Origin of the sequence: Pseudomonas sp. V98_8, assembly GCF_029967975.1 — a bacterium.
In the GTDB taxonomy this organism is placed as follows: Bacteria; Pseudomonadota; Gammaproteobacteria; order Pseudomonadales; family Pseudomonadaceae; genus Aquipseudomonas; species Aquipseudomonas umsongensis.
The window spans coordinates 228,673-286,343 of the sequence record NZ_JASCAE010000002.1; the positions used below are offsets into that span (position 1 = coordinate 228,673).

The following is a 57,671-nucleotide window of genomic DNA, read 5'->3' on the forward strand; positions in this document are numbered from 1 at the left end:
CAGAAGTGGGCGTTCTTTGGTGGGTTGCTGGCGATTTTTGTCCTGGTTTGACTTGTTCGTTTGTCAAAACTGACGTCATCGTCGGCGAGCCCGCTCCCACAGGTTTTCTGGCCACCGCCTATCTTTGCAGGAGCTGGCTTGCCAGCGATGAGGTCGGAACGTTCAACCCCTTACTTGCTGACTTTTTTCCGCGCCGCCGGCTTTGTCGGCGACTTGGCCTTGGCTGTCTCCTTGCTTGCGCCCTTGCCCCCCAGGCTACGCTTGAGCAACTCAGTCAAGTCAATGACATCCGCGGTCTTGCGCTCCTCTTCGCCAGTAGCTGTTTCAACATCCTCGATTTTCCCTTCATGGGCTTTCTTGTCCACTAGGGCCATGATCTTGTCTTCGAATTCGTCCCGGTAATCCTCTGGCGACCATTCGACGCTCATGTCCTCTACCAGGCGCTTGGCCATGTCGAGTTCGCCCTTGGCCAACTCGGCCTTGGTCACATCCGGGCCTAATGCCAACTCGTCCAGGCTGCGCACTTCCGCTGGCCAGCGCAGCTTCACGAGGACCATGGCCGATTCCAGCGGCATCAAGGCCGCCAAATATTGGCGGGTATGCAGCACTACGCGAGCCAGCGCGACTTTATTGGTTTTGGTCAGGGTTTCGCGCAACAGGGCATAGACCTTGCCGCCGCGTTTATCCGGTGCCAGGTAGTAGGGCGTGTCGATGTTCTGCAGCGGGATTTGCTTGCTGTCGACAAAGGCAAAGATATCGATAGTCTGGGTCGAAAGTGGATGCGCCGAGCGAATCTCCTCCTCGCTGAGCACCACATATCGCCCCTTTTCGTATTGCACGCCTTTGACGATGTGCTCTTTGGTAACTTCCTTGCCGGTGACTTTATTGACGCGTTTGTAGCCCACCGGGTCCATGCTGCGACTGTCGAGCCAGTCGAAATCCACCCCATGGGAGGACGTCGCCGAGACCAGCGCCACAGGGATATGCACCAGCCCGAAACTGATCGCGCCTTTCCAGATTGCCCGTGCCATGGTCGTCTTTCCGAAAGTGATGTTCAGGTGACCTTGGGCCTCGTGAAAAAGTTTCAGCGGCCTGCAGGGCCGGGGGGGGGGGCTGTGGCTCCACGTCGTGTTACATCTTGCCGGGAAGTTTGGGTTAACAAATCCCGATCCCAGGCGTAGCGTGCTATGGAAGACTCTACTCACGCATCCATCGCGAGGCTCGCCAATGAACCGATACGTACCTGGCCTTATCGTGCTGGCATTGAACGGCGTACTCGGTCACATGGCTCAGGCCGACATCGCTTCGCCCGGCGCACCGATACAGTTGGCGCAAAACCTGCCGGGCAGCACCCACAACAATCCCTACAACAGTCCGATCCGCCGGGCCAATCCAAACAGCATGCAAGGCACCCAGCCCAGTGCCCCGGCCATCCGTGGGCCGAACACCGTACCTGTGCCACGACCGCCCACCCTTGACAACGGCGGCATCGGCAATCGCTACCCCCAGGATCGCTCGGCCCCCAGCAGTGCTCCGAAGTTCATCCCCAATCCACCGCCCCGTAGCCCTTGAAGGACCGGGCTGGCGTCCTGTTGGCCCATCCCATGACAAAAGGAATCGTGCATGTTGCGTAGTAGCCTCCTGAGCACTTTTTTTGCCAGCTCCTTGTTAGCCGCCAGCGCGCCTGTTCTGGCAGCAACCACCCAGGACATGCAAAGCGAGCAGGGCACCCTTGAGGTGACGCTGATCGCCTCGGGACTTGCGCACCCCTGGGCGTTGGCTTTTCTGCCGGACCGCCAGGGCATGCTGGTCACCGAGCGACCGGGCAACCTGCGTGTGGTGACGGCCGACGGCAAGTTGTCAGCACCGCTCAACGGCGTGCCCAAGGTCTGGGCCAAGGGGCAGGGCGGCTTGCTGGATGTGGCGCTGTCGCCCGACTTCAGGCAAGACCGGATGATTTACTTGTCCTACGCCGAAGGCGGCGGCCAGGGTGGCAAGGCGGGTACCGCGGTTGGCCGCGCCCGGTTGTCCGAAGACCTGACGACACTGAAGGATTTGCGGGTAATTTTCCGTCAGGAGCCCAAGCTCTCGGTGGGCAACCACTTTGGTTCGCGGCTGGTTTTCGACCGGGACGGCTTCCTGTTCATTACCTTGGGGGAAAACAACGACCGGCCCACCGCCCAGGACCTCGACAAGTTGCAGGGCAAGGTCGTAAGGATCTATCCCGACGGCCAGGTGCCTGAAGACAACCCCTTTGTCGGACAGGCCAACGTGCGCCCGGAAATATGGGCCTACGGCGTTCGTAATCCACAAGGCGCGGCGCTCAACCCTTGGACCGGCACGCTCTGGGAAAACGAACACGGTCCACTGGGCGGTGATGAGGTCAATATCATCGAGCGCGGCAAGAATTACGGTTGGCCACTGGCCACCCACGGCATCAATTACTCGGGCCAGCCGATTCCGGAAGCCAAAGGTAGAACCGCCGAAGGTACTCTTGGGCCACATCATGTCTGGGAAAAATCCCCCGGCCTTAGCGGCTTGGCATTCTACGACGGCGACCGCTTCAAGGCCTGGCAGCACAACGCGTTCATTGGCGCGCTGGTGAGCCGGGAACTGATTCGCCTGCAGTTCGACGGCGACAAGGTGATCCACGAAGAACGCTTGCTGGGCGAACTCGACAAGCGCATCCGCGATGTGCGGCAGGGGCCGGATGGGTATTTGTATGTGCTGACCGATGAAGAGGACGGAGCGTTGTACAAGATAGGGTTGAAATAACGCTTCACCCGTTCGTTCTCACGTTAGGGAGCGATCGGGTAGACCGGGCTCAAAATCGCAGTTATTCCTCGACAGCCTTCTCAACCTTGCTCGAGGCCGACCAGACCCGGTAGCGAACTTCGATGTCCTTGGGCACGTAGAGCACGATCGGCAGTTTGCTGTTGTAGCGCAGCATGAAACCGTCACCGACCACCGGCACGAAATCCTGCTGGCGCTTGCCATCCGGGCAGGCCATCAGCGTGCTCATCGGGCCGATGACTTTTTCCAGGCGGTAGAACGGATACCCCCAACCTTCGAGGTTCTTCTCGTCGAGAATGCCGCCCAGGCGTTGGCGATTGCAGTCGACTTCCAGTGTCTTGCCAGCAAGGATCTGGACCTGGAAGTCGTCTTCACGGGTTTGCGGGGCGAGGTGGATGACCTGACGGCTGAAACCCTTTTCAGGTTTCGGAAAGGGCGCAACATCTTCGAGCTTTGCCCCATGGGCGATGCTCGACAGCGTGACGGCGATCAGCCCGATGGTGGTGCTGATGGTCGATGAACCCATGATGCCTCCTTGCGTAGGTGTAGGTGAGCCGATTCTTGATCGGCCGGGCGCCATTCTCGACGCCGGCAGCGGCCAATGCAAATCCTTTGCCTGAACATGCAATTTGCAGGGCCTTCATCAACCTTTTTTGCAATTTGCATGACCGAAATCACGAGTCCTTACAATAACCCCTTGATTTGCCGATGAGCTGCACAGCGAGATTCAAGGCATGTTTTATGCTGTAGCTGTTCTCAAGCTGACCGGGATTCCATATGAGTCAGTGTCGATGATTAATTGGCAGTCTCACAACGGAGAAGGTCGCCATGTTTCTTTCTGCCTTGGAACTACGCAACATCATTGAAAGCAGTTTTCTACCGAGACGCTGTCAATGCACGCTGTCGCCGGACATGTCCATGACTGTAAAAGTGTATGCCGATGGGGAGACCGATCAGCTCGATCTGGTAAAAACCGGAATCGATGCCCATCAACTCAATGGCTGTCGGGAAATCAACGAGCTGATAGCTGTCCTGCGTACCGATCTTCAAAACCATTACACAGAACCCGGGCATAACCAAGGGCTGCGTAAAGCGTTTTAAGCCGGCATTTCATGCTCTACCGATTCGCGCCGGGGCGGGAAAACCCCAGACCCGGCGCGTCTGTTTTTAACTGCGAGCAACTATTTTGGTCCTTTCCCTTCAGTTTTGATAACTGCAGGCGTCAGACAGTTTTCGGTAGGCGATTTCTGCAGGTTGACCCGACTGTGAGTCGATGTATTTCATCGTCGCTGTGATCACTTCGCAATCCAGGGTAGTGGGTTCGTTCAGTGCAATCACTTTGCCCACGTGCAACGGCATGCCGTAGTGATAGGAAGGCACGTTTTGAGTGGACGTGGTGTCGTTGGCCTGTGCAATGCCGGTCGATGAGGCACAGAAAAGGGCGATTGAAACGAGCAGGGCGCGCGAGTTCATGAGGCAATCTCCAGTGCAGTCGCAAGTTAGTTCGACGTGTCGTCGAACCTGCCGCACTGGGCGTCAGAGGGCTCTGAGGGCGTGCGGTCCAGTAGAGTGTTGGACTGCGCGATTAAGCATTGGTTAACTTGGCTGAACGCCACCTGTCGTACTGCCACTACCGTTCGGCGGCATTTTCCCATCAAACCGGATCACTATTGAGACTAAAGTCGTCTGCAGCGAGAAAAAGCCTTCTGCCATCATTGCTGCTCACCCCCGCGTGTTTACTTCAGCCCGATCCTCTACTGGTTCGGGCGAAGGCTATTTCTGGCTGATTGCGCCCTGGCGCAAACGCTGCATTGTTGGAGCTTTTTTTAATGCGTCCCCCTTTTACGTTCATCCGCGCTCGCCAGTCATTCGGCTTCGGCGCCCTGGTCCTGTGCGCCGGTTTTACCGGGCCGGTTCAAGCGAGCGGTTTTATCGATGACAGCACAGCGAAAATCGAATCACGTACGGTGTATTTCAACCGCGATTTTCGTGACGGGCACACCTCTAACGAGCAGGGCGCGTCCAAGCGCGAAGAGTCAGCCCAGGGTTTCATTCTGAATCTGCAATCGGGGTACACCGAGGGCACGCTCGGGTTTGGTGTCGATGCATTGGGCATGGCGGGATTCAAGCTCGATTCCAGCCCGGACAGCAGCAACAGTGGCTTGCTGCCGTCCAGCGGCAGTAACCCGCGTGGTTCGGCGGATGAATACACCAAGCTGGGCCTGACCGCCAAGGTGCGCGTTTCGCAAAGCGTGCTGAAGTACGGCGCGCTGCTGCCGGATGTGCCGCTGCTCAAGTACAACGACGGTCGCTTGCTGCCAACCATGTTCAACGGTGCGATGCTCACGTCCAGGGAAGTGCAGGATCTGAACTTCATGGCCGCGCGCCTGGACAAGTACACCGCCCGGGATTCCACCGATTCCCAGGACATCCGCCTGCACTGCAAGAACAAGCGTTATGCCTGCAACATCACGGCCAACCATTTCGACATGTACGGCTTCGATTACCGGATCAACGAGCGGCTGACAGCCCAGTATCACTACGCTGAACTGGAAGACATCTACCGTCAGCATTTTCTCGGCCTGCTGGCCAGTCAACCCCTGGGTGGCGGTGTGCTCAAGGCCGATCTGCGCTTGCTCAAGAGTGCCGACAGCGGCGCCGCCCGCGCCGGTTCCATTGACAACCGCGCGCTGAGCACGATGCTCGCTTATGCCAACGGCGGCCATACGTTCAGCGCTGGCTGGCAGCGCATGAATGGCGACAACTCGATGCCGTACCTCGATGGTAGCAATCCGTATCTGGTCAACTACCTGCAGGTCAACGACTTCGCCGCGGCGCAGGAACGTTCGTGGCAGCTGCGATACGATTACGATTTCAAGGCCATCGGCATCAACGGCCTGACTTTCCTGACCCGCTATGTGAACGGTGACCACATCAAGGTGCCAGGCAGCGGTCAGGAAGGCAAAGAGTGGGAGCGTGACAGCGAGCTCAAGTATGTGGTGCAGGGCGGGACGTTCAAGGATGTCAGCCTGCGGTTGCGCAATGCGACCTACCGCACCAACTACGAGCAATATGCCCGGGATGTGGATGAGACGCGCCTGATCGTCAGCTACAACTTTTCGATCCTGTAGCGTTTGATCGTTCCCACGCGCCGCAAAGGAATGCAGCCCGGGACGCTCTGCGTCCCGAAAGGCCGAACGCGGAGCGTCCGTTGAGGCATTCCTTTGCTGCGCGTTGGAACGATCAATCCAACTGATGCCGATACGGCAAATCCGGCCCGGTCTTGCTGCACGTCAGCGCCGCCGCCTGCACCGCAAACCTCGCCATCTCATCGATCTGCTGGCGACCCAGTTGGCGAACGCCTTCGACCGAATCCAGCCCCTGCTCGGTCAGCCAGGTAATCAACGCCGCCTGGAAGGTATCGCCAGCGCCCACGGTGTCGGTGATGGTCACCGCGCAGGCCGGCACCGACCAAGAACCGTGGCCCCGACTGAATACGCTCGCACCTTCGCCGCCACGGGTCAGGAACACCAGTTGACAACGGTGTTGCAGCCAGCCCTCGACCACCCGCGCGGGGTCCTGCCCGGGGTACAGCAAGCTCAGGTCCTCATCGCTGACCTTGATCAGGTCGGCATACTCGACCAGTGTCGCAATCCGCGAACGCCACAGCTCGATGTTCGGCTGCGGATTGAGCCGCACGTTCGGATCAAGGCTGATCAGGCGCTTGCCGCTCTCCCGGCGCACCAGTTCCAGCAGCGTGTCGGCAATCGGCTGTACCACCAAAGAAAACGAACCGATGTGCAGCCCGCGCACTTGTGGCCCCAACGCCGGCAGATGCTCGGGTTTGAGTTGTCGATCCGCGCAGCCTTCGCCGCGAAAGCTGTAGTGGGGCGAGCCATTGGCCCCGAGCGCCACCATCGCCAGGGTGGTCGGTGCAGCAAAATCCACCAGGTAGTCCGTGCGTACGCCTTCCTCCTTCAGCACCTGGAGCAAGCGTCGGCCAAGGTAGTCGGTGGACAACCCGGCCAACAACGCAGCCTCCACGCCCAGGCGGCGCAAACCCACTGCGACATTGAACGGCGAGCCACCGGCAATGGCCTTGAAATTTACTTTTGAAGCCAGGCCGCTGGCGTCGTTTTCACTGAAGAAATCGAACAGCGCTTCGCCACACACCAGATACATAGTTGTACGCTCTTTATAGGGTTGCGACATGTTGTCGATAGCGTTCATAGGCCAGCTGCGAGGCCGCCACGTTTTGCGCGATCGGCAAGGTTTCACTGGCCGGATCGAATTTCACGCAGCGCTCGCACAGATCCGCCAGGCTGAGCTCATGCCCGTTTGCCCGGGACGTGCACCATGCCGCCTGGATCGCCGCGCCAAGGGCGGCGGCTTCGCTTTGCTCGGGGCAGACGACGTTCATGTTCAGGGTGTCGGCGACGATCTGCCGCCACACCGCGCTCCTGGCGCCACCACCGATCAGGCAAATGCGCTGGCTTTGTAAGCCATTGTGGCGCAGCAGGTCCAGTCCGTAACGCAATCCGAAGGTCGTGCCTTCTACAACGGCGCGGCACAGATTGGCCCGGGTCAGGTTGCTCAGGGTCAGTCCCAGCACGCTGCCGGTGGCATGGGGCAGGGCGGGGACACGTTCACCGTTGAGGAACGGCAGCATGCACACGCCTTCGGCGCCGATGGGGGCCTGGGCAACGAGCGCATTGAAACGCTCGATATCCAGATCGAACAGTGCCCGAATCGACTCCGTGGCGTTGGTCAGGTTCATGGTGCAAATCAATGGCAACCAACCGCCGGTGGATGAACAGAATGTGGCGACTGCCGCGTCCGCGCTGACTTTCGGTTGCTCGGCGTAGGCGTACACCGTGCCGGATGAGCCGAGGCTCATGGTGATCGCGCCCGGCTTGATGTTGCCGGTGCCGATGGCGCCCATCATGTTGTCGCCACCGCCGCTGGACACCAGCGCCTGCGGGTTGATGCCCAACTGTTCGGCAATGTCCGGCAGTACCGTGCCGACAGCTTGATGGGCATCGATCAGTTCCGGCAACGCGGCTTGCAGACGCCCGCTGGGGTCGATGTCGCGCAGTAGCTGCAAATCCCATTGGCGGGTGCGCACGTTGAAGTAACCCGTGCCCGAGGCATCGCCATACTCACTGCAACGACGACCGGTGAGCCAGAAGTTCAGGTAATCGTGGGGCAGCAGGATATGCGCGATGTGCGCAAACACATCGGGGTATTGTTCCTGGGTCCAGAGCAATTTCGAAACCGTGTAGCCCGGTGCAATCACCACGCCGAGGCGTTCCAGCGAGCCTTTTTCACCACCCAGGTGCTTTAGCAGTCGATCGTTCTGCGCGGTGGTCTCGGTATCGCACCAGAGCTTGGCCGGGCGCAGGACCTGGCCTTGCTCGTCGAGCAGCACCAGGCCATGTTGTTGGCCGGACACGCCGATACCGAGAATGCGCTGGCCATCGATATTCGCCGCCAGCAATGCGCGGCGAGTGGCGAGGGCGAATGCCTCCAGCCATTGCGCGGTGTCTTGCTCACGACGACCGTTGGCGCCGCTGATCAGTGAATGCGCTGCGGCGCCCTGGCCCAGGACCTGGCCGCTGAGCACATCGAGGATGATGGCTTTGGTGCCTTGGGTGCCGCAGTCGATGCCGAGGAATAGTTGTTGGATTGCCATGCTGGATCCTTGGTATGCCAGGTCGATTTCGGTGAGTCCATTCGCGAGCAGGCTCGCTCCCACAGAAGTCCGGGGTGGAACATGGATTTTTGTACGACATTAATCCCTGTGGGAGCGAGCCTGCTCGCGAAGACGGCAGTGGGCACGCCACCGTCATCACGCCAGGACCCGCTCCAGAGTCCGTGTCACTCCCACCTCTCGCAAGCTGTTGCAACACCACTCGAACGCCGCGACAAACGCCGCCGAACGTGGAATCGCCCTACCAAAAATCTCCTCGACCTCCAGTAACCGCTGGGTGATCAAATCATCATCAACCACCAGCGCCTGACAAAACGCCGCTCGCGGATCAGGAATAGAGTAGGTAACGCCATTCTCATCCACCCCCTTTAAATACAAGGTCCACGCCGCAACGATCAGCGCCGCGCGTTTAGTTTCGCCGCCATCGGCGATCAGTCGGTTGATCGTGGGTACGGTGAACTTGGGAAACTTCGACGAACCGTCCGAGCACACGCGCTCCAGTTGATCGGCAATCGCCTGATTGGAGAAGCGTGCCACCAGGGTGTTTTTGTACTCGGTCAGATCGATCCCCGGCACTGGCGACAGCTGCGGTGTCACATCCAGGTCCATGTAGGCACGCATGAAACGCACGAACAACGGGTCGTTCATGGTCTCGTGGACGAAGCGGTAACCCTTGAGGAACCCCAGGTAAGTCAGGGCCAGGTGACTGCCGTTGAGCAGCTTGATTTTCATTTCTTCGTAAGGGCTGACGTCGTCGGTGAACTGCACCCCGACCTTTTCCCAGGCCGGGCGGCCGTTGACGAACTTGTCCTCCAGCACCCACTGCACGAACGGTTCGCAGACCACCGGCCAGGCATCGTCGACCCCATGCTGGTCGGCCAGTTGCTGGCGGTGTCGGGTGCTGGTCATCGGCGTGATGCGGTCGACCATGGCATTGGGGAAACTTACGTTGTGCTCGATCCAGTCGCGCAGTTCAGCATCAAGCAGGGCGGTAAAGGCCAGCAGGGCCTTGCGGGTAACCGCGCCATTGTGCGGCAGGTTATCGCAGGACATCAAGGTGAATGCCGGCGTGCCTGCTGCGCGGCGTTTGGCCAGTGCGGCGCAGAGGAAACCGAACACGGTTTTCGGTGCGTTTGGGTGCGCCAGGTCGTGCTGGATCTGCGGCAAGTGGGCCATGAACTCGCCGTTGCTGTCGTCGATGCAGTAGCCGCCTTCGGTGATGGTCAGCGAGACGATACGGATCTCGGGGCTGGCGAGCTTGTCGATCAGCGCCTGGGCATCGTCTTCGGCCAGCAGCATGTCGCGGATGGCACCGATGATTCGCACTTGGGTGTCGTCGCTGTCACCGAGTTCGAACAGGGTGAACAGATAGTCCTGTGCTCGCAGATCATCCCGGGCGCGGCGATCTTCGCCGCGCAAGCCGACGCCGCAGATGGCCCAATCCAGGCCTTCGCCCTGGTTCATCAGCGCATCGGTGTAATACGCCTGGTGGGCGCGGTGGAAACCGCCGACGCCAATGTGCGCAATGCCTTGGCGGGTGTCGCTCAGGGCGTAGGCGGGCAGGGCCACCTCGGGTGCGAGGCGCTGCAGGTTGTGTTTATTGAGTTTCATCGAAGGCTCTCTGAATCAGGCGGCAACGCGCAACGGGCGGGTCAGTGCCACGCCGTCGGCATCGAATAGATGGCAGTGGCTGGCGTCCAGGTGCAGGCCCAGGGTCTCGCCGTAGCGGCTGGCCAGGTCGCCGCGCACGCGCATGGTCAAGGCTTCGCCGTTTGCTGTGCGCACGTGGCAAAAGGTGTCGCTGCCCAGCCGTTCGCTGACGTCGGCAGTGACCTGCAGTGTGCAGTCGCCGGGTGCGGCCAGTTCCAGATGTTCCGGGCGAATGCCCAGGGTGACTGCGCCGCCGACCCTCAGGCTGGTACCGCTGAGCGGCAGGCTGATGCGGGTGCCGGCGTCCAGTTGAACTTCACAACCCTGGCCGTCGATCCGGCTGACCTGGCCCTTGAGGAAGCCCATTTTCGGTGTGCCGAGAAAGCCTGCGACAAACAGGTTGGCGGGTTGGTGATAAAGGTCCAGTGGCGAGCCGACCTGTTCGATGTTGCCGCCATTGAGCACCACGACCTTATCGGCCATGGTCATTGCTTCGACCTGGTCGTGGGTCACGTAGATCATGGTGGCTTGCAGGTCTTTGTGCAGACGCAGCAATTCAAGGCGCATCTGTACCCGCAGCGCGGCGTCGAGGTTGGACAGCGGTTCGTCGAACAGGAAGATTTTCGGATTGCGCACGATCGCCCGGCCAATCGCAACGCGTTGCCGTTGGCCACCGGACAGCTGCTTGGGCTTGCGTTCGAGCATCGGTCCGAGTTCAAGGATGCGCGCTGCTTCGCCGACTTTCTTCTCGACCTCGGCTTTGGGTACGCCGGCCAGGTCAAGGGCGAACGACATGTTCTTGCGCACGCTCATGTGCGGGTACAGGGCGTAGGTCTGGAACACCATCGCCAGGTCGCGCTTGGCTGGGCTGACCTCGGTGATGTCGCGGCCGTCGAGCTCGATGGTGCCGCCGCTGACTTCTTCCAGCCCGGCGATCAGGCGCAGCAAGGTCGATTTGCCGCAACCGGACGGGCCGACAAACACCACGAACTCCTTGTCGTTCACTTCCAGGTCGATGCCCTTGATGATGGAGAAGCCTTCGAAGCCTTTTTGCAGATTCTTGATTTTCAGGTTGGCCATGAGGATGGGCCTCCACGTGTTTTTATTCGGGTTAAACCGGATAGAGTGTTTGTGGGAGCGAGCCTGCTCGCGAAGAACTGTCAGGCGACGGTTTTTTCCAGACGGTCCGCATCAGCGTTCACGTCCTTCGCGAGCAGGCTCGCTCCCACAGGGGGTCGCATGGGGTCGTCGATCTTCATTTCACGGCGCCAAACGACAGCCCGCGCACCAGCTGTTTCTGACTGATCCAGCCGAATATCAGGATCGGCGCACAGGCCAGGGTCGAGACTGCCGACAACTTGGCCCAGAACAACCCTTCGGGACTTGAGTAGGAGGCGATCAACGCAGTCAGTGGCGCAGCGTTCGATGAGGTCAGGTTCAGCGACCAGAAGGCTTCGTTCCAGCACAGGATCAGTGACAGCAGCACCGTCGAGGCCAGGCCACCCTTGGCGATCGGCAGCAGGACCCGGAGCATTTCCTGCGTCAACGTTGCACCATCGAGGCGGGCGGCTTCGAGGATGTCTTTCGGAATGTCCTTGAAGTAGGTGTAAATCATCCACACCACGATCGGCAGGTTGATCAGGGTGTAGATCACGATCAGCGCGATTCGTGTGTCGAGCAGGCCGAAACTCTTGGCCAACAGGTAGATCGGCATCAGTACGCCCACCGGCGGCAGCATCTTGGTGGAGAGCATCCACAGCAGCGTGCCTTTGGTGCGCTGGGTTTCGTAGAACGCCATGGAATAGGCTGCCGGCACCGCGATCAGCAGGCACAGGGCCGTGGCGCTGAACGAAATCACCACCGAGTTCCAGGCGAAGCTGAAGTAATCGCTGCGCTCATTGATGTGCAGGTAATTCTCAAGCGTTGGCGTGAAAATGAACTGCGGCGGCGTGGCGAACGCGTCGATTTCGCTCTTGAAACTGGTCAGCACCATCCAGAAGATCGGGAAGAAGATCAGGATCGCGATGGCCCAGGCCAGGCTGCCCAGCAGCAGGCTTTGCAGACGACGGGATTGTTGAAGTGTCATGGCGCGCCTCAGGCTTTGTCAGTCAGGTTTTTGCCGATCATGCGCACCAGCACGATGGCCGCGATGTTGGCGATCACCACCGCAATCAAGCCGCCAGCGGATGCCATGCCGACGTCGAACTGCACCAGCGCCTGGTTGTAGATCAGGTAGGCGAGGTTGGTCGAGGCGTAGCCGGGGCCACCGTTGGTGGTGGTGAAGATTTCGGCGAACACCGAGAGCAGGAAGATGGTTTCGATCATCACCACCACGGCAATCGGCCGTGCCAGGTGCGGCAGGGTCAGGTGCCAGAAGATGGCGACCGGCCCGGCGCCATCGAGGCGTGCGGCTTCCTTTTGCTCCTGGTCCAGCGACTGCATCGCCGTCATCAGGATCAGGATCGCGAAGGGCAACCACTGCCACGAGACAATGATGATGATCGACAGCAGCGGGTAGTGCGCCAGCCAATCCACCGGTTGCGCACCGAACAGTTTCCAGACGTAGGCGAGAATCCCTGATACCGGGTGAAAGATCAGGTTCTTCCAGATCAGCGCGCCGACGGTGGGCATGATGAAAAACGGCGAAATCAGCAGCACCCGTACGATGCCGCGACCGAGAAACTCACTGGCCTCCAGCAGGGCACTGATCAATACGCCGAGCACCACGCTGATCAACAGCACACTGCCCACCAGCAACAGGGTATTGGTGGCGCCGGGCATGAACCCCGAGTCGGTCAGGAAGTAGGTGAAGTTTTCCAGCCCGACGAACTGGTTTTCTCCGGGATTGAGCAGGTTGTAGCGAATCAGTGAAAAATACAGGGTCATTGCCAGCGGCACGATCATCCACAGCAGCAACAGGGCCACTGAAGGACTGACAAGGAACCAGCCGGGGTTGGCCACCCGGCTTTTGCGCTGGGGTTGGACAATGTCCATGTGAGCTTTGGCAGTTGAAGTATTCATGGCGTAAGAACCGAGTCATGTAGGCCATTGAAGATCCAATGTGGGAGCGGGCTTGCTCGCGAAAGCGGTATTCCAGACGCTGAAACTGCATCGGATGTACCGGCCTCTTCGCGAGCAAGCCCCCAGCCCCCCCCCCTCCCACATGGATTGCGTTATACCTGTGGGAGCGTGGCTTGCTCGCGATGGAGTCAACTCGGTGTCCAGGTAGTCAGGACAGTTGCACCACCGCACTGTTGCTACTTGGGATACCCGGCACGCTTCATCTCGCGCCCGGTGGTTTGCTGGGCCGCAGCAAGGGCCTGGTCAACCGTGGTCTGGCCGATCAGCGCCGCCGAGAACGATTTGCCGACCTGGGTGCCAATGCCCTGGAACTCCGGGATGGTCACCAACTGGATGCCGATATAGGGCACGGGTTTGAGTGTCGGCTTGCTCGGGTCTGCCGCTTTCAGTGATTCGAGCGTCACCTTGGCAAAGGGCGCAGCGCTCATATAGGCATCGCTGTAGGTCGAGGCCCGGGTGCCTGGCGGCACGTTGGCGATGCCGTCTTCTTGCGCGACCAATGCCCCGTACTCCCTCGACGTGGCCCAGGCACTGAAGCTTTTTGCCGCGTCCTTGGCCTTGGAACTGGTGGGGATCGCCAGTGCCCAGGAATACAACCAGGCCGAGCCTTGATCGGTGACTTCGTGGGGGGCGTAGGTGAAACCGACGTGATCGCTGACCTTGCTTTGGGTCTTGTCGGTGACGAACGAGCCGGCGACGCTGGCATCGACCCAGATCGCGCATTTGCCGCTGTTGAACAGGGCCAGGTTTTCATTGAAACCGTTGCTCGATGCTCCCGGTGGGCCGGATTTCTTCATGGTCTCGACATAGAAGTTCAACGCGTTCCTCCATTCGGGGCCGTTGAACTCCGGTTGCCACTGCTCATCGAACCAGCGTGCGCCATAGGCGTTGGCCACGGTGGTGACCAGCGCCATGTTCTCGCCCCAGCCAGCCTTGCCGCGCAGGCAGATACCGTATTGTTCTTTGTCCTTGTGGGTGAGCGTGTTGGCGAATTCGGCGATCTGGGTCCAGGTCGGGCGCTCGGGCATGGTCAGGCCGGCGTCCTTGAACAGGTCGGTGCGGTAGTAGGTGATGGAGCTTTCAGCGTAGAAGGGCAAGGCGTACAGCGACCCCTTGACTGACAGGCCCTCACGCACCGACGGGAAAACATCGTCCAGGGCGTAGCTGGCCGGCAAGTCCTTCATCGGCTCCAGCCAACCTTTCGCGCCCCACAGTGCGGCTTCGTACATGCCGATGGTCAGCACATCGAACTGTCCACCCTGGGTGGCGATGTCCGTGGTCAGGCGCTGACGCAGGACGTTCTCTTCGAGGACCACCCAGTTGAGCTTGATGTCCGGGTGCTCGGCCTCGAAGGTTTTCGAGAGTTTTTGCATGCGGATCATGTCGCTGTTGTTGACGGTGGCGATCGTCAGGGTCTGGGCGCCAAGGCTGACGCTGCTGAGGGTCATGCAGGTGAGGGCAAGCAGAGCTTTTACAGAAGGTTGCATCGAGCACTCCTTTTCTGCACCCGAAGGCCACAGAAGGACAGTTATTGTTTTTGTATCTTCCGACGGCTGGAAGAATGTGCGCTGATTACAGCCTTCTATCGAGGGCGAGACAAATCATCCATCGCACTTGGATTGATACTATTTTGCACTGGGGTTTGGCGGGGTAAGCGTGGGGAAGGGCTTTTCAGCGCTGGGACTGGATCGAATCCGTACAGGTTTTTGGGTTGAAATACAGCGCTGTGGGCGCGGGCTGGTGTGCTAACCGAGGTTTTGCTCGGTCAACCGTTGCACCACCAACCGTCGGTAATGCGAAGGCGTCATGCCCTTGAGCTGCTGAAAACGCCGGTTGAAGTTGGAGATATTGTTGAAACCCGACTCAAAGCACACGTCCGTCACGGGTTTGTCGCCATCGGCCAGCAGTTCGCAGGACTTGCTGATGCGCAGGCGATTGACGAATTCGATGAAACAGCGCCCGGTGGCCTGCTTGAACACGCGGCTGAAGTAGGTCGGTTTCATGCCCAGATGTTCGGCGACTTCCTCCAGCGGCAATTCGCGGGCGTAGTGGGCGAAGATGTAATCCACCGCGCGGTTGGTGCGATCGATGTTGTGTTCGTCGGCCAGTTGCGGCGTCGTTGCACCTGACAGCAGTTGATAATCTTCGCAGGCCGCCAGCAACTCCAGCAGGATGAAAAAGTGCCCGAGGCGGGTCACTCCCTGGCTGTCGGCGATGCGCTGCATGAGGTCCATCGCCTTGCCGATCGTGTGCTTGCAGCGAAACTCGATGCCGTACTGCGCGCGTTCCAACAGGGGCGTCAGGCTCTTGAGTTCGGCAAACACCTGATAGCCATTGTCGAACAGCTCGTCGGTGAAGTTGACCAGCATGTCGCGCTTGGGCACCACCTCGTCTTCGGCCACCTGGCTGATCCAGTTGTGTGGCAGGTTGGGGCCCGTGAGGAACAGGCTTTGCGGATGGAAATTGCCGATGTAGTCGCCGATGAACACCTTGCCTGAACTGGCGACGATCAGGTGCAGCTCGTATTCCTTGTGGAAATGCCAGCGCACCAAAGGGCAGGGGAAACCGTGCTGGCGATAGATGATGGACAACCCGTTATGGTCGTCCATCAACTCGTAGGAAGGGTCGGTGACGCGGGGCGCTCGGCTCATGTCGGAGCGTCTTCTCTATGGCGGTTCTTGGCTTCAATCCATTGCGCCATGTATTGCGTGCTCTTGTGCTGATGATGACGCAGCATGCTGCCGGTGAAGTTGTCTCTCCTGATTGAAGCCAGGTGTTGGCGGCAGTGCTCAAGCCGTGCAATTAGCGCCGGCCCATGGATGCGTGGCTGATAACGGCTTGCCAGCAGTTCCAGGCCCTGGGCCTGGGCCTTGAGCCATTGCGTCTTGTCCTGGTAGAGCTGCACGGCACTATCGGCAAAGCACCTGGCAGTACGGGTGATCGCTCCCGGCCATGGCTCAGCTGCGTGCATGCCCTCCGCGCCGATGGGCGTGGTGACATTCGGTGTACCACAGAGCATTGCGTCGACAATCTTGCCTTTGATACCCGCGCCAAAGCGCAACGGGGCCATGCATACCCGTGCCGCCGACATCACCTGCAAGGCGTCCTCAGCCCAGTTCATCACATGAAAGCCCTGCGCCGCATTATGCAGTGCGGTGGCCTTGGGCGGTGTGTAGGCGCCGTAGATGTGCAGTTGAGCTGCGGGTAATTGCTGGCGAATCATCGGCCAGATAGTGGTCTTGAGCCAGAGCACCGCATCCCAGTTGGGAGCATGGCGAAAATTGCCGATGTGAATAAAGTGCGCCCGGTCCTCGAACGGCACCGGCGCATGGGTGGGCAGGTCCACCATCAGCGGGCACCCATGCAACAGGCTGCGTGGCAGCTTGAAGTGTTCGACCAGCAACTCGATCTCGACTTCGGAGATCATCAGGCTCAAGTCGCAGCGATAAATCGCAGCGATCTCCCGCTGGGCCAGATCGGTCTCGGCCATGAGCTCGAATTCCTCACGCAATGCCGGCGCGAAGAGCTCGCTGAAATCATTGCCGTCTTCGCTTGCCTTCAAGCGGTTCTTGAGTCGTTGCTGGCGCGCATCGCGCAAGCTTTGCAGGTCGGAGGTCTCGATTACCCGCAGTGCTTCGGGGCAGTGTTTCTCGACGCGCCAGCCAAACTGTTCCTCCATCATGAAACGATCGAACAAGACGATGTCCGGGGCCAGTTCGCTGATGAAGGTGTCGAAACTGCTGTTGTTCAGCTCGATCGGTATTTCACGGATACCCAGCGCCGTCAGGTCGGCGCGATGTTCGCCGCTGCCGGCCGGGCTGCTGAATGTGACGTGCCAGCCTTGCTGCAGGAAGCTTTCGAGGATCTGCATCATATGCCCGCCAGCCGCCGAAGAGCGGGGCTCGGGCCAGACGTAACCAATAACCAGGACTTTGGTTGCGTGGGGCTGACTCATGAACCGGAATTCCTTGAAACGAGCATGGCGCTGGAGAGGTAAAGGGGGCCGGCGATAAAGCGGCGGCCGACGTCAGGCATTATCGAGGATACCCTTGACCTTGTCCCGCAACTGATCGATGGAGAACGGTTTGCCAATGAGATGCATGCCTTCGGGTACATCGATGTTCTCGGCATAACCGCTGGCGAACAGTATTGGCAGGCTAGGGTGCAGATTGCGGGCCTCATTGGCCAGTTCCCGACCGTCCATGACCGGCAAGCCGACATCGGTCATCATCAGGTCAATGTGCTGGTCTTGGTTCTTGAGGATATCCAGTGCCTGTTCACTGCCGTCGGCCTCCAGGACCTTGTACTCCAGCTCCTCCAGCACGTCGACGATCAACATGCGCACGATGGCATCGTCTTCGACGACCAGGAGGGTGGGGGTGTTGGCGGTCATGATGGGGTTCTCGGAAAGGGTGGATGGCTTTTTCGGCCGATCAGAATCGCCGGCTCTCTTGCATGAGTAAGTGAGGGGACCCGACAAGTTCCCGATAGGCTATAAAAAGAAAGGTCGGCCCGCACTAGGGCAAAGGATAACCGCTGCGTGGGCGCAACAGCAGTTGAAAGTGCATTTTGCGGCCAATCCCGTGAGAAAATTCGATCAGTGCGTCAGTTTTGGGGCAAACTCCTTGGTTTTCACCCGTTCAACAAGGCTTAACTATGACCACTGAGTCTTCGGTTGATCAGCAGCGATTCCGCAAGCTCCTTAGCCGCAACATCAGTCTACCGCTGGGCGTCGGCGCCATCAGTGCGGTTTTCTTCGTGTCGTTGATCACTTATCTGCTGTCGACGATCCAGTGGGTCGAGCACACCGACCGGGTGATCAATAACGCCAATGAGGCGGTCAAGCTGACGGTCGACCTGGAAACCGGTATGCGCGGCTACCTGCTCACCAGCGACGATAAATTCCTCGAACCCTATGAAACGGCCAAGCCACGCATTGAGGTGGTACTCAGCACCTTGCTCGAACTGACCGCGGACAACCCGGTCCAGACCGACCGCTTGCACAGGCTGGAGTCGTTGCAGAAGGAGTGGGCAGGTTACGCGCAATCGATGATCGATTTGCAGCGAAGCAACGGTGACTACCGTGGGGCGGTCAAGGCCGGTAAAGGCAAGCGCCTGACCGATGAAATCCGCAAGCAGTACGAAGACGTGATCGACATGGAGCAGCAGTTGCGCGCCACGCGTAACGAGGAAGTGCGCCGTACCACGATCTGGAGCATCACCCTTTACCTGTTGTTCATTGCCGGTATCAGCGGGTTGCTGGCCTACATCGGCCGTCGCGATCTGCTCAATCTGTCGCAAAGCTACGCCGCGACCCTGGCGGCGCAACAGGCCAGTGCCAAGCGGCTGGAGCAACAGGCCTGGCTGCGCAATGGCCAGACCCAACTGGCCGAACAAGTGCTGGGGCAACTGTCGCTCAACCTGTTGGGGCGCAACATCCTGCAGTTCTGTGCGCAGTACCTGGGCAGTGCCGTGGCGGCCATTTATGTACGCGAAGAACACGGCGGTCTGCGCCGTGTGGCGTCCTACGGCTTTTCCCGCGAGCAGCAGGAGCGTGAGCAGCAAATCTACAGTGACGAAGGCATTGTCGGTCAGGTGGCACAACAGGCCCACCTGATTCGCCTGGACGATGTGCCCAGCGACTACTTCAAGGTCAGTTCCGGGCTCGGCGAAGGTTTGCCGCGCAGCGTGCTGGTGGTCCCGACCAGCGACGACGAGCGGGTCAACGGCGTCATTGAGCTGGGCTTCCTGCGCCCGTTGACCGACCGCGACATCGATTTGCTGGAGCTCATTGCCGGTAACATCGGCACCTCCATCGAGGCGGCGCGTTATCGCCAGCGTTTGCAGGAAGTGCTGGCTGAAACCCAGCAACTCAACGAGGAACTGCAGGTTCAGCAGGAAGAGCTCAAGACCGCCAATGAAGAGCTGGAAGAGCAGTCGCGAATTCTCAAGGAATCCCAGGCGCATCTGGAAACCCAGCAGGTCGAGCTCGAACAGACCAACGAGCAACTTGCCGAACAGGCGCAGGTGTTGGCCGAACAACGTGACGCCATGGACCTCAAGAATACCGAGCTCAACCAGGCCCAGGCCCAGCTCGAAGAGCGCGCCGAAGAACTGCAGCGTTCGAGCAAATACAAGTCCGAATTCCTCGCCAACATGTCCCACGAGTTGCGCACGCCGTTGAACAGCTCACTGATCCTGGCCAAGCTGCTCGCGGAAAACCCGCAGGAAAACCTGAGTGCCGAGCAGGTCAAGTTCGCCGAGTCGATCTATTCGGCGGGCAACGACTTGCTCAACCTGATCAACGATATTCTCGATATCTCCAAGGTCGAAGCCGGCAAGCTGGAGATACGCCCGGAAAACACCAGCGTTGCGCGCTTGGTGGATGGCTTGCGCGGGATGTTCCAGCCGCTGGCTGCGCACAAGCAACTGGATTTCCAGGTCGAGTTGCAGGACGGTGCGCCAACCATGATGTACACCGACCGCCAGCGCGTGGAGCAGATCATCAAGAACCTGCTTTCCAACGCCGTCAAGTTCACCGAGAAAGGTCGGGTCTCCTTGACCGTGAGCGCGGCGCCGAACCAAGGCATCGCCTTTATCGTCAGCGATTCGGGTATCGGTATTGCCGCTGATCAACAGGAAAGCATTTTCGAAGCCTTTCGCCAGGCCGATGGCACTACCAATCGTCGTTATGGCGGGACCGGCCTGGGCCTGTCGATTTCCCGTGACCTGGCCGCGCTGCTCGGCGGCTCGATCAATGTCTCCAGCACGCCGGGGCAGGGCAGCCAGTTCAGCCTGATCCTGCCGCAGCAATACGTGGAACCTGGCGACGAGCCCGTCGAGCGGATGCATGCCATGCCAACCCACGCTCCAACCCCGGTTGCGCCCATTGCGGTTGCGCCGGCGGTGGTCCAGGAGATTGCGCGGTTCGCCGATGACCGCCTCAATGCACCCTTCACCGTGCGTTGTATCCTGGTGGTGGAGGACGAGCCGAATTTTGCGCACATCCTTTATGACCTCGCCCATGAACTGGGTTACCAGTGCCTGGTGGCCCATGGCGCCGACGAGGGCTACGACCTGGCCAGGCAATACATTCCGGACGCCATCCTGCTGGACATGCGCCTGCCGGATCATTCCGGGCTGACGGTGCTGCAACGCCTGAAGGAACACGCCGAGACCCGGCATATTCCCGTGCATGTGATTTCGGTCGAAGACCGGGTCGAAGCGGCGATGCACATGGGAGCCATCGGTTATGCGGTCAAGCCGACTACCCGCGAAGAGCTCAAGGACGTGTTCGCGCGCCTGGAGTCCAAGCTGACCCAGAAGGTCAAGCGTGTGTTGCTGGTCGAGGACGACGACTTGCAGCGCGATAGCATTTCCCGGCTGATCGGCGATGATGACATAGAAATTACCGCCGTTGGCCTGGCGCAGGACGCCTTGGCCCTGCTGCGCACCACCGTGTTCGATTGCATGATCATCGACCTCAAGCTGCCGGACATGCTCGGCAACGACCTGCTAAAGCGCATGTCCAGCGAGAACATCTGCTCGTTCCCGCCGGTGATTGTCTATACCGGGCGCAACCTGACCCGGGACGAAGAGGCTGAGCTGCGCCGGTATTCGCGTTCGATCATTATCAAGGGTGCACGCTCGCCCGAGCGCCTGCTGGACGAAGTGACACTTTTTCTGCACAAAGTCGAATCACGGTTGTCCCATGACCGGCAGAAGATGCTCAAGACCGCGCGCAGCCGTGACAAGGTGTTCGAGGGGCGCAAGGTGTTGCTGGTGGACGACGATGTGCGCAACATTTTCGCCCTCACCAGTGCGTTGGAGCAAAAGGGCGCCGTCGTGGTCATCGGCCGCAACGGGCGTGAAGCGATTGAGCGATTGAATGAAGTCGAAGACATCGATCTGGTGCTGATGGACGTGATGATGCCGGAAATGGATGGTTTCGCAGCCACCACCTTGATCCGCAAGGAGGCGCGCTGGCGCAAACTGCCGATCATCGCGGTGACGGCCAAGGCCATGAAAGACGATCAGGAACGCTGCCTGCAGGCCGGCGCCAACGATTACCTGGCCAAGCCCATCGACCTCGATCGCCTGTTTTCGCTGATTCGTGTGTGGTTACCGAAGATGGAACGCATTTAAGTGCAGAGCAATCATTCAGGGGAGCGCAGCAGCGAAATCGAATTGCGCTTGTTGATCGAGGCGATCTACCTCAAGTACAGCTACGATTTTCGCGATTACTCCGGCGCCTCGATCAAGCGCCGGGTGACGCACGCCTTGAGCCAGTTCGAGTGCAATACCATTTCGGCATTGCAGGAAAAGGTCCTGCACGACCCGACGGCGTTCATGCAGTTGCTGCAACTGCTGACGATTCCGGTCAGTGAAATGTTTCGCGACCCTTCGCACTTCCTGGCCATCCGCCGCGAAGTGGTGCCATTGCTCAAGACCTACCCTTCGCTGAAGATCTGGATCGCCGGGTGCAGCACCGGTGAAGAAGTCTATTCGATGGCCATCCTGTTGCGCGAAGAGGGCTTGCTCGAGCGCACGATCATCTATGCCACTGACATCAATCCGCGTTCGCTGGACAAAGCCAAGCAAGGGATTTTCTCCATGGAGAATGTCCGCGCCTACACTTCCAACTACCAGCAGGCCGGGGGCAAGTGCTCCTTCGCCGACTATTACACGTCGGCGTACGGGTACGCAATTTTCGACAAGTCGCTGTGCGAAAACGTGACCTTCGCCGATCATAGCCTGGCGACGGACAGCGTATTCTCAGAAACTCAATTAATTTCATGTCGTAATGTATTGATTTACTTCAATAAAAAACTACAGGATCGCGCTTTCGGCTTGTTTCATGAGTCGCTTTGCCACCGCGGTTTCCTCGCTCTGGGCAGCAAGGAAACGCCAGATTTCTCAGCCTTCGGCAACCAGTTCGAGCCGTTGGTCAAACAAGAACGGATCTATCGCAAATCATGAACAGCGCAACGGGCTTACCTTCAATAGAAGCGATTGTGATCGGCGCCTCGGCTGGCGGAGTTGAGGCGCTGCTCACTATCCTGGGGCCGCTGCGACAAGGTTTCTCATTGCCGATCATCGTGGTCCTGCACCTGCCGGGCGAGCGCCGCAGTCACCTGGTGGAAGTCTTCGCCCGACGTGTCTCGCTGCCGGTCGTAGAGGCCACGGACAAGACCCCGGTTAAAGCCGGTACCCTGTATTTCGCCACGCCCGGGTATCACTTGTCGGTGGAGCGGGACCGCAGCTTTTCCCTGAGCCTGGAAGACCGTGTGCATTATTCGCGGCCGGCCATCGACTACCTGTTCGAATCGGCTGCCGATGCCTACGGCGCAAAACTGGCCGCGGTATTGCTGACCGGCGCCAACCAGGATGGCGCCAAGGGTATGTCCCAGGTCAAGCAGCATGGCGGGCTGACCATCGTCCAGGACCCGGGCGAGGCCCAGGTCGCGACCATGCCCCAAGCGGCGCTGAATATCCTGCAGCCCGATCACATACTCCCCATACGCGGCATCGGCCGTTTGCTTGTCGAGCTGGAACGAATCGCATGCTAAGTAATATCCAGGCCAAACTGCTGATCGTCGACGATCTGCCAGAAAACCTATTGGCACTTGAAGCGCTGATCAAGCGTGAAGATCGCATCGTCTACAAGGCTTTGTCGGCCGACGAAGCCTTGTCGCTGTTGCTGCAACACGAATTCGCCATGGCCATCCTCGACGTGCAGATGCCCGGCATGAATGGCTTTGAGCTGGCCGAGTTGATGCGTGGCACGGAAAAGACCAGGAACATCCCGATCGTGTTCGTCAGTGCCGCCGGTCGAGAGCTGAACTACGCGTTCAAGGGCTACGAAAGCGGCGCCGTCGATTTCCTGCACAAGCCCCTGGATATCCAGGCGGTCAAGAGCAAGGTCAATGTCTTCGTCGACCTCTACCGCCAGAGCAAGGCCATGAAACAACAGGTCGAAGCGCTGGAGCACAGCCGTCGGGAGCAGGAAGCGCTGCTCATGCAGTTGCGCAGTACCCAGCTTGAGCTGGAGCAGGCGGTGCGTATGCGTGATGACTTCATGTCCATCGTGGCCCATGAAGTGCGCACGCCGCTCAATGGACTGATTCTTGAAACCCAGTTGCGCAAGATGCACCTGGCCCGGGACAACGCTGCTGCCTTCACCCTGGACAAGATGCACGCGATGGTCGATCGCGACGAACGGCAGATCAAAAGCCTGATCCGGCTGATCGAAGACATGCTCGATGTGTCACGTATTCGTACCGGCAAGTTGTCGATCCGCCCGACACACTTTGATCTGGCGGCGCTGGTTCGCAGTTTGTTGCACAATTTTGCCCCACAGATCGAGGCCGCCGAAACGTCGGTCAGCCTGGACGCCGAGCAATCGGTGATGGGCGATTGGGATGAGTTTCGCATTGAACAGGTGATTTCCAACCTGCTGACCAACGCCCTGCGTTATGGCGCCAAGAGCCCGATCCACCTGAAGGTGTACAGTGAGAACGGTGAAGCACGGGTGGAAGTCCGTGATTTTGGAATCGGCATCAGCGAGGAGAACCAGCAACGGATTTTCCAGCAATTCGAGCGCGTCTCGGCCAATCATGTCGCCACCGGGCTGGGCTTGGGGTTGTTTATTTCCGAACAGATAGTTGCCGCCCATGGCGGCACCATTACCGTCGAAAGCCGGATTGGCGAAGGCGCCCTGTTTCGCGTTTGTCTGCCGCTGTAGGAAAACCGCGCGATAAACGCAACCTCTGATCGACCTCGGGGTCGTATCAGCAGCTATTGACCGAACAAAGGCTTCCCATGAGTGAAGATGCACAAGATGTAGTCCTCGTCGTCGAGGACGATCCCTCAATCCTGATGGTGCTGTCGGCCTATCTGTCGGGAGAGGGCTACCGGGTGCTGCAAGCCGAAAACGGCGAGCAGGCCTTCGAGATCCTCGCCAGCAAGCCACACTTGGACATGATGATCACCGATTTTCGCCTGCCCGGCGGGATTTCTGGCGTGCAGATCGCCGAGCCCGCGGTGAAGCTGCGGCCTGAGCTCAAGGTGATTTTCATCAGCGGCTATGCTCAGGAAATTCGCGAGACGGATAGCCCGATTACTCGCAAGGCACCGATTCTTGAAAAACCGTTTGATCTGGACACGTTGCAGGAACTGATGCAGGACATGCTGTCCTGATCGGGTAGGAGAGCTGCCGCAGGCTGCGATCTTTTGATCTTGCTTTTAAAGATCAAAAGATCGCAGCCTGCGGCAGCTCCTACAGGGGATGGTTGTGTTCGACGCTTGCGCAGCGGCGCGTTCAGACGCGAATCATCTCCTGCACCTTGGCCGTCAACAGATCAAAGGTAAACGGCTTGGTGATCATCTGCATGCCCGGATCGAGGAACCCGCCGCGCACCGCCGCATGTTCGGCATAGCCGGTAATGAACAAGACCCTCAGGTCCGGCCGCAGTTGCCGACCGATTTCCGCCAGTTGCCGACCATTCATGCCGGGCAGGCCGACGTCGCTGATCAGCAGGTCGATGCGTTGGGCCGAGTCGAGGATTGGCATCGCACTGTCGGCATCGCTGGCCTCGACAAAGGCATACCCCAGATCTCCGAGCACGTTGCTGACCAGCAGTCGCACCGCCGGATCGTCCTCGACGATCAACACGGTCTCGCCATTTTTCGCGTAGGGGGCGTGTTCGATGTTGACCGGGTTGTCCTGGGGCAGGTCACCCCCAAAACGCGGTAAATACAAGTTCACCGTGGTGCCTGCGCCGACTTCACTCTGAATGGCGACATGCCCGCCCGATTGTTTGCTGAAGCCATAGATCATCGACAATCCCAGGCCGGTGCCCTGGCCGATGGGCTTGGTGGTGAAGAACGGGTCGAAGGCCCGGTTGATGGTGCTTTGCGGCATTCCGCAGCCATTGTCGGTGACGCTCAGTACCACATAGTCGCCTGGCGCGAGATTACCGTAGGGCTTGGTGAATTCGGCATCCAGGTGCCGGTTCGAGGTCTGCACCAGCAGTTTTCCACCATCGGGCATGGCGTCGCGGGCATTGATGACCAGGTTGAGCAGGGCGCTTTCCAGTTGATTGGGGTCGGCTTCGGCGACCCATAGCTGATCGCTCAGTTGCATGTCCAAGTGAATGCTTTCATTGATGCTGCGTTTCAGCAGTTCGCCCATGGAGACCACCAGGTTATTCATCTCCACGGGCTTGGAATCGAGCGATTGGCGACGGGAAAACGCCAGCAGACGATGAGTCAGGCTCGCCGCGCGATTGGCCGACGTCACGCCAAGGTCGATCAGGCTGTCCAGATCCTCTGTGCGCCCCCGGGCCAGTCGCCGGCGCAATAACTCCAAACTGCCGATGATGCCGGTCAGCATGTTGTTGAAGTCATGGGCAATGCCACCGGTGAGTTGGCCGACCGCCTCCATTTTTTGCGACTGGCGCAGTGCTTCCTCATTGTGGCGCAGTTGTGCGGTGCGCTCTTCAACCTGTTGTTCCAGGGTCTCGAGGGTGTTTTGCAGGCGCAGTTCGCTCATGCTCAAGTCCACCAGCCGATCCCTGGCTTCATACTGTCGCCTTCGGCCGCGCAAGGCGGCGGCGACCAGGCTGATCAATGTTTCGGGGTGGAAGGGCCGTTCGAGGAACGTGACATTGCCCAGGAGGGGGCCAAAGCGTGACGCCGGATTATGTTCCGGGCCTCCATGGTGAGTCAGCAATACGATCGGCAAATCAGACCACGCCGGTTGCTGCTCGATCAGGCTCAACAGGGGTTCGAGATCGCTGCGCAGCAAGGCTTCGGAAGACATGAGCAACAAGCCGGCCCCTTGCTCCACTTCGAGGCAAAGCCCCGGCAGATCAGTACTGACGACTCCGCCGAAGCCCGCTTCATTGAGCAGCATCAAGGCGATCTGACTGTCCCGCCCCAAGGGGGCAAGAATGATCGCACGCTCGGACGTTGCATCATTGACCGTCACGGGACTTCATCCCCGAGCAGGGGATTGCTGGCACCCAAATAGGTCGGGACTCCGCGCAATACGCCCTGGAAGGTTTCCAGCGGTTCGCCGATGGTCATGCCTCTGGTGCTGATTTTGTATTCGCGGATGGTCGATTCATGGCTGCCTGTGCGTTTCTTGATGATGGAAATGGCGCGCCGCACCTTGCCCAGGGCTTCGAAGTAGCGCAGCAGAATGACCGTATCGGCCAGGTACGTGATGTCTACCGGGGCCTGCATGTCACCGACCAGGCCATGCTGGGCGACTGTCATGAACGTCGCCGCGCCTTTGCGGTTGAGGTACAGCAGTATTTCGTGCATGTGCAGCACCAGGGCGTTTTCTTCCGGCATCGCCGCTTGATAGCCGTTGATGCTGTCGATTACCACGGTCTTGATATCGCCTTCATCGACGCAGCGGCGAACCCGGTGGGAAAATTCGCCGGGGGAGAGTTCAGCGGCGTCCACTTGCTCGATCAGCAGGTTGCCGGTGGCTTGCAATGCACTCAGGTCGATGCCGATTTTCTTCATGCGAGCGAACAGCAGGCCAAGCTCTTCATCGAAGATAAACAGCGCGGCCTTTTCGCCCCGTGCCACGGCGGCGGCGGCGAAAATCATCGATATCAAGGATTTTCCGGTACCGGCCGGGCCGAGAATGAGTGTGCTTGAGCCCGTCTCGACGCCACCACCGAGCAGCGCGTCCATTTCGCGGATGCCGCTGGTCAACTGCTGTCGCTGGTAGTCACCCCGGTGCTCCGCGGCCACCAGGCGTGGGAACACGTGTACGCCGTTACCCATGATGGTGAAATCATGATAACCGCCGCGGTATTTCTGGCCACGGTATTTCACCACGCGAACGCGCCGGCGCTCGGCGCCATAGTTGGGCGTCAGTTCCTCCAGCCGAACCACTCCGTGGGCCACGCTGTGCACGGTCTTGTCCAGGGATTCGGTGGTCAGGTCGTCGAGCAGCAGCACCGTAGCCTCATAGCGCACGAAATAATGCTTGATGGCGAGGATCTGTCGACGGTATCGCAGCGAGCTTTGCGCCAGCAGGCGAATCTCGGAGAGGCTGTCGAGCACGACGCGGGTCGGCCTGACGCGTTCGACGACTTCAAAAATCTGTTTGGTGGCCTCACCCAATTCCAGGTCCGAGGAGTACAACAGCGATTGCTGGTGCTCGGCGGTCAGCAGGCTTTCGGGGGGCGTCAGTTCGAAGATATGGACGTTATCGTCCAGCTCCCAGCCATGGGAGCGCGCACCCTGGCGCAGTTCGCGTTCGGTTTCGGACAGGGTGATGTACAACGAGCGCTCGCCGGCTTGGGCTCCGGCCAACAAGAAGTGCAAGGCGACCGTGGTCTTGCCGGTTCCGGGTTCGCCCTCAAGCAAGAACACGTGGCCGCGGGACAGTCCGCCATTGAGGATGTCATCGAGACCAGTAATCCCTGTGGCGGCTTTAACGCTGATCAACTCGTTGGATGTAGACAAAAAATGCCCTCTCATGACTAGGGGAAACGAGGCAGCGGACCGATGATGGCGAGCTGCCTGTTCACTTGACCTTGGGCCGCGAGGAGCGTTCAACTTTTTTGAGAAACGTTGGGCGTGCACCTGCACTGTAGGAGCGAGGCTTGCCCGCGAAGAACGGTAATGCGGTGCAACAGGTACACCGCGGCGTCTGGTTCGCCGGCAAGCCTGGCTCCAACGTCGGTAATCTGTTTTATAGCCCCTGCTGCAGGGCCGGATCATCCGGGTTCATCTGTTCCAGCTGCGCCAGCAATATCTGAACGTTCTGCAATTGCCCGCTTTCTTTCCAGTAGTTGATCAGCAACACCCGTGCGCGGCGATCGTTCGGGTGGCGCTGGACGATTTCCTGCAGCTGTTTCTGCGCCGCTTCCAGCTCCTGCTCGCCATGCAGGGTGGTGGCCAGGTCGTAGCGATAGTCCTTGTTGTTCGGCTCTAGCTCCACGGCCTTGGACAATCCGAGCAGGGCGAACTCGCTTTGGCCGTGATGCAGCAACCAGAGCCCCAGCGCATGTTGCAGATAGGCCGAGTCGGGCTGGGCCTTGAGTTGTTTGGCCAACAGTTGCCGGGCCGCGTCGCTCTGGCCCTGTTTGTCCAGTATCTCAATCTGCATCACCAGCGCCGGCAGATTGCCCGGGTCCAGACGCAAGGTGTGTTCAAGCGCCTGTTGTGCCTCTTTCAGTTGGGCATTGTGCAGGTACAGCCGCGCCAGCTGATACTGATTGTCGGCACTTTCAGGGGCGTCTTTGAGAACCACCTGCCAGGCGTCGATAGCCTGCTCCAGCGCGCCGAAATACAGGCCGAGATCATCGGGTGACAGGCCCAGCAACGCATTGACGGCGGCCAGGCGCACACTCTGCTCGCCGTCATCGAGCAAGGGCCCCAGCAATAGGCTGCGCTGGCCGCTGGGCACCAGCCCGCTGATGCTTTTGATCGCCGCGATACGGACCTCGGGTGCCTCATGCTGCAAGTCTGCATCCGCCAGTTTCAGCCCCACGGAGCTGGGGTAGTTGGGCAGTTCGGCAAGCAGCCAGACGCGCCGCTTGGGTGATATGTCAGGGCGGGCCAGTTGCTGATAGAGCACCCGCGCGGCTCCTGGCTGGCCGTTTCGGGCTGCCGTCAGTGCTTCGCTGTAGCCGCGCTTGATCGTTTCGGGTACGACCGGGGTGCTGCTGCGCAGGAACATCCAGGCAAGGCCGATGGCAAACAGGACACAGAGGCTGATGAGCAAATAGCGGCGGGACTGGGTCATGCAGAATCCGGAAGCTGACAGGCTTTGGCAAAGCTGTCAGCTTCGGTCAGGCGGCGCCCGGAGTCAAACGCTGACTGCGATACTCAAAACCTGTCCAGACCCCGTGGCTATGACTACGCTTTCTGGAGTGGATTGGACGGGGCTTCCCATGCAAGCGCTGCTGCAATACTTCAAGGCGATGCTCAACCCCGGGCGCGGGGTGCTGCTGTTTGCCTTGAGAACCATCGCGGCCGGGCTGTTGACTCTCTATCTGGCGTTCGTATTCGACCTCGAACAACCCAAGTGGTCGATCATGGCCGTGGTCATCATCAGCCAGCCCCTGGCCGGTATGGTGCTGGCCCGCAGTTTCGGTCAGGTCATCGGAACCACCCTGGGAGCGGCAGTGGCCGTGGTAATCATGGCGCTATTCCCCCAGGCGCCGCTGCCTTTCATCATGACCTTATCGCTGTGGCTGGCGTTGTGCACCGCCGGTGGCACCTTGTTGCGTTATACCAGTTCCCAGGCGTTTGTCCTCAGTGGCTACACGGCGGTGGTCGTGGGACTGTTGGCGGTTCCCGATCAGGACGGGACTTTCCTGCTGGCCGTGACCCGCGTGACCGAGACGTTGCTGGCTGTGGCCTGCGTCTGTGTCGTGAGCCTGCTGACCGCGCGCCCGGAGGCCGTGGCCAAGGAGTATTTCGACAGGATCGACCAGGTGATCAAGCTGCTGGCAACCCATGCCAGCGCCGTTATTCGAACCGAGGAAAGCGAGGAAGACTTCCACCGTCGGCAAATGCAGTTGCTGGGGCAGATCAGCGCGCTGGAGGGTGTGCGCCGGCACCTTTATTACGACGCGCCGCGCTTGCGCAGCGCCGACGACCTGGTGCAACTGCTCGGCAACCAACTGGTACTGCTGACGGCAAGACTCACCGCCTTGCGCCACCAGCGCCAATTGTTGCTCGAACGCTGGGAAGGCGAGCTCCCCGGGGAAATACAGCAACTGCTCGGCGAAGAACTGGTCTTGCTCGACGAACTGGCCCGGCAAGGGCGGGCGATATCTGGTGAGCAGCGGCGTCAGTTTGCTGCGTTGCAGCAGCGTTTCGATGCACTGGCGTACCGCTCGGAACAATTGATCGAGCCCTTGAAGGCGACCCTGCGCTCCCTGTCGTGGTCCTTACGCTGGGAACAGGCGCGCATGCTGCAGCAGCTTGAAATGATCTTGGAGTTGAGCGATGTGATCCAGAGCGGGCGCAAGGCCAGTAGCGTTTTTCGTGGCCAGGCCAATCCTTTGCACCTGGACTTCACCTTGGCGACGATGAATGCCATCCGCGCTTACTGCGCACTGATGGTGGCCGGGTTGATCTGGATCGAAACGGGATGGGACGGCGCGCGGGGCGGGATGGTCGTGGTGGGGATTCTGTGTTCGCTGATGGCGACGTTTCCCCGGCCACTGCTGGCTGCCCAGAGCTATGCCCGGGGGCTGGCGCTGGCGTTGGTGCTGTCGGCGGTGCTGCAGTTCGCGCTGGTCCCGATGATCAGCAGTTTCGAACTCCTGGCGCTGCTGCTGGCGCCCTTGCTGTATGCGGTCGCCGTGGGGTTGTCCAGCCCGGCCACGACGGGCACGGGGATTGGCCTGGGGTTGATGACGTGCCTGTTGTTGGGCCCGCAAAACACCGGCACAGGCCAAAACAGCGCCATCCAGTGGTTCGAGTTTGCGGGCGCTTATGTGTGCGCCGCGACACTGGCGTTGAGTGTCTATGCCTTGATCTTTCCCTTCAGGCCTGTGCTGCGCATTCGCCGCTTGTTCAAGGAGAACTGCGAGCAGGTCTACGCCTTGCTGAAAACCCCGGCCACCGATGAAAACCAGTTCGCCTTCGAGAGTCGCATGGTCGACCGCCTGACCATGATGCTGGGACTGTTGCCCGCCATCCAGGACAAGCCATCGCGTGACCTGTTCGACGTCAGCCTGGGTTGCATGGCGCTGGGCATCGCCTTGAACCAACTGCGGCAACAGGGGCAGAACAACGCATTGCTCAGCCCGGGTTTGCAACGTCGATTATTCGCCACGGTGCGTGAAACCGGGAGGCTGGTGGCCGGTCGGCGCGACATTGGAGTGGACCAGGTGCTCGACAGCCTGCACGCCTTGGGCGATGACCTGGACGCGCTGCATTCCAGTGTTCACGAACACCTCTGGTCGGTGTTTCGCATGCGCGTGGCGCTGTTGATCGTGGTGTCATTCCTGGAACGCCACCGTGGCCACTTCGAACCCGCCACCTTGCAGGGAGTACCCGAGCTTGCCCATTGATCTGGAAATAGGCGGCGTCTACCTGCCACCGATCGCCCAGGCGTTGCTGCTGGGGGTACCGGTTTTCCTGGTGCTGGACTGGATCCTGCGGCGTCTCGGGGTGTTGCAGTTCGTCTGGCATGAAGCCTTGTTCGAAGGCGCCTTGTACGTCTGCGTGTGCGCAACGTTGATCCTGGTGATGGGAGCCTGATGCCGTGAAGAAGATCCTTGCCCATCTCACCACGGTGGCGGTAGTGGTGCTGGCTTTCGTGCTCGGCTGGTTTGCCTGGGAGCACTACACTCGCGCACCCTGGACCCGCGACGCTCGAGTGCGAGCCGATGTGGTGACCTTGTCCGCCGATGTCGCGGGACGCATCGTCAATCTCAGCGTGCAGGATAACCAGCATGTGCAGAAGGACCAGTTGCTGCTGGAAATAGATCCTTCACGCTACGCCCTGGCGGTGGAGCACGCCAAGCGTTCGGTGGAAGTGGCGAAGGCTTCACTGGGGCAATCCGAGGCAACCATCGTTGCCAGCCAGGCCCTGCTCAAGCAGCGCCAGAGCGAGGAGCGGCGCCGGCGGACCCTCAAGGAACGCTCGGCGATTTCCGGCGAAGAGTGGGAAAAATCCAGCACCGATGTCTCGGTGGCCCAGGCCGATTTGCTGCGCAACCAGGCCAACCTGGGGTTTGCCCAGGCCAATGTGCAACTGGCGATCGCCGCACTGGCCGAGGCCGAACATGACCTGGAACGCACCCGCGTCGTATCGCCGATCAGTGGCTACGTCACCAACCTGCTGACCCGCCAGGGCGACTACGCCACCGCAGGCGGTCCACTGGTGGCCCTGGTGGACAGCGATGCCTTCTTATATGGACTTGCATGTGTCTCAAAGCGAAAAATCATCTCTGTATCAATGATCTATGCCTTGAGACAGATTTTAGCAAAGAATCGATTATGGGAAAGCTTTCACGGAGGAGGCAGGTTCCCACTTCTTTAATCAAACAACGGTTTGCTATTGGCTGATTGCTATGTGTTGCGGAAGACTGCAAGACACCAAAAGCTTCCCTTCCCGAGCAGCTGAAATCGACTTTCGCCCATCATAATCGGCAGGGAGTGGCAAAAATCAGCCACCCTAGGCTGTCTACAGGAACTGGGCGAATCGTCTCTACCCGCCTTCCCTAATAAGTCTGGAGCACTGGCGAGCTAGGTTTCGCTCTTGGGGGCGCGTGGACGGCCTAGATGCTCCGCATCGGAAAAAATCGTAAAGGACCGTTGCAACCACTTTTGATCACTCGGGTGGGTTGTGTAACTTTGGCCGCTAGCAGTTTGAAATACATGCCCTGGCTCGCCGCTTCGATTGTCTACAGCCACATATAATTCAAGCAAACGCCCCATCGTCCATTCTCCTTTGCCGTTCATGTAGCCAGGCGTAACCAATTGGACATTTTCCAACCAAAGTCGCTTGGAACGCTGGTTTAGGAGCTGTTCAAAATGAGGCACGGTTGCGATCATCAGCATAGTGCAAGACAGTTCGGAACCATCATCTCGGGCCACTTGAATGTAGAACCAAGGCCAGATGGCTTCCTGCTCAATGAACGTCCAACTCCTCGCTGATTGATCACCGGTTGGCGTGCCGGGCCAAAGCTCCGCATGACTATAGGTGGTGAACATACCGCGCCCCCTAAAAATGAACCCTATAGATTGTAGCCCTATAGTTCGCATAAAGGCTTGATCGTTCTTTTTTGACGACATCAAAAATGGAACTGAACGAAGCTTTTGCTAAGTCTCTACGCCACATCCGCAAGCAAAGAGGGCTCACCCAAGAGGATTTCTCCACGCGCAGCAGCCGGACATACCTCAGCTCTCTGGAGCGCGGCCTGAAAAGCCCAACCATAGAAAAAATGGAGGAGCTTGCCAGCGTGATGAGCGTACATCCGTTGACCCTTTTGACTGCTGCTTATTTGACCAAGGAGGGTTTAGAAGGGTACTTGGTGCTCACTGAAAGGATTGAGGAAGAACTCAAAAATTTACAGTTCCCCTCCAACCAAGCTAGTGCAGTGCTTCTCGGGGAAAAGCCCTGATCCTGATTGACGCTGCACTGAAGTGGTTGTGAATGGCGAACGTACACAGGATTCCGGTTGTTTCATTTGTGGCGAGGGTGAAGTATGTTGAAATTGAGTCATTCGGTTCCGTTCCAACGGCCCTTGCAATAGTGCCGACCGAAGTTTGGTGTACGGTTTTTTGATCAAGGAAGCCCCCGGAATAGGTTCGCACGATGACTGACAAGCCCGTGGAATGCACTCCTGACACCCAGTTTGAAGAAGCGTCTGAGGAGCTACCGCTTGATTCAAGCGAAATTGAGGTACGTTTGGCTATCGCCGAGTTTGTGATTCGTCGTGTTGCTGGGACACCAGCAGGGGAAGACATTTTTAACGGTTTGGTAAAGCGCTTCGAAAACCGCTATCCGCATCACAAGCTGCTTGCCCACTACCTGACTCGTCCGGGATACATTGACTCGGATGTGGAGGATATATATTGATCTATGAAAGCCAGGAGTATATCGGTGCAGAACCGGTTGATTCTCCTCGGCTCCTTTCCATCTAGAGAGGAAATTACTGGGGCATGTTCGTCAATTCGTGTGCAGTTTGGAACCATCTCCCGAAGCATCCCCTTTGTCCTCACTGCGTTTTTAACGAATAGGGATGACGCCGATAGGAGATGAGCTTACCGGCATCATTCGGGGATCGTGGCGATAGTTCTGTCTTCCACTGCAACCGGACTGACCAGGAGCGCTGCGAACTCTTCGATACATTGGAAGGCGCTCGCTATCAGAAAAAGTTCTTACGATTTCTATATACCTATGTTATCGAACAACGCTGACAGTACTTCAGCCGCTTTTCCAATCAACATGAGCTCATTTGCATCGCCCAGCGCCACATCCATCAGGTTCACATGTATCACGGTAGCCCCGCTGGCCAGTGCGATTTCCGGAATGTCTGCGGCTGGCATTACGACGCCTGAGGTCCCAACCGAGACTAGGACATCGCAGTCTTTGATCACGCTCATTGCTGCTTTCCAGGCTCCGACAGGCAAATCCTCTTTGAACCACACTACGCCGGGTCGCAGCTTTCCATTACATCTTTTACAGCGAGGAGGCTCAATCAGCTCTCCTTCATTGGATACGGCAGCTTGCTCTGGCGTCAGTTCAGCGCTTCGATGACAGGCAAAGCACTTCGGTTGCGCCAAGCTACCATGCAAGTGCACTACATATTCTGAGCCGGCGCGTTCATGCAGGTCATCGATATTCTGAGTGACCACCGCTACACGGCGGCCAGTGTCGGCCAAACGAGACACCGCAAAATGAGCGGCATTTGGTTTTGCCTGGCTTACCAGATGTCGTCGCCATAGATACCAGCCCCATACCAAAGCCGGATTCTCACGGAACGCATCTGCTGTTTCTAAGCGTTGAGGATCATATTTCCCCCAAAGTCCTATGAGCTTGTCACGGAACGTTGGTATACCGCTTTCGGCGGAGATTCCCGCACCGGTGAAAAACACCACCTTCGTAGCCGCTCGCAAAGCTTCGGAGGCTCTATGCATATCGCTCATTCGGAAACCCCTGAGTCCGGCCTGCTTTGTTTCCAATAGGAAACTCCCTGACTTTCAGCATAATCTCAGTCGGCGAGTAAGCACATTATTCAAGGGCTGTCGGGTTGAACGAGCAGTAATTATCGTGCGCTAGTGTGGAGGAAATCTTAAAGAGTATTTGCATCAACAAGCACCGTTCTCGTCATTGTTTCCAAAGCCAGGACAGCGGAGGCCAACGGCGATCGACATGTGTGCCCCGTTTCAAGAGCGAAGGTCCATAACTGGCAGTTCTGGCCGGAAGCGACGGCTTTGCCTCGACCTCCGTATTGGATGGTCAGGCATCCGTTAGTTCGGCTTTTTCCAGGGCGTCATCGACCTTGATTCCAAGGTATCTAATGGTGCTTTCAAGCTCGTATAGACAAGCTGGAGTTGAATAGCTATTAGGTTCTTCGTTTTGTAATGGATCAACGATGCCGTGGTCGTCGCAGTGTGTGGATAGCGTAGATGGTTGGATTAAGGCCAAAGGCATGTCACCCATGCTTTTGAGCGGTATGGCTCAGGCACATCCGATAGCAGTTTATGTTGTCTTCAGTTAGGTGCCAGTGGCCTGCTTCGGCGCAGTTGATAACCGCTGTATCGAACCCGCTTTGTGGAACTTTGGAAGCGGGCTGCGGAGCCTTAGCATCTCAACGTATGGTTTTGAAGCTAAAATGACACGCGTAGAAACTCCGTTATCCGGATCGGGCCTGCAAAAATAAGGCATCGATCCCGATTTTTTTGGACTGACGATCTCACGCGTGGAGGCTTAAATGACGATGCCATTTGAACGGACTAGGTCCGTCGCACAGACTCACTCCTTCCTCGAGGAGCTTGCACGCGACACCGAAGTTCCCGAACGCGTTAGACAAAATGCTTACTTCCTATTACGTCACTTCCCCACTAAGCACGATGTGCTGCAGGCGGGTCGAATTGAGGAGCAGGCGAAAAAATTAGGGATAGGTACATACGGCCCCGTTTTTTGCTCCTCAACTGAAGACTGGTAGAAATCCATCACGACAGGCAGCTTTGAACTGATTCTATTGAAAACGGCCATGGTTTCCAGGGTAGAAAAGCACGCGCTCGAGATTGAAATCTTTACTCTGAGCTTGGATTCCGAGCTCAGCTCTCTCGTAGTGGCGCGCAAAAAGGCGTTTTCAACAGTTTCGGCCAGAAGCAGCCATTCACCAAGGCTCTATTTGAGATCTGGAGGCGCCTACAGGGCCGGGGACGATTCATATAGATATGGCGATTACAGACCGAGGCAGAAGCTCTTGAACTGGCGCACCACCAGGCACGCGGGCTCATGATGAAGTGACTCAGAATGGGATATCTGGGTCCGAACCATCCGCCCCAACTGAGAATGGCTTTGGGGGCTGCACTACAATGGGGATTACCAAGGACGCAGGAGTGCCCAATGGCTCGGCAGCACCTTCATCGCCAGCCGCTCCGGCGACAATGATAAATGCGTCTGCGTCTGCGTCTACGCCAACGTCAGCGCCGCCAGCTTCGCTCACCAGTTCCTCATCTTCCGTCGCCTCCTCAATAGGATCTAAATCGACAAAGTCTCGGCCCATCATCATTTTATAATGAGGCATATGTTCCATAGCCTTAAAAACCTTGAAGAAGATCTTCATATAGCTGTGCGCCATGCCATCGCTTATTGCCACATACAGTTCCTCTGGCGAATAGTGGGATCCGTCATTAACCCAACTAATCAATGATTGGCATTGAACCTTTTCCTGCCCGTAAAACTTCTCGATGATGACATGCGTATCTATGTTTCCTAGGATTTTGAAGTAGTTCTCCAAAATCCTGCGCATGGTGTTTTGAATTGTAAGCGCCGGCAATGGCTTTCTCGCCAATTCTGCCCACAGCAGCTGATAGGACGTCTTAATTGGATTATTTTCAAAACCTTCAATTTTCGAAAAGTGATCGGGCTTGCGTACTACCCAAAACGTCTCATCCTTAATAGAAGCATCTCCAGTCCTCTGGGGATTAAAGGTGATTTCTTTATGAAAGTGCACATTATGGGTTAGGACAAAGACCTGCTTTAGGTTTTTCCCCTTCTGGCGAACCTCGTGAAAAAGCTTTTTGATCAAGCTACTCACGATGAACAGAACATCGCTATCCAGGCTTGAAACCGGGTCATCAATGACGACTATTCGATCGGTACTGATTCCCGAGGTCGTAATACTTCCCCTGAGCAAATGATAGAAGTACAGGAAAGTGACGAAGGTCTTTTCACCTTCGCTGAGCGTTGCTTTAGCATCAGTTCCATCGCTTCTGATCAGCCGATATGAATTATCGGCGCACGCAGGATCCAGGGAGAAACTTCGGAACCCAAAGTCTTTCAGAATTTTATTGATCGCAATGACAGTAGGCCTCACGCTTGTCAGCGAAGTTTCAATCTTTTCAATTTCTACGTCAGCTGTGGATACATCTACCGTTGCCCTATCCATGCTTGCAGTGATGCCATCAATTGCTTTACCGACACGGTCAGCATCTTTTATGTAATCAGCAAGAGTACCTTTAAGCTCAACATCAAGAAGATACCGCCACACCGCACCTGTTAACTTATCCTGCTCAACTGAGAACCCCGAAACAAGACGATTGTGTTCAGAGACCTTGAGATTGGCTGAATTGATCAGCTCAGAAATTCTCAGTGGAATCTCTGCGAGGCCTTCCAACGCCACGTCAATACTAGGGCTAGCCACCTTGTGCTCAATGCGTTGCCTGTTCACCAGCATGATTGCATTCAGGGCCTGCAACTCAAGATCAAGCTTATCTTTATCTAAGTGAGAACAATCGGTGGCTAGGAGTGTTTGAGCCTGAACTAACAGGCCATCTGCTACCGAGCTATAAATATCTCGAAACTGCGATAGAGCTCTAGTATCAGCCTCGAAAGTTTCGTCGAAATAGTACTCAAGGCTTTTTTCGAATTCATGCGGTAATTTCTGTTGACAGAAAGGACAGTCATCATCGGTATGGCCCAAGTACTTCATACCTTGCCTAATCCAGTCACTGTTCCCCAGGTGTTGGATCATCGCAGATACATTGACATCTTCTTTGCCGACCACTTTCTTGCTCAGGATAGGGTTTTGCTCAAGGGCGACCAAACGGGACAGGTCAAGGTTGGAGACAGCATTCATGGGTGATGGTGCATCACCATAAAGTACCTCTGCACGCTTGCGCAGGTCTTCGATATTAACTAGCTTAGAAGTGTTACTTTTGCTCTCCTGCAAGACCCTATTCTTGAAGGCCTCCCGGTTATTTCTCAGGCCTTTGAAAGCTCCCTGAAATTCATCGTCGTGCTTCTGCTTTTGTTCCCAGCACCGCGCTACTAACTTTGATTCCACGGCATTTTTTTCGGCGATCTTCCCGCTCTTGCCGTCTGGGCCATTCAGGTTTTCTTGCGCTTTGGTTTTGAACAGCGCGTGGCGGTCTCTTTCATTCTTGAGCTCTTCCAGGCGATCAAGTTGCGCTTGCTCGGCCTGCCCCAGCGTGAACACACCTTTGAACTGCTTTGAATCAGTGAAATTCGCAGCGATGAAGTCGTTGTTGTAGACCATTGCCGGAATCTGATTGCCCTTCGCCCACGTAACCTTGGAGGCAGTTGATAGTGCTGGGTTGTTTATCAGTCTGCTGATCGTTGTCTTGCCCGCTCCGTTTGCACCGTAGAAGTAGTTCACGGCCTTCAGGTTTTGAATCGTTTCGGGGGTTACGGGGCTGTAGGTCGCTATACCGGAAAGGGTGATCGATTCAATCATGTCTCGCATCCGTGGAGAGAGGAAATTAGGTAGCAAGCCAAGGGCGGCCCTAGATATGAAGCACATCATAGATCAGGCAGTGGCCTTTTGCCGCCTCAGCGTAGACCTATACACCAGCTTGTGAAGGCGGTGCAATCGAGGACTACCACCGCGCCCCGGCTGTAGTGATCTACTCCTGTTTTTTGGTCGCTCTTGGGAGTGGTCAAGCGCGTCCTACGCACCTCGGCTGCTGCTATCCACTGTGCATCTTTCAAGTTGAACATCATCGAAAAGGGGACAGATTTATTTGTGTATCACGGTCCGCTTCTGGCCGATTTCAGCCTATCGGGATCGGCAGAAACCGACCCTAAGCTGCCGGTCGTCATCGGCAGCTTAGGGTTTCGTAAGCCTACATCGATCAATTCGTGGCGATAGATAGTGTATCTGAAGTAAGTTACTGTTAGGGAGCTACTCGAACCCATTCTAGTATTTTGTCTAGCGGATCTACACAATGTAAATCTTGTGAGCACACGTATTCAGAGTCATGAGAAAACTTTTCGTTTTTCTTCCCTCTTTCGATATCTGTAACGGTTGTTTGGTCAATTCCATTTGCCAATGCAACTGCCGCTAAGCAAGATCTGATTGCCTCTTCACCGAGATGGCCATGACAAACCCATTTTAATAGAGTTTGATTGGATGCCATGAGCTGTGAATATCGTTTGTTGCAATCAGTTGAGAAGGTGTAGTTAACTCCTCGTTCAGAAAGCTTAGCATTGAAGCTTTCCTGAAGAAGGAAGTCTCCGTTATCCCATGAGATATCTGAATGAGAAATAAGCTCTGAAGAGCGCGTTATTATTGAGGCGTCTTTTGCTGTTAGTGAGTATGCAGCAGCAAAGCGCAAAATCGCGGGGAAGCTATATGATATGGTTTGCAAATAATCTTGGTTGACGGTTGTAGGGAATGCTTTGATTAGAAAGCTAACTGATGCATCCACATCGAACCAGTAATTTTCAATCGAATGTCCTTTGGTAAGATAAACATTATTTATGTTTTGTATAAATTGGCTTTCATCGAGTTCGCTAAGGTTAATATTATCCCATTCACGGTCGATCATTCCGCTTAGCTTTGGGTTGTTTATGGTGCTGATAATTGCAAGTGCTTTATTTTTGTTTCCTAAGCCACAAAGTGCATCGTCATGCTTGACTATTGATGCATCATCAACAAAGTAGTCAGATTGATGGTTGTCGTGATAATTTCTAGATAACAAGAAATGAGATATAACCGATTTGTCTGATGCGCCCTCGACAAGTACGGTTTTATGGCTGCGAATTTTTATTGCGAGTCTGTAGGAGGATATGTCCTTATATTTACTCATATCAATTCGTCCAAGAATCCGTCTTGAGTTGGACTAACAGGCCCATCACTGCTGCTTGAAATTACAGGTGCAAACATCTGAACTGCGTCATCATGGTCTGCTCCTACTTCAGGAGAGTGAGTGCATGCAATAATTTGTCTCATCGGCGCTTGTGTACTTATTTCTTTTAAAATTATACGTTGCCAATCTACATGGAGCGATAGTTCGGGCTCGTCAATCAAGAAAACGCCTGTGGTCAGAGTACTCATGCGCGTTGCAGAGAAAAGCATAGTGAGGATCTGTCTTTCTCCTGAAGAGAGCGTTGAAACAGGGTAGAATGACTTTGTGTCTGTTTCAATGTATACATAGTTACGTCTGTGATCGATGCCGCGATTTGATACCCTGAATTTTTTCTGGTCGAGAAATCGATTGACCGCAGATTCAAAGTTTCGAATTTTTTGGAATGATTGTAGTTTTTCTGCTTTTCTTTTTTCTAATAATTCAGCGTAAAGTTTTAGAACTCTTTTTTGTGCGGCGCTTTCTTGAGTTGAACTATAGATTTTTGCATCTGCAAGCTCTTCAGCCAAGCTGCGGCCCAAATGATCCGGATAAGCATTCGCTGTATCATCCTCAACGTCCAATGCGTTTTTCACACGCGCGATTAGTGGTTCAACTTCTCCGTCGCTAGGTGTGTCGTATGTAGATACAAGAGATTTGAAAACCTCAATGAAGGTAGAGGACAGCATTCTTCTCTCTGACTGTGATGCTTCCATCTGGGCATCTGTAAATTCATCTGTGATGCTTTCCACTACTTCAGCAAGCGCTGGGTATCTAATGATGGGAACGAACGCGCCGAACCAGTCCCTGCATTGCTGTGTTTTTTTTGCTATCAAACCGGCTCGCTGTTCTTGAGAACGCCAGCTGTATCCTGCATGTCGAGCCTTATTAAGCGAGGCGAGTTCTGATTTTTTTATGGATTCGTATTCAGCGTTGGGCTGGTCGTAAGGAGATGATTTTACTCTTTCCAAAATTGCCCGATATGCTGGTAGGTATATTGGGCGACCGCCAAAGGCCTCGCTAATTACTTCGCATTCACTTTCGGATAACTGAGGCGCCGCTTGCCCCTCATACCGACTGCCTACGTCTAAGCCATTGTATCGAACTGCAAGGTAGTGTTCGTCGAATTTAATAATCTCTAGGTGATTATTCGAGAATGAATAAATGTCAATTTTGTTAAATGTAAGGTGTAAAAATCTTTGGAAGTCTAGTTCTAATATGTTTGCTAGGATGTGGAGTACGGTAGTTTTACCCTTGCCGTTTTTTCCGTAAATAACATTCAGTCCTGGATTGAGATCTATATCAATGTCGAGGTGGTTGTGTAGACCGTTTATCAGAATTTTTCGGATCGATTTTCCTTGCACTACAGGCCTCCAAAAGGTGAGTTGCTATCGTTTTGACAGCATACCTGAGTAACCGTGTTCGGGCTTTAGCTTTTTGCTGAGTGCCTACCCAAAAGGGCTGCTATTGGCCGTTTTCTGCCCGTTCCCCACCGGCAGCTTTTGGCCGATTTCTGCCTGCCACGACGGCTGACACCGACCCATAGCTGCCCTTCGCGTAAGACTGCGATCGGCCAAAACTTGCCCACCGCAGTTAGATTGGCTCTGATGCGACACTATTGCGCCCACTGAGCATCGTGAGCGCATGCCCCTGGTGCAACGTCGGTCCGCGTAAGCGCATGGAAACGGCCCAAGTCGAATTGGTTCATGAGCATACTCGGTATAAATCACCTGATATCGGGGCAAATAACTGCTGTCCGAACTTCAACCGATTTTGCGCAATGCACCTTGCCAGTATTTTTCGCGTACTTGCCGGCGTAGTACTTTGCCTACTACTGAAGTAGGTAGTTCATCGACAAATACCAACGACTTGGGCGCTTTGTAGCCACCCAATCGCGCCCGTGTATGGGCAATCAATGCCTCGGCGCTGACGGTCTCACCTTTGCGCAAAACCACTTCTGCATGAACGGCTTCACCCCATTCTGCGTGAGGAATACCGACTACGGCAGCCATCATTACAGAAGGATGCGCCGCTAGTGCCGCTTCGACCTCTACCGCGTACACATTGAAACCGCCGCTGATGATCATGTCCTTGAGGCGGTCGACGATGTACAGGTAGCCATCTGCATCAATGTAGCCCAAGTCCCCGGACTTCCATGCGCCCTCTTCGAACTCTGCCACTGTCGCTTCAGGATTCTCATAGTAACCTTTGATTATGGCTTTGCAGCGAATGCGAATTTCACCGGTTTCGCCATTGGGCAACGGGTTTCCCTGCGCGTCTGTAATGAAAACCTCGACCCCGGGCGTTGGACGCCCGGCGGATGACAAGTGTTGCAATGTAGAAGCGCTATCCGGTTGGTGGGCGGCCTTGTTGAGCGTGGTTATCAGCATCGGGGATTCGGTGGCGGCATAACCTTGAGTAAAGATTTGACCGAAGCACGCCACCAGTTCCCCGAGTTTGTCAGGGCTCATCGGCGCTGCGCCGTAGATCAGTGTGGTAAGCGAAGAGAAGTCCTTTGGATCGCTTCGCTGCAACTCCAGCAGTCGGTAGAGCACGGTGGGCACCAGGAACGAATGAGTGACACGCTCATGCTCCACCGTCCGCCGCCAGCTTTCCATGTCCAGGTGATTGAGGGTGATGTTGGTACCCCCGGCGTAAACCGTCGGGATGAATTTCATCAGCGTCCCGTGGGATAAAGGCGAGACGTGCAGCAATCGCGTCGTACTGGAGAACCCCAAGTCGGTATTGATGAACGCTGCATCGCGACACGCCATCCAGTTGTCGATGGAGTACATGGCGCATTTGCCCTTGCCGGTGGTGCCGCCGGTGAAGCGCAACATGCAGATATGCTCATCGGTATCGAGATTCACCTCTTTGTCGCGATCGCAAGCGGCCTCCACCAGCGGCCAGAAACTGTGCACGCCGGGGAGGGCGGCTTGCTCGGCGGTGGGCGGGTCCATCACGACCACCTCGCATCCGCGATGGCGCAGCATTTCGTAATAGCTGTCCAGAAGGCGGGTCTCGATAAACACGATCCGCGGCTTGACCAGGTCGATCTGGCGCGCATGCTCGTCGAGCGCATCGCGCAGGTTGGTCATGACCACCGTGCCTTCCTGCTTGAAGGTGCTGGGAAACATCATCAGGCTGAGGTTGTCGTTTTCCAGGATCAGCATGAAACGCTCACCCACGCGCACCTTCAATGTGGTGCGCAGCACATCGGCGATGCGATTGCTCAGCAGGTGATATTGCGCATAGGTATAGCGTCGATTGCGCTCGATGTTGACGATTGCCTCGTGATCGCCGTAACGCAACGCCAGCAAACGCATGATCCGGCAAAAATTCATTTTCATGGGTGATTGCTCTGATGGCTCAAGAAGGTCGCAGCGTGGTTTAGCGAGCGCGCATTCGCGTTGCGCCATCAAGGCGAATGGTTTCGCCGTTGATGTAGGCGTTCTCGATCAGGAAAGCGCAGCAATGAGCAAACTCACGGGTGTCACCCAGGCGCTTGGGTGCTTCCATTTGTTCCTTGAGCGAGTCGAGGATCTTTTCCTCGAGCCCGGCGACCATGGTGGTCAGGAACAGCCCCGGAGCGATGGCGTTGACACGTACCCCGACGGCACCCAGTTCGCGCGCGGCCGGCATGTTCATGCCAATCACGCCAGCTTTGGTTGCGGAGTAGGCGCATTGGCCAACCTGGCCTTCATACGCGGCGCCTGACGATACGTTGATCACCACGCCGCGTTCTTCCCCGGCTTCGGCGTCATTGCGGGTCATGTGTTCAACACACTTGGACATGACATTGAACACGCCATTGAGATTGATCGCGGTGGCTTGGGCAAACCGCGCCAGCGGTGCGGCCTTGCCTTCCTTGCCCAGTACTTTGAAACCAGTTGGCACGGCAGCGCCGTTGATGCACACGTGGATGGCGCCAAACCGGGCCATGACCCTATCCACGGCATGTTGTACCGAGGCTTCGTCGCTGACGTCGGTCTGGACGAATATTGCCCGGTCCGCGCCAATTCTGGCGACAGCAGCCTCACCGGCTTCGACGTTGAGGTCGAAAATCGCGACAAACGCAGCTTTCTCCTCCACCAGATAATGAGCGGTTGCCAGGCCCAGGCCCGAAGCGCCACCGGTGATAACCACGACTTTGTCTTGAATACGCATGAAAGTGTCCTGTTCGTTGCCCGGCCATCAAGAGGCCGGGTTGTTATTGTTGGGTGTCGAACCTTGAGCCAATCAGAACGCGTTGATCCCGGTGAGGGCGCGGCCGATGATCAGTTGCTGGATTTGCGTGGTGCCTTCGGGGATGGGGACGACGATCGCCTCACGAGCCAGTTTTTCGACGAGGAAATCGGTGGTGACACCGGCACCGCCATGGATTTGCACGGCTTGTCGAGCAATGGTGACCGCCGCCTCACACGCGAAGTATTTGGCCATTGCAGCTTCCATTTCGGCTGGAATCCCGGCCCCGATCATCTCGGCGGCGCGGTAAGTCAACAGTCGGGCTGCATCAACCCGGGTGGCCATTTCTGCGAGCATCGCCGAGATCAATTGATGCCCGGCGATCAGCTTGCCGTGCTGCTTGCGTTCCTTGGCATAACGCACCGCTTCTTCCAGGGCACGGCGGCCGATACCCAGGCCTTGCGCCGCGACGAACACCCGGGAGCGTTCGAACAGCGACAGGGTGTTTTTCAGTGCTTCGCCTTCGTTGCCGATGATGTTGCTGGCCGGCACCCGTACATCGTTGAGGAAAATTTGTGCAGTGGACTGGCTGTTCCAGGCAATCTTGTGAATGTTGCGCACTTCATACGGGTGCTCTTTGCGGTCCAGCAGGAAGTGGGTGAGCCCCTTGCGTGGATCGTCGCCTGTACGGCAGGTGCAGATCAGGAAGTCGGAATAGGAGCCGTTGCTGATCCAGGTCTTTTCACCATTGATGATGAAATCGTCGCCGTCACGTCGGGCCCGGGTTTTGATTTCCAGCACGTTGGAGCCGACGTCGGGTTCCGAAATGGCAATGCTGGCAAACAGGTCCCCGCTGATCAGGCCGGGCAGGTAACGGTCACGCAGGTGGTCCGGCGCCAATTTTTCCAGTATCTGCGCGCCAAAGGAGTTGATCACCACTGGCGACGACAGGTCGACCGAGCACGCCGCCACTTCTTCGAACAGCATGATCAGGGTCGGCCAATCCAGGCCCAGGCCGCCGCGGGCCTCGCTGACCGCGCCGCTAATCATGCCGAACTCGGTGAGCTGGCGCATGATCTCGGCCATTTTCTCCCGGGGGATGAACTTGTCGCGGTACTCCTTGTTGAATACCGGGTCGATCTTGTCGGCCAGGAAACGACGGAAGCTCTCGACCGCTTCCAATTGCTCCGGGGTGCGCATGACATGTCCCATGGGGGCTCCTTAAATGTTCTTGTTGGCGAGAATGTTGACGGCGACGACGGCTTCTTCGATGCCGAAGAGACCGCCGCCGTTTTCCTGTATGGCAATGCGCGCGCCTTCGACCTGGCGCTTGCCAGCTTCGCCACGCAGTTGCGTGACCAGCTCATGAAGTTGCGCCAGGCCGGTGGCGCCAATCGGGTGCCCTTTGGATTCCAGGCCGCCGGAGGGATTGATCGGCATGCGACCACCGACAGTGAAATCACCGCGCTCGGCCGCCGGACCGCCTTCGCCGAAAGGCACAAGCATCAACGATTCGGCATTGATGATTTCGCCAATGGCCGAGGCGTCGTGTACTTCGGCGACGTCGACATCGGCCGGAGCGATGCCGGCCTGGGCGTAGGCTTTTTTCGCCGCCAGGTGCGAAACGATTTTCTCCGGCTCGTCGAGGCCCCGACTGGTACCGGTTTGCACCACGCTGGCCAATACACGCACGGCGCGCTCGCCGGCATTCTTCAAGCGCTGGAGTCCGTCGGCATTGCACAGCACGACAGCGGCGGCACCGTCGCTGATCGGCGAACACATCAAGGTGGTCAGCGGGTAGCAGATCGGCGGCGACGCCAGCACCTCGTCAATGCTGAAAGCCCGCTGGAACTGCGCGAGCGGGTTGTGCACCGAGTGCTGGTGATTCTTCGCCGCCACCGCGGCAATCTGCCGTTGAGTCGTGCCGTAGCGCATCATGTGATTGCGGCAGATCGCCGCATACACGTCCATGAACACGCTGTAAGGGCGCTCGGACACCGTGCCTGGCGGCGGCACGATGCCTTCGCCCATGGCCAGTAAGGTACGTTTGTTCTGCTCGACGGTGGAGACGTCCCAGCCGCCATCGAACACCGCGAACATCCGCGCTTTATCGTCAATGTTCATCTTCTCGGCACCCACCGCCAGGGCGATGTCGCACTGACCGGCGCGCAACGCCAGGATGGCGAGGTTGAAGGCAGACGAACCGGACGCGCAGGCGTTTTCCACCGTGAACACCGGAACACCCTCGATGCCGAGACGGCGCATGGCAATCGGTCCGGGAATCGCGGTCTGCCCCTGCAAAATGCCGTTGGTCATGGTGCTGTAGTACACCGAGCCGATGTCGGCGGTGACGGCACCGGCATCCTTCAGGGCAAGGCTGACAGCTTCGCCAACCAGGTCGTGCACGCTGCGTTCGAGCAAGCGGCCGAAGGGGGTCATGCCAACGCCCACTACATAAATATCGTTCATGTCTGTTCCTGCGAAATCTGAAAATAGGCGGCCTAGCGGCCCTTGAAGTTCGGTGCGCGTTTTTCGCCAAAGGCCTGAATACCTTCCTGGAAATCGGCGCTGCGCAAGTGTTGGCGCAACATCACCTGCTCGTGCAGCAGGGCATCGTCGCGAGACTTATCGGCGGAGGTGCGGGCGACCTCTTTCATGCGCCGAAGTGCGATCGGACTCTTCTTGGCAATGTGCTGGGCCAATGTCAGTGCGGCGCTGGCTAATTCCGTATCGCTGTGGACTTCGCACACCAAGCCATAGACTTTCATTTCAGTGGCCGACAGGGATTTGCCAGTCAGCAGCAGGTACATCGCCATGTTCAGCGGGATCAGGCGTGGCAGGATCGCCGCGCCGCCCGCACCGGGATAGACGCCGAAGTTGGCATGGGCGTCGGCCAGGGTGGCCGATTGCGCTGCCACCACGATGTCGGCGCACATCGCCAGTTCGAGGCCACCGGCCATGGTCACGCCATTGAGGGCGGCAATCACTGGCTTGGGGAAATTGCGAAGTTGACTGAAGACCTGGTTGGCACGGTCGAGAAAATCAGCTTCACCGGCGGCCAGGCTCGCGCCGGCCAGCACTTCCTTCAAATCGGCTCCGGCGCAGAAGGCAGGGCCGTTGCCGGTGAGAATCACCACCCGCAACTCGTCATTGCGAGCAATGGCGTCGAGGCAGTGTTCCAGCTCGTCCAGCGTCGCCAGGTTCAAGGCGTTCATGGCCCGTGGCCGATTGAGCGTCAGGCGCGCCACCGGGCCGACGATTTCATACTGCAAAATTTCTTCACTCATGACAGCTCCCCGTTATTGTTGATCGCGCTGATGGCGTAGCGGATGAGCTGATACTAGAAATACCGTCGACACTGACGCAGGTCCTTGCAACGAAAGCGCTTGTCCGTTGAATGCGCTGAAGCACAGCAGCCAAGGCGCAGCGTTCGCCAAAGACCGGAGAAAGGGTTCAGATGACTGGCAGGGCGCGGAGGCGTTGCGCACCATCGGTGCGCATTACCATCAGACTCAAGGAATCCCATGGCCAGCAGTGAACACCTCGACACCCATGTGACCATCGCCCGAATGCAGGATGTGCTGGCGCGCCAGCAAGCCGCGTTCATCGCCGAAGCGCCGCCATCGGCAGCGTTGCGCATTGATCGAATCGATCGCCTCATTGCTCTGTTACTGGACAACCGACAGGCATTTTGTGCAACGCTGGCTACGGACTTTTCATGGCGATCCCACGATCAGTCATTGATGAGTGACGTGTTGTTGCCGGTCGCCGGGCTCAAATATGCGCGCAAGCATGTGCGGCGCTGGATGAAGCCTGAGCGGCGCAGCCCGGAAATGGGCGCCGGGTGGTTGGGCGCCAAGGCCGAAATCCATTTTCAGCCATTGGGCAGCATCGGCATCATGACGCCATGGAATTTTCCGCTGGCCATTTCGCTCGCGCCTTTGGCCGAAGCCTTTGCGGCGGGCAATCGGGCGATGATCACGCTGTCGGAGTTCACGCCCGCCACCGCAACCTTGCTGATTGACCTGCTGGCTCGACACTTCGATGATACCGAGGTGGCGGCATTCGTCGGGGGCGCCGACGTTGGCGCAGCCTTCAGTGCTTTGCCGCTGGACCACATCATTTTCACTGGCAGTCCCAGAGTAGGGCGCATGGTAATGGCGGCCGCAGCGCAGAACCTGACGCCGCTTACCCTGGAACTGGGCGGCAAGTCACCGACCATCATCGGTCGTGGCGCGGACCTTGATGATGCGGCACGGCGTATCTGGGGCGGCAAGGGCATCAATGCCGGTCAGGCCTGTATCGCCCCGGATTACGTGCTGGTGCATGAAACGGACCTCGAGCGGCTGCTGACCAGCATGCAAGTGGAACTGGGCAAGATGTTCCCGACCCTGCGTGACAACCCCGACTACACCGCCATCGCCACACCCGGCCAGTACCAGCGCCTGCAAGCCTGTCTGGCGGATGCCAGGGCCAAGTGTGTGCGTTGCATCGAAGTCAATCCTGGTCAGGAGCCGCTCGCCGACGTACGCAAGATTGCGCCGACAATACTGGTGGAACCGTCTGAGGACACCCTGGTGATGCAGGAGGAGTTGTTCGGGCCGCTGCTGCCGATCCGTGTCTACCAATCCATCGATGAAGCCATCGCCTACGTCAACGAGCGGCCGAGGCCATTGGCGTTGTACTACTTCGGCAATGACCGTGCCGAGTCGAAAAAGGTACTGGAGCGCACGTCGTCGGGCGGGGCCTGTATCAACGAGGTTATGCAACACATTTTTCAGAGCGATCTGCCCTTCGGTGGCTGCGGAAACTCAGGGTTCGGGCGCTATCGCGGCGGCGATGGTTTCAAGGCGTTCAGCTTGCAGCGAGCCGTCTATACACCCCCCTGCGTGGACGTCATGGGCTTGCTGCGACCGCCTTATGGCAGGCTGTTTCGACGGGTGATGAAGGCTGTGTTGAAACCTTGAATCGAGTGGTCCGGAAACTGGAGGCAGGCCTGTGAACGGTGATATCGATGTGTGGGGCCGACGGTTGATCCATCGGCGCACGGTGATCTGCAAAGGAATCTTGCGAGCCGACGGGTTGTGGGATATCGAAGGCCGGCTTGATGACAGCAAGTCTCATCCGATGACGCTGGTTCAGGGGCGAGTAGTGTCGGCGGGTGAGACTTACCATGGCATGTTGATCCGTCTGACCCTGGACGATGACTTCATCGTGCATGAAGTGCAGGTGTCCATGCCCCATGTACCTACCAGCGAATGTCGCGGTGCTGTGGAGGCTTATCAGTCATTGATCGGCGAGCGGATTGGTCCGGGATTTTCGCGACGTATCAAGGACCTGTTTGGCGGTGTCGGCGGTTGCGTGCATTTGACGGAGTTGTTGTTGCCAATCGCTACCACCGCGTTTCAAACCATCCCGATGGCGCGGGCAACAGTGGCGCCACGTACGACGGCGGATGCCGAGGCTTTTGATAAAGCCGCCAATGGTTTGATCAACAGCTGCCACGCCTTGCGTGAAGATGGCCCTGTGGCCTTGATTCTGAAGAGTTGAAAGGCAGGCTCGCGCACGAGCCTGCTGTTTTTTATGCAAGGTGACGAGACAGATTGGCGTCCTGATCTTTCGGTGCTCGCAGGGCGGCGCCACCGCGACGATCTTCAGCGATCAGGTCCGAGGCTTTTTCACCGATCATCACCGTGGCCGCGGTGGTGCTGCAGCCGATGATGGTCGGCATGATGGATGCGTCCACTACACGCAATCCTTGGACACCGTAGACTTTCAAGCGCGGGTCCACCACGGCCATGTCATCTGTACCCATTTTGCACGTGCCCACCGGGTGATAGAGCGTGTCGGAGCGATTGCGCAGAACCTGTTCGATCTGCTCATCGGTGTCCATGGGCATTGCAATGACACTCCTGGGATTGAAGGCCCGGAAGGCCGGGGTGGCCATGACCTGCTGGATGACACGGAAACCTTTGACCAGCGTCTTGATGTCGTCGGGATGCGTCAGGAATGCCGGGTCGATCAGGGGCGGCTCCAACGGGTCGGCGCTGGCGAGCGTCAGGCGCCCGATGCTTTTGGGGTGCAGCAGGCACGCATGGACGCTCAAACCATGGCCGCTATACAAGGTGCGACCGTGATTGGCGAACATGGCGATGGTTAGCGCCAGCTCGATGTCGGCTTGAGGCAGTTCCGGTGAGGTCTTGATGAAGGCGCACGCCTCGGCAAAGTTGCTGGTCAGCGGGCCGCTGCGCCGCCGCCAGTAGCGGATGGCGGCTTTGGCCATGTCCCACAATCCGGCAAACGAAAGGCCCATCAGGCGACGGGATTTGACACGGAAGGAATGCACGTAATCGATATGGTCTACGAGGTTTTGCCCGACACCCGGCAAGTCGTGGAGCACCGGGATATCCAGTTTCAACAGATCGTCCTTGGGACCGATTCCAGACAACAGCAACAGCTGCGCAGAGTTGAACGCACCGGAACTCACAATCACCTCATGGCGGGCACGCAGCGAACGTTTTACGCCGTTCTGCAGGAACTCAATGCCCGTCGCACGCTTGCCCTCGAAAATGATCCGGGTTGCGTGGGCGTGAGTTTCGATACGCAGGTTCTGCCGATCCGTATGGGGTGTCAGGTAGGCCTTCGCTGCGCTGCAACGTTGGCCATTCTTCTGCATCACCTGCACACGTCCGAATCCTTCCATGGTCGCGCCGTTCTGATCAGGGCAAGCGCGATAGCCTGCCTGCAGGCCAGCCTCGACAAACACTTCGCCGAACGGATTGGGGGAGGTATGGAAGCGCACGTTGAGCGGTCCATTCTGGCCATGCAAGGGGTCGGTGAAATGCTCGTTGTGCTCGGCGCGCTTGAACAGCGGCAGTACGTCTTGATAACTCCAGCCAGGATTGCCCAATGCCGCCCAACGATCGAAATCCTCAGGATGGCCACGGTGATAGGCCATGGCATTGATCGATGAACTTCCCCCCAGCGTCTTGCCCCTGGGCTGATAGCCGACCCGGCCGTTCAAGCCGGCCTGGGGCACGGTCTGGTACTGCCAGTTATTGATCGACGTCGGCACCATGGCGGCGATCCCCGCCGGCATGTGCACCAACGGGTGGGTATCAGGGCCGCCCGCTTCGAGCAAGCAGACGCAAATGTCCGGATCTTCCGACAAGCGACTGGCGACGACGCAGCCGGCAGCGCCTGCGCCAACTACGATGTAATCGAATACCGTGTTCTCGTTCATGCGTTCTTCTCTTTATCCGATGCACAACTTCACTGCATTGTCAGGAGAAGACCGCTTCGCCACCGGTCAATAGAACGAATTCGACGGTCAACGGCGCAGGTGACGATCGCGCCAAGCATCGGCACATCCGGCACAAGGCACAGACCGGAGATTGACCGGCAAGCAGGCCGGAGCGAGTATCGACAATCGCATTTTCAGCAGGCAATCCCATGTCAGGTTCGACGACACAAAGGCCCGGCGATGCACCGGCCACAGGCGACGAAGCGCAGCAGCCCACCACCATTGGCAGCTACACCGTCGCCATCGCTCGGGCGCTGGAGGCCAGTGGGGTGGACAGCAAACGTATCCTTGCGTCTGTAGGCATTCCCCAGGGACTGTCCGCCGACCCGATGATTCGCCTGCCTGCCACGACCATGACCCGCTTGTTCCAGGCCTGCGTGGATGTGACCAATAACCCGTATTTTGGGCTGATCGTCTCCAGGCATCTGCATCTGACCCACCTCCATGCATTGGGCTATGCCTTGGCGGCCAGTGGCACCTTGATGGATTTTTGCCGACGTCTGGAGCGTTATTTCCGCTTGGCCTCTCAGGTAGCTACTATCAGCGTCAGCGAGAGCACCGATGAGGTGTCATTGCGCTTCGAGCATCGGGTGCCTCTGAGCAGTGAGACCGAAGACGCATTTTTCGGCTTTCTGGTGCGCACGATGCGCCTGATTGACACGCAGGTATTCAACCCCTTGCGCGTTGAAATGCGCCGGCCCATGCCGCACGAAGGTGCCGAGCCTTACGAGACGCTGTTTCGCTCACCGGTGGTCTTCAGTCAGGACTACGGGCTGCTGGTTTTCGACAAAGCCGATATGGTGCGCCAATTGAGCGGTTCGTGCCCGGAACTGGCACAAGTCAACGACAACATCATCATCAGCTACCTGGCGCGGCTGGACAAAAACGATGTCATTACAGGCGTCACGCAGAAGATCATCGAATTTCTCCCGGATGGCGATTGCACGCGGGACAAGGTGGCCAGCGCGTTGTGCATGAGCCCGACCAAGCTTCAGCTCAAGCTGTCCCAGCGCGGGACGAGTTTCCAGCAATTGCTCGATGACACACGCAAGGAGCTGGCCTGCAGCTACTTGAGCCAGGCCTCGCGTCCCGTCACGGAGATCACCTTCCTGCTGGGCTTCAGTGATACCAGCAACTTTACCCGCGCCTTCAAGCGCTGGACCGGGTTGTCCCCGACGGATTACCGGCAGCAGGGCTGAGCCCATCGCAAAAAAAAGCCTCGCCGAAACTCTGTTCGGTGAGGCTTTCGTTTTATCGACGGCGATTATTGTGCCGGTGGATTGGGCAGCACAACTTCGAAATTCGGCGAGAACGTGTCCATGAGACCCAGCAGGGTGGCGAAGGCCTGGGCATTACCTTCGATTTTCAATTGCCCATCTTGCAGGGCCTGCTGCGGTGTCAGTTGCTGGCTCATGATCGCATTCAAGGTGTCGCGATCGAGCGTCAAGGTAGCGTCCGGATTGGGTGCCACCTGACCCACGGAGTAGGTCAACGCCGAGTTCTCCAGGTTGAGCGCGTATTGCTTGCCGCTGTCCGTGAAATTCCAGTTCATGACGATGTGCTTGCCCTCGGCCTTCGGCCCGTTGAGACGAACCCCGAGCAAGTCGAAAATGTTTTCGATGGACAGCGCGCGAATGGTGTCCGGGCTGGCGGTACGCAACGGTGACGGCACTTTTTTCCCGCCGCTGCGCAACTCCTGAGCTCCGGTCAGGTAGCTATTGCGCTCTACCGCCGATTCGGCCTGGTAGCCGAGCTGCTCCAGGGCATCGGCAAACAGCTCCAGTGCGGGTTGATTGGTGGGTTCGGCATTCACCAGATGGTTCATGGCCTGGGACACCCAGCGATATTCGCCAGCTTGGAAATCTGTGCGTGCCCGGGCCAGCAAGGCGTCGGCACCGCCGGCGTAATCGACGAACTTGCGCCCGTAATCGATATTGCTCAAGGCATCCAGATTGGCCGGGTTGGCGTCGTACCAGCCCATGTATTGCTGATACACCGCCTTGGCGTTGCGCTGCACAGACCCGTAATAACCACGGGCAAACCACTCGCTGGCCAGACTGGATGGCACGTTCTGGCGCATGAACTCGCCGATCTCCACGGGTTTGTAGCCCTTATTCACCAGGCGTAGTGACTGGTCATGCATCCATTTATAAAGGTCACGTTGCTTGCTCAGGTAGGTGTTGACCTGTTCCTTGCCGAACACCGGCCAGGTGTGTTGGCCCACGAGGATGTCGGTATCGGCGCCAAAGCGCTGAAGTGCATCGTTGAGGTATTTGGCCCAAGCCTGGCTGTCGCGGATTTCCGCACCGCGCAGGGTGAGCAACTGGTGTTGCGCCTGAATGGCCAGCTCACCGGTGTCGAGCACTTTATGTTGTGGAAAGTAGTGAACCATCTCCGCCGGCGCTTCGGTGCCAGGTGTGAGCATGTTGATAATTTCTACGCCATCGATTTCCAGCGTCTCGATCGGCTTGGTGATTTCCCGGGTAGGCGGGATCAGCGTGATGGTGCCATTGGGCAACGCCTTTGCGCCGCCCAGGTCCAGTTGACCGCGATCGCCACGGGGCAGGGTGGTACCAAACTGGTATTCGGTGCGCCGACTCATGGCGTTGCCGGCCATGACGTTTTCGGCAATCGCGTGCTCCATGAATCCCGCGGGTGCGATGATTTGTACCTTGCCGGCCTTGACGTCGGCTTCATCGACGATACCTTTGACGCCGCCGTAATGATCGACATGGCTGTGGTTGTAGATCACCGCCAGCACCGGTTTCTTCGGACGATGCGCATAGTAGAGATTGAGTGCGGTACGCGCAGTTTCGGCGGTCATCAAGGGGTCGATGATGATGAGTCCGGTCTTGCCTTCGATGATGGTCATGTTGGTCAAGTCGATGCCGCGCACCTGATAGAACCCTTCCGTGACCTTGTACAAACCGTTTGCCATGTTCTTGCGTGCCTGTAGCCACAGACTGGGATTGACGGTGTTCGGCCCTTCTGCCGGTTTGAGGAATTCATAACCCTTGAGGCTATAAATCACCTTGCCGTCCGCCGTCAGCGTTTCGGCATCCGGGATGCTGGCGATGAAACCGCGATGAATGTCGGCCTCGCTCCGGCTGTTCATGTTTTTCAGCATCTGGCGTGTCGCGTCATTGGCCGTCACGGTGGCGGGCTCGGCCGATTTCGGTTCAACGGCGGCCACGGCGGATTGGCTGATCAGGCTGGCCAGCAACGAAGGTAAAAGCAGAACAGAAAGGGTCTTTTTCATGAGGTCTGTTTTTCAGGTCAAGGGTTCTGGTCGGCGCAAGCGGACCGCTCGACATTTGTTCTACAGGCCCTGTTCCATGCAGACCGGTCAATAGCGCCCATTCATCAGTCAATACAAAGCGCGGCGTGGGTTTGGTCGCCTGCGCGCTGTGCTGACCGATGATTTGGCCCAATTGACCGGCGTCTCCCTCACTGCTCGCGATACAACATTCTCGACCGATCCGGCCTGCGCTCCCTAAGAGCAGGGCGTTTGGCTGACGGGCGTTTTTCCTGAATGACTTTTCGCGAATCCACAGTAAGGCGAGCACGCTAGATGAATAACAACAATAAGATCTGCCATTCCAATCTGCGACGCGGGCTGCTGGCATCGGCGGTTCTCGCCGGGTTGGGGATCACGCCTGTGCAGGCGTTCGAGTTCGATACGGGCAATGAGGACGTTTCGGTTCGTTTCGACAACACCTTCAAGTTCAACTACGCCCAGCGGGTGGAAGCGCCGAACAGCAAGCTGGCCAACGCGTGGAACAACAACGACGGCAACCGTAATTTTTCCTCCGGCAGCCCGGTTTCGCAGCGCCTCGATGTGTTGTCGGAACTGGACGTGGTCTACAAAAAGCAGCTGGGGTTTCGGGTCAGTGCCAACAGCTGGTACGACCATGCCTATGACGACGTCGGCAGCTTCAACCCATCGACCAACCAGCTGAACAATGGCAGGCCAGACTCCCATCATCTGAGCGGCTATGCCGAGCGTTATTACAATGGCCCGTCCTCGGAAATCCTTGATGCCTTTGTTTTCGGCAGCACCGAGTTCGGTGACGAATCGCTGTTGAGCGCCAAGGCGGGCCAGCACACCTTGTATTGGGGTGAAAGCGTGCTGGCCTTCGCCCACGGCAACAGTTATGGCCAGTCCGGACTGGACTTGTCCAAGGCGCTTGCGGTGCCAGGGACTGAAGCCAAAGAGCTGTTCATCCCGCGCAATCAATTGTCCACCAGCTTCACAGTCAACTCGGAGTTGACCCTGGCGGCGCAATACTTCCTTGATTGGGATGCTGCACGACTGCCGGAGTCGGGCACGTACCTGGGTTTCAACGACGGTATCCAGAACGGCGGCCACAACCTGTCGCTGATCGCTGCACGCAATCCCCGTTTCGGCACGCCAGGGCCCTTGGGGGCCAATGAGTTTCTACGCCTGACCAATGGCCACACCCATACCCCTGACAAGCGCGGTGACTTCGGTCTCATGGCCAAGTGGAGTCCGGCGTGGCTGGACGGCACCCTGGGTCTCTACTACCGCAAGACCTCCGACATTCTGCCCAACCTGGTGCTGCAACCGGTGGCGGTCGGCCCGGCGCAATTGGCCTCGGGCAATGCCGGCAGCTACAACCAGTTCTACGTCGATGACATCGATGTCTATGGCTTGAGCCTTGCTAAAAACGTCGCCGGTGTGAGTGTCGGTTTCGATTTGAGCTATCGCCACAACATGGCGCTGTCCAGCGTTCCGGCCACCGTCAACCCGGCTTTGGGCGCAGCGAACGCGCCCGGTTTCATTGAAAGCTTCGATGGCGAGAACGGCGTGGCACGTGGCAACACCGTACACGCGGTGCTCAACGGATTGACCACCTTTGGCGACACCCCGCTGTGGGACTCCTCGACCTTGCTGGTTGAACTCGGCTACAGCCGCTGGCTGGACGTGACCGAGAACAAGCAACTGTTCAAGGGCGAGGATTGGTACCACGGCGTCGACAAGGTCACCAAGGACAACTTCATCCTTGGCATGAACTTCAACCCGACCTGGTACCAGGTATTCCCCGGCGTCGATCTATCGCTGCCGGTCAGTTACAACGTCGGCCTCTCAGGCCAGTCCGCCGTGCAAATGGGCGGTAACAAAGGCACTGGCAGCTATTCGGTCGGCGTTGGCATGGACGTGCACAGCCAGTACCGCTTCGACCTCAAATACGTCGATAACTTCGGCGACTTCGACACCTGCGGCTCTGCCGGCAACGCCGCGGCACAGGGCGATGGCGCTGCACCCGGCGCCAACGGCCAGTACAACTGCGTTCCCGGCCAGACCACAGCCTTCGCGGGTACCCCGGCCCAGCTCAAGGATCGCGGCATGGTCACTTTCACCTTCAAAACCACCCTCTGATATTCGAGTTGTGCGTTAACAGGAGACACTCTATGAACCTTCTCAAATCACTACTGGCTCCCGCCCTGACCCTGGCCGTTGCAGGCTCCGCGCACGCGGCCGTCAACGCCGACCAGGCCGCGAAACTGGGCACTACGCTGACCGCCGTCGGCGCGGACAAAGCCGCCAACGCCGATGGCAGCATTCCGGCCTACACCGGTGGCCTGACCACAGTCCCGGCCAATTTCAAAAATGGCGACTCGTTCCGTCCTGATCCGTTTGGCGATGAAAAACCGCGCCTGGTGATCACTGCCAAGAACCTCGCCGAACAGAAAGACAAACTCACCGCGACAACCCAGGCATTGCTCACGCGTTACCCCAGCTATCGCCTCGACGTGTACCCGACTCACCGTAGCGTCGCGCTGCCCAGGACGGTTCTCGAGAACACCGCGAAAAATGCCGTGACCGCCAAGACCACCGATGGTGGCTTGTCGCTGGAAAACGTACTGCCGGGCGTACCTTTCCCGATTCCGGCGGATGGCAACGAAGCGATGTGGAACCATTTGCTGCGCTATCAGGGCGTGGCCATGACCAACAAGTACGATTCGTGGAACGTCGACTCGTCTGGCACCGCATCCTTGAGCTCCACGGGCGTGTTCAATATCGAGTACCCGCTCTATGCGCCGTCCCGGGCTGTGGGGGCTGTCGCTGCCGATGAGTCCTTCTACAAGATCAAGCTGACTTACACA

48 protein-coding genes and 2 pseudogenes (2 of these 50 only partly in view) are annotated in these 57,671 nt (G+C 57.7%); 21 read left to right on the forward strand and 29 right to left on the reverse strand.

Translation table 11 applies throughout. The annotated features are described in order from the left end of the window. Positions 1-51: the end of a lipid A hydroxylase LpxO gene (lpxO, locus tag QLG10_RS02630; protein WP_188264497.1), read on the forward strand. 849 nt of this gene lie to the left of the window's left edge; 51 of the gene's 900 nt are visible here — the last part of the coding sequence; its start codon lies beyond the left edge, outside the window; the stop codon is at positions 49-51. Positions 52-170: 119 nt separating this feature from the next. Here the strand turns inward: lpxO and QLG10_RS02635 are convergent, their stop codons facing one another. Next, on the reverse strand, positions 171-1,031 hold the full coding sequence (locus QLG10_RS02635) for a Ku protein (protein ID WP_020797136.1): 861 nt from the start codon (positions 1,029-1,031) through the stop codon (positions 171-173). A 196-nt stretch (positions 1,032-1,227) separates the two neighbouring features. Here QLG10_RS02635 and QLG10_RS02640 point away from each other — a divergent pair, with 196 nt between their 5' ends. Then, entirely contained in the window at positions 1,228-1,572 is a 345-nt protein-coding gene (locus tag QLG10_RS02640) for a hypothetical protein (RefSeq protein WP_282485425.1), read from the forward strand. A 51-nt stretch (positions 1,573-1,623) separates the two neighbouring features. Next, the gene (locus QLG10_RS02645) at positions 1,624-2,775 is read left to right on the forward strand and encodes a PQQ-dependent sugar dehydrogenase (protein ID WP_282485426.1); all 1,152 of its coding nucleotides are present in this window, start codon (positions 1,624-1,626) and stop codon (positions 2,773-2,775) included. Between the two features lie 61 nt (positions 2,776-2,836). Here QLG10_RS02645 and eco read toward each other — a convergent pair whose 3' ends face one another. Beyond that, entirely contained in the window at positions 2,837-3,319 is a 483-nt protein-coding gene (gene eco, locus QLG10_RS02650; protein WP_168758207.1) for a serine protease inhibitor ecotin, read from the reverse strand. A gap of 302 nt (positions 3,320-3,621) precedes the next feature. On the opposite strand from eco, the gene QLG10_RS02655 reads away from it, so the two are divergent. Further along, entirely contained in the window at positions 3,622-3,894 is a 273-nt protein-coding gene (locus QLG10_RS02655) for a DUF1652 domain-containing protein (RefSeq protein ID WP_168758206.1), read from the forward strand. Positions 3,895-3,993: 99 nt separating this feature from the next. Here the strand turns inward: QLG10_RS02655 and QLG10_RS02660 are convergent, their stop codons facing one another. Next, positions 3,994-4,266 (reverse strand): DUF2790 domain-containing protein, encoded by a 273-nt coding sequence (locus QLG10_RS02660; protein WP_020797130.1) that lies wholly within the window; start codon positions 4,264-4,266, stop codon positions 3,994-3,996. Positions 4,267-4,622: 356 nt separating this feature from the next. Between QLG10_RS02660 and QLG10_RS02665 the strand changes: the two genes are divergently transcribed. Next, the gene (locus QLG10_RS02665; protein ID WP_282485427.1) at positions 4,623-5,924 is read left to right on the forward strand and encodes an OprD family porin; all 1,302 of its coding nucleotides are present in this window, start codon (positions 4,623-4,625) and stop codon (positions 5,922-5,924) included. 112 nt (positions 5,925-6,036) lie between these two features. Here QLG10_RS02665 and QLG10_RS02670 read toward each other — a convergent pair whose 3' ends face one another. The 10 genes from QLG10_RS02670 to QLG10_RS02715 all read right to left on the reverse strand — a co-directional run bounded on the left by QLG10_RS02670 (position 6,037) and on the right by QLG10_RS02715 (position 17,627). Continuing rightward, positions 6,037-6,975 (reverse strand): carbohydrate kinase, encoded by a 939-nt coding sequence (locus QLG10_RS02670; protein WP_282485428.1) that lies wholly within the window; start codon positions 6,973-6,975, stop codon positions 6,037-6,039. 13 nt (positions 6,976-6,988) lie between these two features. Next, complete coding sequence (gene xylB / locus QLG10_RS02675) at positions 6,989-8,485, reverse strand: xylulokinase (RefSeq protein WP_282485429.1); 1,497 nt, start codon at positions 8,483-8,485, stop codon at positions 6,989-6,991. Between the two features lie 156 nt (positions 8,486-8,641). Then, positions 8,642-10,114 carry a mannitol dehydrogenase family protein gene (locus QLG10_RS02680; RefSeq protein WP_188264491.1) on the reverse strand — a complete coding sequence of 491 codons (1,473 nt, stop codon included), beginning with the start codon at positions 10,112-10,114 and terminating at the stop codon, positions 8,642-8,644. Positions 10,115-10,129: 15 nt separating this feature from the next. Beyond that, positions 10,130-11,233 (reverse strand): sn-glycerol-3-phosphate ABC transporter ATP-binding protein UgpC, encoded by a 1,104-nt coding sequence (gene ugpC / locus QLG10_RS02685; protein WP_110747459.1) that lies wholly within the window; start codon positions 11,231-11,233, stop codon positions 10,130-10,132. A gap of 175 nt (positions 11,234-11,408) precedes the next feature. Next, positions 11,409-12,239 (reverse strand): carbohydrate ABC transporter permease, encoded by an 831-nt coding sequence (locus QLG10_RS02690; protein ID WP_248677596.1) that lies wholly within the window; start codon positions 12,237-12,239, stop codon positions 11,409-11,411. Between the two features lie 8 nt (positions 12,240-12,247). Beyond that, positions 12,248-13,147, reverse strand: a complete 900-nt coding sequence (locus tag QLG10_RS02695) for a sugar ABC transporter permease (RefSeq protein ID WP_223194147.1) — start codon at positions 13,145-13,147, stop codon at positions 12,248-12,250. 263 nt (positions 13,148-13,410) lie between these two features. Then, complete coding sequence (locus QLG10_RS02700) at positions 13,411-14,721, reverse strand: sugar ABC transporter substrate-binding protein (protein ID WP_282485430.1); 1,311 nt, start codon at positions 14,719-14,721, stop codon at positions 13,411-13,413. 258 nt (positions 14,722-14,979) lie between these two features. Next, positions 14,980-15,885: an AraC family transcriptional regulator gene (locus QLG10_RS02705; protein ID WP_110747448.1), complete on the reverse strand. Its 906-nt coding sequence runs from the start codon at positions 15,883-15,885 to the stop codon at positions 14,980-14,982. Beyond that, entirely contained in the window at positions 15,882-17,189 is a 1,308-nt protein-coding gene (locus QLG10_RS02710; protein ID WP_282485431.1) for a glycosyltransferase, read from the reverse strand. The genes QLG10_RS02705 and QLG10_RS02710 overlap by 4 nt, the downstream gene beginning before the upstream one ends. 72 nt (positions 17,190-17,261) lie before the next feature. Beyond that, positions 17,262-17,627: a response regulator gene (locus tag QLG10_RS02715; protein WP_282485432.1), complete on the reverse strand. Its 366-nt coding sequence runs from the start codon at positions 17,625-17,627 to the stop codon at positions 17,262-17,264. Positions 17,628-17,890: 263 nt separating this feature from the next. On the opposite strand from QLG10_RS02715, the gene QLG10_RS02720 reads away from it, so the two are divergent. The 5 genes from QLG10_RS02720 (at position 17,891) to QLG10_RS02740 (ending at position 24,433) form a co-directional block, all read left to right on the forward strand. Beyond that, the gene (locus tag QLG10_RS02720) at positions 17,891-21,379 is read left to right on the forward strand and encodes a response regulator (RefSeq protein ID WP_282485433.1); all 3,489 of its coding nucleotides are present in this window, start codon (positions 17,891-17,893) and stop codon (positions 21,377-21,379) included. Next, complete coding sequence (locus QLG10_RS02725) at positions 21,380-22,213, forward strand: protein-glutamate O-methyltransferase CheR (protein ID WP_188264487.1); 834 nt, start codon at positions 21,380-21,382, stop codon at positions 22,211-22,213. It abuts the gene before it with no gap. Beyond that, positions 22,210-22,803, forward strand: a complete 594-nt coding sequence (locus QLG10_RS02730) for a chemotaxis protein CheB (protein ID WP_248677600.1) — start codon at positions 22,210-22,212, stop codon at positions 22,801-22,803. Before QLG10_RS02725 ends, QLG10_RS02730 begins: the two co-directional genes overlap by 4 nt. After that, complete coding sequence (locus QLG10_RS02735; protein ID WP_110747433.1) at positions 22,797-23,978, forward strand: hybrid sensor histidine kinase/response regulator; 1,182 nt, start codon at positions 22,797-22,799, stop codon at positions 23,976-23,978. Before QLG10_RS02730 ends, QLG10_RS02735 begins: the two co-directional genes overlap by 7 nt. A gap of 77 nt (positions 23,979-24,055) precedes the next feature. Continuing rightward, complete coding sequence (locus tag QLG10_RS02740; RefSeq protein WP_020797118.1) at positions 24,056-24,433, forward strand: response regulator; 378 nt, start codon at positions 24,056-24,058, stop codon at positions 24,431-24,433. 121 nt (positions 24,434-24,554) lie between these two features. Here the strand turns inward: QLG10_RS02740 and QLG10_RS02745 are convergent, their stop codons facing one another. The 3 genes from QLG10_RS02745 to QLG10_RS02755 all read right to left on the reverse strand — a co-directional run bounded on the left by QLG10_RS02745 (position 24,555) and on the right by QLG10_RS02755 (position 29,009). After that, complete coding sequence (locus QLG10_RS02745) at positions 24,555-26,225, reverse strand: ATP-binding protein (protein WP_110747430.1); 1,671 nt, start codon at positions 26,223-26,225, stop codon at positions 24,555-24,557. Continuing rightward, the gene (locus QLG10_RS02750; protein WP_188264486.1) at positions 26,222-27,724 is read right to left on the reverse strand and encodes an ATPase domain-containing protein; all 1,503 of its coding nucleotides are present in this window, start codon (positions 27,722-27,724) and stop codon (positions 26,222-26,224) included. Before QLG10_RS02750 ends, QLG10_RS02745 begins: the two co-directional genes overlap by 4 nt. 229 nt (positions 27,725-27,953) lie before the next feature. Then, entirely contained in the window at positions 27,954-29,009 is a 1,056-nt protein-coding gene (locus QLG10_RS02755) for a tetratricopeptide repeat protein (RefSeq protein ID WP_282485434.1), read from the reverse strand. A gap of 148 nt (positions 29,010-29,157) precedes the next feature. Between QLG10_RS02755 and QLG10_RS02760 the strand changes: the two genes are divergently transcribed. The 3 genes and pseudogenes from QLG10_RS02760 to QLG10_RS02770 form a co-directional block, all read left to right on the forward strand. Further along, entirely contained in the window at positions 29,158-31,293 is a 2,136-nt protein-coding gene (locus QLG10_RS02760; protein ID WP_282485435.1) for an FUSC family protein, read from the forward strand. After that, on the forward strand, positions 31,283-31,483 hold the full coding sequence (locus QLG10_RS02765) for a DUF1656 domain-containing protein (protein WP_008061285.1): 201 nt from the start codon (positions 31,283-31,285) through the stop codon (positions 31,481-31,483). The genes QLG10_RS02760 and QLG10_RS02765 overlap by 11 nt, the downstream gene beginning before the upstream one ends. A 4-nt stretch (positions 31,484-31,487) precedes the next feature. Then, positions 31,488-32,135 (forward strand): annotated as a pseudogene (locus tag QLG10_RS02770) (biotin/lipoyl-binding protein); the annotation flags it as partial. 338 nt (positions 32,136-32,473) lie between these two features. Here QLG10_RS02770 and QLG10_RS02775 read toward each other — a convergent pair. Then, positions 32,474-32,941, reverse strand: coding sequence for a hypothetical protein (locus QLG10_RS02775; protein WP_282485436.1), 468 nt, complete (start codon positions 32,939-32,941; stop codon positions 32,474-32,476). 86 nt (positions 32,942-33,027) lie between these two features. Here QLG10_RS02775 and QLG10_RS02780 point away from each other — a divergent pair, with 86 nt between their 5' ends. Further along, complete coding sequence (locus QLG10_RS02780) at positions 33,028-33,351, forward strand: helix-turn-helix transcriptional regulator (protein WP_282485437.1); 324 nt, start codon at positions 33,028-33,030, stop codon at positions 33,349-33,351. A gap of 194 nt (positions 33,352-33,545) precedes the next feature. Beyond that, on the forward strand, positions 33,546-33,809 hold the full coding sequence (locus QLG10_RS02785) for a hypothetical protein (RefSeq protein WP_282485438.1): 264 nt from the start codon (positions 33,546-33,548) through the stop codon (positions 33,807-33,809). A gap of 311 nt (positions 33,810-34,120) precedes the next feature. Here QLG10_RS02785 and QLG10_RS02790 read toward each other — a convergent pair whose 3' ends face one another. Beyond that, positions 34,121-34,879, reverse strand: coding sequence for an NAD-dependent deacylase (locus tag QLG10_RS02790; RefSeq protein ID WP_282485439.1), 759 nt, complete (start codon positions 34,877-34,879; stop codon positions 34,121-34,123). A gap of 313 nt (positions 34,880-35,192) precedes the next feature. Next, positions 35,193-35,385: pseudogene (locus tag QLG10_RS02795) on the reverse strand (integrase); the annotation flags it as partial. Positions 35,386-35,673: 288 nt separating this feature from the next. On the opposite strand from QLG10_RS02795, the gene QLG10_RS29590 reads away from it, so the two are divergent. Then, entirely contained in the window at positions 35,674-35,901 is a 228-nt protein-coding gene (locus QLG10_RS29590) for a BPSL0761 family protein (RefSeq protein ID WP_349016948.1), read from the forward strand. Between the two features lie 312 nt (positions 35,902-36,213). Here QLG10_RS29590 and QLG10_RS02800 read toward each other — a convergent pair whose 3' ends face one another. The 8 genes from QLG10_RS02800 to QLG10_RS02835 form a co-directional block, all read right to left on the reverse strand. Beyond that, the gene (locus QLG10_RS02800) at positions 36,214-38,664 is read right to left on the reverse strand and encodes an AAA family ATPase (RefSeq protein ID WP_282485440.1); all 2,451 of its coding nucleotides are present in this window, start codon (positions 38,662-38,664) and stop codon (positions 36,214-36,216) included. Positions 38,665-39,103: 439 nt separating this feature from the next. After that, positions 39,104-40,018, reverse strand: a complete 915-nt coding sequence (locus tag QLG10_RS02805) for a DUF4435 domain-containing protein (RefSeq protein WP_282485441.1) — start codon at positions 40,016-40,018, stop codon at positions 39,104-39,106. Then, positions 40,015-41,418 (reverse strand): AAA family ATPase, encoded by a 1,404-nt coding sequence (locus tag QLG10_RS02810; RefSeq protein ID WP_282485442.1) that lies wholly within the window; start codon positions 41,416-41,418, stop codon positions 40,015-40,017. Before QLG10_RS02810 ends, QLG10_RS02805 begins: the two co-directional genes overlap by 4 nt. Positions 41,419-41,817: 399 nt before the next feature. Further along, positions 41,818-43,404 carry an AMP-binding protein gene (locus QLG10_RS02815; protein WP_282485443.1) on the reverse strand — a complete coding sequence of 529 codons (1,587 nt, stop codon included), beginning with the start codon at positions 43,402-43,404 and terminating at the stop codon, positions 41,818-41,820. 40 nt (positions 43,405-43,444) lie between these two features. Continuing rightward, the gene (locus tag QLG10_RS02820; RefSeq protein ID WP_272606004.1) at positions 43,445-44,221 is read right to left on the reverse strand and encodes an SDR family NAD(P)-dependent oxidoreductase; all 777 of its coding nucleotides are present in this window, start codon (positions 44,219-44,221) and stop codon (positions 43,445-43,447) included. 72 nt (positions 44,222-44,293) lie between these two features. Beyond that, the gene (locus QLG10_RS02825; RefSeq protein ID WP_282485444.1) at positions 44,294-45,451 is read right to left on the reverse strand and encodes an acyl-CoA dehydrogenase family protein; all 1,158 of its coding nucleotides are present in this window, start codon (positions 45,449-45,451) and stop codon (positions 44,294-44,296) included. A gap of 9 nt (positions 45,452-45,460) precedes the next feature. Then, positions 45,461-46,708 carry a thiolase family protein gene (locus tag QLG10_RS02830; RefSeq protein WP_282485445.1) on the reverse strand — a complete coding sequence of 416 codons (1,248 nt, stop codon included), beginning with the start codon at positions 46,706-46,708 and terminating at the stop codon, positions 45,461-45,463. 32 nt (positions 46,709-46,740) lie between these two features. Next, entirely contained in the window at positions 46,741-47,526 is a 786-nt protein-coding gene (locus tag QLG10_RS02835; RefSeq protein WP_282485446.1) for an enoyl-CoA hydratase/isomerase family protein, read from the reverse strand. 237 nt (positions 47,527-47,763) lie between these two features. Between QLG10_RS02835 and QLG10_RS02840 the strand changes: the two genes are divergently transcribed. Both QLG10_RS02840 and QLG10_RS02845 read left to right on the forward strand, forming a co-directional pair. Beyond that, positions 47,764-49,206, forward strand: coding sequence for a coniferyl aldehyde dehydrogenase (locus QLG10_RS02840; protein ID WP_282485447.1), 1,443 nt, complete (start codon positions 47,764-47,766; stop codon positions 49,204-49,206). Between the two features lie 31 nt (positions 49,207-49,237). Continuing rightward, positions 49,238-49,789 (forward strand): DUF2889 domain-containing protein, encoded by a 552-nt coding sequence (locus QLG10_RS02845; RefSeq protein ID WP_282485448.1) that lies wholly within the window; start codon positions 49,238-49,240, stop codon positions 49,787-49,789. A 31-nt stretch (positions 49,790-49,820) separates the two neighbouring features. On the opposite strand, the gene QLG10_RS02850 is transcribed toward QLG10_RS02845, so the two are convergent. Continuing rightward, positions 49,821-51,482 (reverse strand): GMC family oxidoreductase N-terminal domain-containing protein, encoded by a 1,662-nt coding sequence (locus QLG10_RS02850; protein WP_282485449.1) that lies wholly within the window; start codon positions 51,480-51,482, stop codon positions 49,821-49,823. A gap of 209 nt (positions 51,483-51,691) precedes the next feature. On the opposite strand from QLG10_RS02850, the gene QLG10_RS02855 reads away from it, so the two are divergent. Beyond that, positions 51,692-52,741, forward strand: coding sequence for an AraC family transcriptional regulator (locus QLG10_RS02855; protein WP_272606011.1), 1,050 nt, complete (start codon positions 51,692-51,694; stop codon positions 52,739-52,741). A 65-nt stretch (positions 52,742-52,806) separates the two neighbouring features. Here QLG10_RS02855 and QLG10_RS02860 read toward each other — a convergent pair whose 3' ends face one another. Then, positions 52,807-54,801 (reverse strand): alkyl sulfatase dimerization domain-containing protein, encoded by a 1,995-nt coding sequence (locus QLG10_RS02860; RefSeq protein WP_282485450.1) that lies wholly within the window; start codon positions 54,799-54,801, stop codon positions 52,807-52,809. 312 nt (positions 54,802-55,113) lie between these two features. Between QLG10_RS02860 and QLG10_RS02865 the strand changes: the two genes are divergently transcribed. Together QLG10_RS02865 and QLG10_RS02870 are read left to right on the forward strand one after the other, a co-directional pair. Then, a complete protein-coding gene (locus QLG10_RS02865; RefSeq protein ID WP_282485451.1) occupies positions 55,114-56,943 on the forward strand; it encodes a DUF1302 domain-containing protein in 1,830 nt (609 codons plus the stop codon). A 32-nt stretch (positions 56,944-56,975) separates the two neighbouring features. Further along, positions 56,976-57,671, forward strand: the 5' portion of a protein-coding gene (locus QLG10_RS02870; RefSeq protein ID WP_192415908.1) for a DUF1329 domain-containing protein. 669 nt of this gene lie beyond the right edge of the window; only the first 696 of its 1,365 coding nucleotides appear in the window; the start codon lies at positions 56,976-56,978; its stop codon lies beyond the right edge, outside the window.

What these genes read in the sequence shown, in the direction of transcription:
- QLG10_RS02730 (WP_248677600.1), top strand. Translation starts at nt 22,210, where the DNA reads ATGAACAGCGCAACGGGCTTACCTTCAATAGAAGCGATTGTGATCGGC.
- QLG10_RS02790 (WP_282485439.1), bottom strand. Translation starts at nt 34,879, where the DNA reads ATGAGCGATATGCATAGAGCCTCCGAAGCTTTGCGAGCGGCTACGAAG.
- QLG10_RS02835 (WP_282485446.1), bottom strand. Translation starts at nt 47,526, where the DNA reads ATGAGTGAAGAAATTTTGCAGTATGAAATCGTCGGCCCGGTGGCGCGC.
- QLG10_RS02860 (WP_282485450.1), bottom strand. Translation starts at nt 54,801, where the DNA reads ATGAAAAAGACCCTTTCTGTTCTGCTTTTACCTTCGTTGCTGGCCAGC.
- QLG10_RS02640 (WP_282485425.1), top strand. Translation starts at nt 1,228, where the DNA reads ATGAACCGATACGTACCTGGCCTTATCGTGCTGGCATTGAACGGCGTA.
- QLG10_RS02760 (WP_282485435.1), top strand. Translation starts at nt 29,158, where the DNA reads ATGCAAGCGCTGCTGCAATACTTCAAGGCGATGCTCAACCCCGGGCGC.
- QLG10_RS02700 (WP_282485430.1), bottom strand. Translation starts at nt 14,721, where the DNA reads ATGCAACCTTCTGTAAAAGCTCTGCTTGCCCTCACCTGCATGACCCTC.
- QLG10_RS02720 (WP_282485433.1), top strand. Translation starts at nt 17,891, where the DNA reads ATGACCACTGAGTCTTCGGTTGATCAGCAGCGATTCCGCAAGCTCCTT.
- QLG10_RS02840 (WP_282485447.1), top strand. Translation starts at nt 47,764, where the DNA reads ATGGCCAGCAGTGAACACCTCGACACCCATGTGACCATCGCCCGAATG.
- QLG10_RS02855 (WP_272606011.1), top strand. Translation starts at nt 51,692, where the DNA reads ATGTCAGGTTCGACGACACAAAGGCCCGGCGATGCACCGGCCACAGGC.
- QLG10_RS02865 (WP_282485451.1), top strand. Translation starts at nt 55,114, where the DNA reads ATGAATAACAACAATAAGATCTGCCATTCCAATCTGCGACGCGGGCTG.
- eco (WP_168758207.1), bottom strand. Translation starts at nt 3,319, where the DNA reads ATGGGTTCATCGACCATCAGCACCACCATCGGGCTGATCGCCGTCACG.
- QLG10_RS02705 (WP_110747448.1), bottom strand. Translation starts at nt 15,885, where the DNA reads ATGAGCCGAGCGCCCCGCGTCACCGACCCTTCCTACGAGTTGATGGAC.
- QLG10_RS02815 (WP_282485443.1), bottom strand. Translation starts at nt 43,404, where the DNA reads ATGAAAATGAATTTTTGCCGGATCATGCGTTTGCTGGCGTTGCGTTAC.
- xylB (WP_282485429.1), bottom strand. Translation starts at nt 8,485, where the DNA reads ATGGCAATCCAACAACTATTCCTCGGCATCGACTGCGGCACCCAAGGC.
- QLG10_RS02740 (WP_020797118.1), top strand. Translation starts at nt 24,056, where the DNA reads ATGAGTGAAGATGCACAAGATGTAGTCCTCGTCGTCGAGGACGATCCC.
- QLG10_RS29590 (WP_349016948.1), top strand. Translation starts at nt 35,674, where the DNA reads ATGCCATTTGAACGGACTAGGTCCGTCGCACAGACTCACTCCTTCCTC.
- QLG10_RS02695 (WP_223194147.1), bottom strand. Translation starts at nt 13,147, where the DNA reads ATGGACATTGTCCAACCCCAGCGCAAAAGCCGGGTGGCCAACCCCGGC.
- QLG10_RS02660 (WP_020797130.1), bottom strand. Translation starts at nt 4,266, where the DNA reads ATGAACTCGCGCGCCCTGCTCGTTTCAATCGCCCTTTTCTGTGCCTCA.
- QLG10_RS02825 (WP_282485444.1), bottom strand. Translation starts at nt 45,451, where the DNA reads ATGGGACATGTCATGCGCACCCCGGAGCAATTGGAAGCGGTCGAGAGC.
- QLG10_RS02645 (WP_282485426.1), top strand. Translation starts at nt 1,624, where the DNA reads ATGTTGCGTAGTAGCCTCCTGAGCACTTTTTTTGCCAGCTCCTTGTTA.
- QLG10_RS02690 (WP_248677596.1), bottom strand. Translation starts at nt 12,239, where the DNA reads ATGACACTTCAACAATCCCGTCGTCTGCAAAGCCTGCTGCTGGGCAGC.
- QLG10_RS02830 (WP_282485445.1), bottom strand. Translation starts at nt 46,708, where the DNA reads ATGAACGATATTTATGTAGTGGGCGTTGGCATGACCCCCTTCGGCCGC.
- QLG10_RS02635 (WP_020797136.1), bottom strand. Translation starts at nt 1,031, where the DNA reads ATGGCACGGGCAATCTGGAAAGGCGCGATCAGTTTCGGGCTGGTGCAT.
- QLG10_RS02735 (WP_110747433.1), top strand. Translation starts at nt 22,797, where the DNA reads ATGCTAAGTAATATCCAGGCCAAACTGCTGATCGTCGACGATCTGCCA.
- QLG10_RS02775 (WP_282485436.1), bottom strand. Translation starts at nt 32,941, where the DNA reads ATGTTCACCACCTATAGTCATGCGGAGCTTTGGCCCGGCACGCCAACC.
- QLG10_RS02665 (WP_282485427.1), top strand. Translation starts at nt 4,623, where the DNA reads ATGCGTCCCCCTTTTACGTTCATCCGCGCTCGCCAGTCATTCGGCTTC.
- ugpC (WP_110747459.1), bottom strand. Translation starts at nt 11,233, where the DNA reads ATGGCCAACCTGAAAATCAAGAATCTGCAAAAAGGCTTCGAAGGCTTC.
- QLG10_RS02805 (WP_282485441.1), bottom strand. Translation starts at nt 40,018, where the DNA reads ATGAGTAAATATAAGGACATATCCTCCTACAGACTCGCAATAAAAATT.
- QLG10_RS02800 (WP_282485440.1), bottom strand. Translation starts at nt 38,664, where the DNA reads ATGATTGAATCGATCACCCTTTCCGGTATAGCGACCTACAGCCCCGTA.
- QLG10_RS02670 (WP_282485428.1), bottom strand. Translation starts at nt 6,975, where the DNA reads ATGTATCTGGTGTGTGGCGAAGCGCTGTTCGATTTCTTCAGTGAAAAC.
- QLG10_RS02710 (WP_282485431.1), bottom strand. Translation starts at nt 17,189, where the DNA reads ATGAGTCAGCCCCACGCAACCAAAGTCCTGGTTATTGGTTACGTCTGG.
- QLG10_RS02715 (WP_282485432.1), bottom strand. Translation starts at nt 17,627, where the DNA reads ATGACCGCCAACACCCCCACCCTCCTGGTCGTCGAAGACGATGCCATC.
- QLG10_RS02785 (WP_282485438.1), top strand. Translation starts at nt 33,546, where the DNA reads ATGACTGACAAGCCCGTGGAATGCACTCCTGACACCCAGTTTGAAGAA.
- QLG10_RS02680 (WP_188264491.1), bottom strand. Translation starts at nt 10,114, where the DNA reads ATGAAACTCAATAAACACAACCTGCAGCGCCTCGCACCCGAGGTGGCC.
- QLG10_RS02850 (WP_282485449.1), bottom strand. Translation starts at nt 51,482, where the DNA reads ATGAACGAGAACACGGTATTCGATTACATCGTAGTTGGCGCAGGCGCT.
- QLG10_RS02655 (WP_168758206.1), top strand. Translation starts at nt 3,622, where the DNA reads ATGTTTCTTTCTGCCTTGGAACTACGCAACATCATTGAAAGCAGTTTT.
- QLG10_RS02755 (WP_282485434.1), bottom strand. Translation starts at nt 29,009, where the DNA reads ATGACCCAGTCCCGCCGCTATTTGCTCATCAGCCTCTGTGTCCTGTTT.
- QLG10_RS02820 (WP_272606004.1), bottom strand. Translation starts at nt 44,221, where the DNA reads ATGCGTATTCAAGACAAAGTCGTGGTTATCACCGGTGGCGCTTCGGGC.
- QLG10_RS02780 (WP_282485437.1), top strand. Translation starts at nt 33,028, where the DNA reads ATGGAACTGAACGAAGCTTTTGCTAAGTCTCTACGCCACATCCGCAAG.